Source organism: Brachybacterium epidermidis (assembly GCF_015209585.1).
GTDB lineage: Bacteria > Actinomycetota > Actinomycetes > Actinomycetales > Dermabacteraceae > Brachybacterium > Brachybacterium epidermidis.
Genome location: NZ_JADEYR010000014.1, coordinates 1 through 56,941, shown reverse-complemented (window position 1 = coordinate 56,941; position 56,941 = coordinate 1). Strand labels below are relative to the sequence as shown.

Here is a 56,941-nt window from a genome sequence, read left to right as displayed (position 1 = left end):
AGAACACGGCCTTTCGGTACCAGTGGGGGTCGTAGTCGACGCCCGGTCCCTGCGGCGAGAACTGGGTGGCGTTCAGGGCCATAGCCTGCTCCTTCGATCGTCTGCGCGGCAGGCCCCAGCGTAGTGGAGGCGGTGGTGGGCGGCGGCCCCGTCCGGTGGTAGGTTCAGGCCGTGCCACACGCGGTTCTCGCAAGGCCCGGCAGTTCCCCCGCCCGCATCGCGGTCGCCGGGGCCGGGGCCGTACTGATGGGCGGGACCGCTCTTCTGATGCTCCCGGTCTCTTCCGCTGATGGAACCTGGACCGGTCTGGTGGACAGCTTGTTCACGGCGGTCTCGGCGATGTCGGTGACGGGCCTGGTGGTGCTGGACCCCGCCCATTGGACGACCTTCGGGCAGGTGGTGATCCTGCTGCTGATCCAGATCGGGGGAACCGGGGTGATGACCCTGGCCACTCTCCTGGGACTGGTGACGATGCGTCGGTTGGGCCTGCGCGCACGGGTGACCGCGGGCAAGGAGATCCATGCCGAACTGGGCGACGCGGGCGCGGTGGTGCGAGGCATCGTGGTCACCTCCCTCCTCATCGAACTGGTGGTGGCCGCGATCCTGTTCACCGCCTTCGCCCTGCGTGACGGGCTTCCCGTGCTGCCAGCGGCGGGCAGTGCCGTCTTCCACGCGGTCTCCGCGTTCAACAACGCCGGGTTCTCCCCGCACAGTGACAGTCTGATCCGGTATGCCGACGATCCCCTGGTGGCGCTGACGCTCGCCGCGGCCGTGGTGGCCGGGGGGCTCGGCTTCCCCGTGATCGCCGAATTGCTGCGACGACGGCACGGCCCCCGGCACTGGACGCTGACCACGAAACTCGTGCTCACCGGCACCCCTATCCTGCTGCTGGCCGGGCTGGTGACCACACTGCTGACCGAGCACTCCAACCCCGGCACCCTCGGGCCGATGGACTGGCCGCAGAAGGTGCTCAACGCCCTGCTGCACTCGGTGTTCAGCCGCACGGCCGGGTTCAACTCGGTGGACGTGGGCGCGATGCGGGAGGAGACCTGGTTGAGCACCGTCATCCTCATGCTCATCGGCGGTGGCCCCGCCGGGACCGCCGGCGGTCTGAAGATCACCACGGTGCTGATCCTGGTGCTCACCATCCGCAGCGAACTGCGCGGCGACAGCCACGTCATCGCCTTTGGCAAGAGGCTCCCGCAGGGGGTGAACCGGCAGGTGGTGACCGTGGTGGGGCTGATGTCGATCATGCTGCTGGGGGCCACCGCCGCGCTGATGGCCCTGGAGGACCACCCCCTCGACCGGGTGCTGTTCGAGGTGGCCTCGGCGATCTCCACCACCGGCCTGTCCACCGGGATCACCCCGCAGCTCAGCGATGCGTCCTGCCTGATCCTCGCCCTGCTCATGTTCGTGGGGCGGGTGGGCCCCATCTCCCTGGGCACCGCCCTGGCACTACGGCCTCGGCCCCTGCTGTACGAACCACCGAAGGAGCGACCCCTCATTGGCTAATCGAACGCCATCGGCCCATCGAACCCTGCTGTCCCGCCGCGATCCGAAGGATGAGGAGCACCATGTGCGCAGTGTCGTGGTGCTGGGGCTTGGCCGGTTCGGCTCCGCTCTCGCGGTCGAACTGACGCGCCTGGGGGTCGAAGTCCTGGGGGTCGACCAGGATGAGACCGTGGTGCAGGACCACGACGGGCGTCTCACCCATGTGGTGCGGGCGGACATCACCCGCGAAGAGGTGCACTCCCAGCTCGGGGTGCGCGATGCCGACCGGGTGGTCGTCGCGGTCGGCGGCCGCCTGGAAGCCAGCGTGCTGGCGTGCTCCCACCTCCTGCGGGCAGGAGTCGAGGACCTCTGGGCGAAGGCCGAATCGGCCGACCACGCGCAGATCCTCGACCAGCTCGGGGTGGCCCACGTGATCAAACCCCAGCATGAGACCGGGCAACGGGTCGCGCACCGGATCGCGGATCGGGCCGAGGAATGGGTGACCTACGGGCGGGGGTTCGCCATGGGCCTGTTCCCCGTCCCCAACCGTCTGCTGCACCGCACCGCGGCCGATGCCCGCATCGCGGAACGCTTCGATGTGCGCCTGATCGCCCGCTGCCCGGCCGGGCGGGACTGGGAGTACGTCTCCCTGCAGACCACGTTCAACCCAGGTGATCAGTTGATCGTCGCCGGGCAGGAGGCGAACCTGGAGCGCTTCGGCCGCTTGGACTGAGGTCGCGGTCCGTGCTTGCCGTGCCGCTGTCGGTCGGCGGAATCTGCCAGTCGATCTGCTGGCCGCCCTGCTGGGCCAGCAGTTCGTTGACCCGCGAGAACGGCCTGGAACCGAAGAACCCGCGGGAGGCCGACAGGGGGCTTGGGGGGGGGCTCGCGACGTAGGGGACCGCTCCCAGCATCGGCACCAGGGACTGGGCGTCCTTCCCCACAGCAGCGCCACCAGGGGCCCGCCGCGGGCCACCAGTGCACGGATCGCGAGCTCGGTGATCTCCTCCCAGCCGCGCCGGCGGTGCGACCCGGGGGAGCCGGGCCTCACGGTGAGCACCCGGTTCAGCAGCAGCACCCCCTGCTCCTGCCAGGCGGTGAGGTCACCGTGCGCGGCGGGCGGGATGCCCAGATCCGCCTGCAGCTCGGAGTAGATGTTCGCAAGGCTGCGGGGCAGGGGACGCACGTGCTCCTCGACGGCGAACGAGAGCCCGATGGGATGCCCGGGAGTGGGGTACGGGTCCTGCCCCACGATCAGCACCTTCACCTCGGCGAGAGGACGGGTGAAGGCCCTCAGCACGTGCTCGCCTTGGGGCAGGTACCCGCGACCGGAGGCGGCCTCCTCGCGCAGGAAGTCACCTAGGGCATGGATCCGCTGCTCGGCGGGGGAGAGGGCCTCGGCCCAGTCGGGAGCGATGATCTGGGCGAGCGGCTTCGGCATGGCGACAGTGTTCCATGCTGGCCGGAGCGGTGATGCGTGTCCCACCACGGGGTTCGACGAGGCCCGGCGCGCCGCTGCGGGAGCGAGCCGCCGCCCGCGTACGCTCCACCCATGCCCCCCGCCGATGCGCACTCCGATCACCCGTCCCGCCCTGAGGGCGCAGGGGAGGAGCTGTCCGAGCGGGACCGGCGCATCCTCGAACTGGAGTCGCGCACCTTCCGCTTCGTGGGCACCAAGGAGCGCGTGATCCGCGAGCAGCTGGCCATGTCCCGCACCGCCTACTACGTGCGGCTGAACGCCCTGCTGGACGACCCGGCAGCACTGCGCGCCGCCCCTGCCCTGGTGAACCGCCTGCGGGACCGGCGCACCTCGGCCGACGACCTCTCCACCGCAGCTCCGGACCACAGGGTGGCCTGAGCAGGCGTGTGCTCCCACCCCCTGCCGGTCCGAACGGGTTTAATAGGCCCGTGGCCGATACCCAGTACCCGTACCCGCCCGATCGATTCGACGACGAGGCCGATGCCGCGACGTTCCACGGTGCGCACCGCGCCGAGGAGCCGTTCTGGCGTCAGAACCTCATCTACCTCGTCATCATCGCGGCGGCCTTCGTGACGCTGCTGGTGCTGCTGTTCCTGATCGGAGGCATGGGCAGGGACGGCGACGACCGCGCGAGCGACCCCACCTCGCCCGCCGCATCGGAGACCACCGAGGAGGCTCCTGCGGAGGAGGAGGGCGCCGAGGGCGAGGAGGAGGCCCCGGCCCCCGAACCCGATCGCTCCATCCCGGTGATGGTCATCAACGCCGGCGGCATCAATGGGATGGCCGGCGCCTGGCGCGACTCCCTCGAGGGCTCCGGCTGGGAGCAGGTGAGCATCGGCACCGCCGACAACGTGCAGCAGGAACCGGTGGTGTTCTACCGCGACGAGGCCGATGCCGAGACCGCCCAGGCCCTGGCCCAGGAGGTCGGTGCCGGTGAGGCCCGACAGAGCGACGAGTACGAATCGCGCATCACCTTCGTCGCCGTGACCGAGCCGGGAAGCGGAGGCCAGGAGGGTGAGGGCGGGAACGACGGCTGATCGAGCGGTCGCTGATCGACTGTTCCCCGATGTGCCGGCCTCGGCCCTGGGTCGAGAGTTAGCACTCTCGGGTCGAGAGTGCTTATGATGAGCTGGCACTCACCGGCCGTGAGTGACAGCGCCTCCCGAGGCACGGATCCGCGGCCGGCGAAGGCCTGATCGGGGGCGCTCGCGCCCGCCGACCACGAACATTCCGGCCCCGTGAGGGGCCCGGGGCCGTGGGACATGAACACGGCTGCGGGTCTCGTCCGTCGCGGGCACAGGGTCGGGTGGACACCACACCACACGGGAGAGATTCCACACATGGCCAAGCTCATCTCTTACGACGAGGAGGCCCGGCGCGGTCTCGAGCGGGGAATGAACCAGCTCGCTGACGCCGTCAAGGTCACCCTCGGCCCCAAGGGCCGCAACGTCGTGCTCGAGAAGTCCTGGGGCGCCCCCACCATCACCAACGACGGCGTCTCCATCGCCAAGGAGATCGAACTCGACGACCCGTACGAGAAGATCGGCGCGGAGCTCGTCAAGGAGGTCGCCAAGAAGACCGACGACATCGCGGGCGACGGCACCACCACCGCCACCGTCCTGGCCCAGGCCCTGGTCAAGGAGGGCCTGCGCAACGTCGCCGCCGGCGCCAACCCCATCGCTCTGAAGCGCGGCATCGACAAGGCCGTCGCGGCCGTCTCCGAGACCCTGCTGTCGCAGGCCAAGGAGGTCGACACCAAGGAGCAGATCGCAAACACCGCCGCCATCTCCGCGGCCGACCCGGCCATCGGCGAGCTCATCGCCGAGGCGCTGGACAAGGTCGGCAAGGAGGGTGTGATCACGGTCGAGGAGTCCAACACCATGGGCCTCGAGCTGGAGCTCACCGAGGGCATGCGGTTCGACAAGGGCTACATCTCGCCCTACTTCGTCACCGACGCCGAGCGCCAGGAGACCGTGCTCGAGGATCCGTACATCCTGCTGATCAGCTCGAAGATCTCCACCGTCAAGGACCTGCTGCCGCTGCTGGAGAAGGTCATCCAGTCCGGCAAGCCGCTGGCGATCATCGCCGAGGACGTCGAGGGCGAGGCCCTGGCGGTGCTGGTGGTCAACAAGCTGCGCGGCTCCTTCAAGTCCGTGGCCGTCAAGGCCCCCGGCTTCGGCGACCGCCGCAAGGCGATGCTGGAGGACATGGCCATCCTCACCGGTGGCCAGGTTATCTCCGAGGAGGTCGGCCTCAAGCTGGAGACCGCCGGTCTCGAGCTGCTGGGCCAGGCCCGCAAGGTCGTCGTCACCAAGGACGAGACCACCATCGTCGAGGGCGCGGGCGATGCCGAGCGCATCGCCGGTCGGGTCAAGCAGATCCGCACCCAGATCGAGGGTTCGGACTCCGACTACGACCGCGAGAAGCTCCAGGAGCGCCTGGCGAAGCTGGCCGGCGGCGTGGCCGTCATCAAGGCCGGTGCCGCCACCGAGGTGGAGCTGAAGGAGCGCAAGCACCGCATCGAGGATGCCGTGCGCAACGCCAAGGCTGCTGTGGAGGAGGGTGTCGTCGCCGGTGGCGGCGTGGCCCTGCTGCAGGCCGGCAAGGACACCTTCGACAAGCTCACCCTCGAGGGTGACGAGGCCACCGGTGCCAACATCGTGAAGGTGGCCGTGGAGGCCCCCCTCAAGCAGATCGCGATCAACGCCGGTCTCGAGGGCGGCGTCGTGGCCGAGAAGGTCAAGAGCCTGCCCGTGGGCGAGGGCCTGAACGCCGCCACCGGCGAGTACGAGGACCTGCTGGCTGCCGGCATCCTCGACCCGGTGAAGGTCACCCGCTCCGCTCTGCAGAACGCCGCCTCCATCGCCGGCCTGTTCCTCACCACCGAGGCCGTCGTGGCCGACAAGCCGGAGCCCGTCAAGGCTCCCGCCGGTGGCGACGACATGGGCGGCATGGGAGGCATGGGCGGCATGATGTGATCAGCCCCCGCGGCTGATCGCCTCGCCCGAGCGACCGCGAGAAGCCCCGGTTCCCGGAAGGGAGCCGGGGTTTTTCGCTGCCTGTGGGTGCTCCTCGGCCGGCGCCGTGCACGAGCGGATGCCGCAGTGCCGACCGCGTGCGATGCAGACCGCGTGCGATGCCGTCCGCGTGCGTTGCGGAACCGGCGTCGGGCATGCTGGAGGCATGCTCCTTGCATCGCCTCACGCCGCTGCCCTGTCCGTGCTCACCCAGAACATCCGCATGCAGCATCCGCAGACGGCTCCGGGCCAGGCGGATCACTGGGGCGACCGGGCTCCGGTGCTGCGCGATCTTCTGCGTCGTGCCGATGCCGACGTCGTGGGCACCCAGGAGGTGACCTGGCCCCAGCTCCCGGTGCTCGAGGAGGCGCTGGGCTCCACGCACCTGCGTCTGGGGTTCGGTCGCGAGGGCGGGGCGCGAGGTGAGCACTGCCTGCTCCACCTGCGGCGGGACCGCTTCGAGGTGCAGGACTGGGACCAGTTCTGGCTATCCCCGACCCCGGCGACCATCGGATCGGTGGGCTGGGACGCCCACATCACCCGCGTCGCGGTGTGGGCCCGCGTGCGGGACCATGCTGCGGATGCAGAGCTGGTGCTGGCCGTGACGCACCTGGATCACGCCGGGGAACTGGCGCGAGCGGAGAGTGCCGGGCTCATCGCCAACAAGCTGCGCGAGGTGGCCGGGGATGCGGCACCGATCGTGCTGATCGGGGACTTCAACGCCCCCGCGGGGGACTCCGTCCCTTGGCGACGCCTGAGGGATGCCGGGTTCGTCGACACGCATGACGCGGCCGAGCACATCGCCGGCGAGGACATCGGCACCTACACCGACTACGGTCCCGCGGTGCCCGGCGGGCAGCGCATCGACTGGATCATGGCCCGTGGGCTGGGGGTTCACGCCTATGCCGCCCACGACCACGTGATCGACGGGGTGCATGCGAGCGACCACGCCGGTGTGCAGGCGATCGTGGAGGTGGCTCCCTCGGCCTGAGACGGGCCGAGGGCCCTGCACCGGGCGGTGCAGGGCCCTCGAAAGGGCATGCGAGGTCTCAGCGAAGGGTCTCGCCGTGATCGTTGCCGTCCATCAGGCCGTCCTCGCGGCGCGGATCGCTGCGCGGTACGTCGCCGTCGCGACCCAGGCCATCATCCCGGCGGGTGTCGCGGTCGCTGCCCAGCAGGCCGTCGTCAGGGCCGGGGTTGCCGTCCCTGGCAGGGCCGTCGGCGCGATGGGCGCCCCCGCGCGAGTCCACGCCGCCGAGGCCGCCGTCCCGACGGTCGTCGTCGAGCAGTCCGCCGTCACGACGATCCCGGTCGCGGTCGAGCAGGCCGTCCTTGTCGTGGTGGTCGTCGTCCCGACCCAGGACGCCGCCGTCGTCACGACGGCTGCCGTCGGCGTCGCGGTCCAGCACCCCGCCGTCGCGGCGATCACGGTCGCGGTCGAGCAGGCCGTCGTCATCGCGGTGGTCTCGGTCGCGATCCCCGTCGCCGTCCCGATCACGATCCGTCTCGTAGCCCTCGGCCAGGCGCTCCTCGGCCTGGCGCTGGCGGCTCGCGGAGCCGTCCTCGTTCCTGGACCCCTCCTGCTCGGCCAGGGAGATCACGTTGGGATCGTCCTCGACGTCGTAGTCAGGATCGATGGTCGCATCGCGGTCCACACCGCGCTCGACGTCACCGCGATCGCGACCGTCGCGGTCGCGGTCGCCGAGATCGCGATCGTCGAGGTCCCGGTCCCGATCGGCGCGGGGTGAGGTGTCACGGTCCTGTCCGTACCGCTCCGCCTCGTCGCGCTCCGCCGAGGAGCGGCCGTCGAGGCGGTCGTCCTCACGGCCCAGCAGGTCGCGGTCACCGGCGCGGCGACCGTCGGCATCACGGCTGTCGGGGTCGCGGCCGTCGAGGTCCTCGCGGAGCTCGCGGTCGGCATCGGCATGGCGCATGCCTGCGGGGGGCAGGGGGCCGCTGCGGCCGTCGTTGGTGGGCTGAGTCATCGTGGTCCTCCTCCTCAGGGTGAGCGCCCCGCAGTGAGGGGCGTCACAATCAGTGCGGCCCAGCGTATCCGTCCGGCTCCGAGTTGTCAGTGCCTTCGCTGGGAGTCCGTCACCTGCCCGGGATCACCCGAACGGGTTCCACCAGCGGCCGTTGCCCAGCACCACCAGGGCGATCGAGGCTGTGAGCACCAGCAGCGACCCGATCATCACCAGCACATCGCGCGTGCGGAGCGGTCGCTGGTCGTACCAGGTGCGCCCCCTGCCGCGACCGAAGCCGCGCAGCTCCATGGCTGCGGCCACCGACTCGATCCGGTCGAAGGCCCCCAGCAGCAGCGGCATGAGCGTCGAGGTCAGATTGCGGATCCGCGTTCCCAGCCCTACGCGACGGGTCACCTCCAGACCTCGCGCCTGCTGCGCCTGGGAGATGGTGCGGAAGTCCCGCTGCACATCAGGGATGTACCGCAGGGCCAGGGAGACCGCATAGGCAGCTCGGTAGGGCACCCCGATGCGACTCAGAGAAGAGGCGAACTCCGGTGGCCGCGTGGTGGTGATGAACAGCAGCACCCCTGGCAGCACCGCGAAATACTTCAGTGTGACGACCAGCTGGTAGAACAGCTGCTCAGCGGTCAGGTCCCACCGCCACGGGCCGTCCAGCAGCAGGGTGCGGGAGTCGAACAGCTGCGGCCCGTAATCGGGGGCGAACAGGAAGATCAGCAGGTTGTTCAGGACCATGAAGATCGCGATCAGCCACAGCACCACTGCGAGGTCGCGCAGCCGCACCCGGGAGACGCCCCACAGCACCATCGACAGCACGGACAGCCCCAGCAGGTAGCGGGCATCGAAGCTGATCATCGCCCCCACCACCAGCGCGATCACCAGCACCAGCTTGGACACCCCGGTCAGCGTGTGCAGCCAGCCCCGGCGGGGCACGTACCCCAGCAGCGGCGCGCTCATCGCGCCGCTCCCTGCCCGGGCACCAGTCCTGCGCGCTGCTCCCGATCTGCCTGCACGAAGCGGTGCACCAGCCGCACCGGGTCCCCGATCCCGCAGCGCTGGGCGAGGGTGAACAGTCCCGTGGTCACCAGGTCGGCGTTCGCGGTGAGCTCCTCGTCGGTCAGGGCGGCGGCCGGATCGGTATCCGCCAGCAGGCGGCCTCCGCTCATCACCAGCACCCTGTCGGTGTACTCCAGTGCCAGGTGCATGTCGTGGGTGATCAGCACGACCGTGGTGCCCAGCTCGTTGATGCGGGTCAGGAAGTCCATGAACTCGCTGTAGTGCGCGTAGTCCTGCCCGGCCGTCGGCTCGTCCAGGATCAGCACCTGCGGGTCAAGGGCCAGGATCGAGGCGATCGTGACCCGCTTCTTCTGGCCGTGGCTGAGGGCGGAGACGGGCCAGGAGCGGAACGGCCGCAGACCGCACACCTCCAGCACCCGCGCGGTGCGCGCGGCGATCTCCTGCTCGTCCAGGCCCCGGGCCCGCATGCCCAGTTCGATCTCCTCGGTGATCAGGGGCCGGGAGATCATCTGGCCCGGCTCCTGCAGCACGAAGCCGACCTGTGCACCGCGCTCGGCGATGCTCCAACGGGCCGCATCGACCGATCCGATGCGCACCACACCTTCCGTGGCCTTCTCGAATCCGCAGATCACGCGGGCCAGGGTGGACTTGCCGGCACCGTTGGAGCCCAGCACCCCGATCATCTCGCCGCTGCGCACGCGCGCGCTCACACCCTCCAGTGCGCGGGTGCCGAGCGCATCCCCCGGGCGGGGCAGCACGCAGCCCACGCCGTCGAGCTCCAGTGCGGCGGGGCGGCCCGCCGCGGGGCCCACCGGTGGTGTCCCGACCGCGGCCACCCATTGCCGCACCGCCGCGACCTGCCGCTCGTCCAGCTGCATCGCGCCCAGGTCCGACGGGCGCTGCTCGGCTCGAGCGGGAGCCCCGGCCAGGCGCAGCGCGGCCAGGTGCAGGGGCGGGCGGATCCCGTGCTGCTCCAGCAGGCCGGAGACCAGCACCTCGTCCGGGGGCGCATCGGCCACGATGCGGCCGTGGGCCATCAGCACGATGCGGTCCACCGGGCGGTGCAGCACGTCCTCCAGCCGGTGCTCGACGATCACCACGGTGCGGCCGTGGTCGCGGTGCAGCCGGTCGATCAGCTCCACCGCCGAACGACCCGCCGCCGGGTCCAGGTTGGCCAAGGGCTCGTCGAACAGCAGCACCTCGACGTCGTCCACCAGCACCCCGGCCATCGCCACGCGCTGCTTCTGCCCGCCGGAGAGCTCGTGGGGGGAGGCGGTCAGACGGTCCTCGATCTGGGCGATCGATGCGGCCTTCCGCACCCGGTCGGGCATCTGCCCGTGGGGGACCTGCTGGTTCTCCAGGCTGAAGGCGATGTCCTCACCCACCGTCAGGCCCACGAACTGGCCGGAGGTGTCCTGCAGGACGGTGCCGACGTGCCGCGAGGTCTCCACCAGCGGCACGGCGCCCGGATCGTTGCCGCACACCCGGACGGTGCCGGTGGCGGTCCCGCGGTGATGGTGGGGGATCAGACCGTTGAGCACCGAGAGCAGGGTCGACTTGCCCGACCCGGACGCCCCGATGATCGCCACCTTCTCGCCACGCCTGATCTCCAGGTCGATGTGGTGCAGGGTGGGTTCGGACTGCGCGCGGTACTGGAAGCAGTACCCGCGCAGTTCGATGATCGGGTCGGTGGGCCGATCCACCGGCAGTGCCGGGTCGGCGGTGGTCACGACTCGACCGTGAGGGACCCGGTCCTGGTGCGGGTGCGGGCGTAGACAGCGAGGATCAGGGTGCCCAGCACCGCGGTGGTGATGGTGTTGGCGGCGAATGCCACTGCGCCCTGGGCCCACACCTTCCCGGCGGGCTCGGAGTAGATCAGCACATCGCCCAGCGGTGCGATCAGCAGCCAGGCCGCCGCGTGGGCCACCGCCACCGCCGCCACGAAGCGCAGGGCGGTCGCGGCGGAGAACTCGCCGTCGTGGATCCGGTGGCGCAGCAACAGGAGCGCGACCACCAGGCCGAACACGCCGGAGGCCAGCTCCCAGCTGAACCAGATGCCGTAGCCGGTGACGTCGATCAGCAGGTGGCCGATCAGTCCGACCAACAGTCCGACCCAGGGGCCGTAGAGCACGGCCAGCACCGCGAGGATCGCGTACTGGATGGAGATGGAGGTGTTGGGGATCGGGGGGGGATGGCCACGAAGCGGCCGAGGACGAAGAACAGGGCGGCGCCGATGCCGATGGCGACGACCTGGACGACGGGGAATGGGAGCGGACATGGCTACCTCTGCTGGGGACGGGGCTGGTCGAGGGGGCGGGGAGAGGATCGGGATCAGGGGGCCGGCTCGAGCCTCACCTTCCAGGAAGTGCCGGTGCCCAGGGAGAAGGCTCGCGCGTAGTGACCACGATTGATGGCCACCGCCATCCGGTCCAGGGAGTTCACGTACAGCAGCGACTCTCCCACCTCCACGTCCGCGAAGCTGCGGGCGTAGGTCATCTGTGCGGCGTGCACCACGGCGTCGTAATGGCTCACCCGCACCGTGACCCGACCACCGTGGCCGATGCCGAGCTCCCGGAACAGCTCCCGGGGGATGGACGTCCACAGGGACCCGTACCGCACATCGAGGGTGTCGATGGTGCCGTGGACACCGCCGCCATCGGCCCGAGGCTCCACCAGGGGCAGGGAGACCAGTTCCTCGAGCGGCACCGCGGGCCCCACCTGCTCGTAGGTGATCGCTCCGGAAGCGAGGCGGGCCCCGGTGTAGGCGTAGATGTCGCGACCGTGGAAGGTGTAGGACTCCTCGGAGCCCGCCCGGCGGTTCACCGTCTCGTCGATCAGGCGCAGCTCGGTGATGCCGAAGATGCTGTGCAGATGGGTGAGGGTGCCGTTGTCGGGCGTGACCACGAGGTGGCCGCTGCGGGTGCGGGCCACCACGCTCAGGCGGTCCGAGCCCACGCCGGGATCGACGACGGAGACGAACACCGTTCCTGCCGGCCAGTAGGAGATCACCTGGGCCAGCCGGTAGGAGCCCTCCCAGATGTCGTAGGGAGGGATGTTGTGGGTGAGGTCGTGGATGCGAAGACCCGGGTCGACAGCGACGGCCACGCCGTACATGGCGCTGACCGCACCGTCGTCGAGGCCGAAGTCGGATTGCAGGACGAGGGGGTGCACCCGAGCATTATCCCCACATCGCGGCAGGTGACGCCCGTTCATATCGCCAGATGAACGGGCAGCTCAGGCGGCGGTGCCGTTGCAGGGCCGGAGTCTCAGACCGCAGTGAGCCCCCAGGCCTCGGCCAGCAGCTCCAGGCCGCGCAGTCGGTCTGCCGGATCGAAGTGGTAGGCGGTGAGGATCAGCTCGTCGGCCCCGGTGGTGGTCACGATCTGCTCGAGCTGATCGACCACGGTGGCGGGCGAGCCCACGGCCCGGATGGAGAGGGTCTGGTCCACCTGGGAGATCAGATGCTCCGGGGCCACCTCCCCGATCGGGCGCGGCGGTTGGATCTTCTGCCGCTGCCCGGTGACCACGCCCAGGAACATCTGCTGCAGCGTGGTGAACTGTCGCTGCGCCTCCTCGTCGGACTCGGCCACCACCAGGTTCACCCCCACCATGGTGCGCGGTGCGGAGATCTGGGCGGAGGGGGCATCGGCATCGAAGTTGTCGCGGTACACCTCCAGCGCATGCAGGTACTGGAACGGGGCGAAGTGGGAGGCCACCGAGAACGGCATCCCCAGCTGGGCGGCCAGCCGGGCCCCGTTGGCGGTGGAGCCCAGGATCCACATCGGCACCTCGGTGCCCTTGGCCACCGACGCGCTGATGGGCAGACCACCGGTGGGCTCGTTGCGAGACCAGTCCCGCATCTGCTCCACCGCGGCGATGAAGGCATGCGGCTCCGCCGAGGTGCGGGCCAGCAGCTGTGCGGTGAGCTGATCGGTGCCCGGCGCGCGGCCCAGACCCAGGTCGATGTGGTCCCCGTGGAACTGCACCAGGGTGCCGAACTGCTCGATCACCGCCAGGGGCGAGTGGTTGGGCAGCATGATGCCCCCTGATCCCACTCGGATCCGCTGCGTGAGTGAGGCGGCCCGGTCGATCAGCAGGCTGGTGGCGCTGGAGGCCAGGGCGTCGGTGTTGTGGTGCTCGGCGAACCAGTAGCGCTCGTAGCCGAGCCTGTCGGCGGCCTGGGCGCCCTCCATCGAGGCGGCGATCGCCTCCCGGGTGGACTGGCCCTCCGAGATGGGCACCAGGTCCAGGATCGACAGGGGGACGTGGGGTGTGGATCCGTTGGCAGAGGAAGTCATGCCAGGAGCTTAGCCATAGCGGCTGGGCGCGCCGGGTGGCTGAGCCTAGAGCTGTGGGGGTCGGGTCGGATCGTGGTCGTCGTCGTGGATCCGCACGTGCGCCGCGGGGATGTCCTCGTAGCTGGTGGGATCGGAGATCGGCTCGAGGTGGGTGAGCACCGTGAGCTCCGGCAGGCGGCCCATGAGCTCCCGCTCCAGGTCCTCGATGTAGTCGTGGCCGTGCTTGACGGTCCACTCGTCGGGCACCAGCACGTGCACGTTCATGAACTTCTGCTGCCCGGCCTCGCGGGTCTGCAGGCCGTGGAAGGTGACCGTGCCGTCGGTGCGGCGGCGCAGGATCTCGGTGATGACCTCGTGATCCTCGTCCGAGAGCGCCTTGTCCAGCAGGCCGGAGACGGACTCGTGCATCAGGGAGATCCCGGTGACGATGATGTTCACGCCCACCGCGAAGGCCACCACGGCGTCCAGCCGCTCCCAGCCCGTCAGCGCCACCAGGCCCACCCCGATGATCACTCCCACCGAGGTCCACACGTCGGTCAGCAGGTGGCGGCCGTCCGCCCGCAGGGTGATGGAGCGGTAGCGCCGCCCGGCCCTGATCAGCACGAAGGCCACCGCACCGTTGATGATCGAGGCGATCACCGAGATCGCCAGGCCCCAGCCCACGTTCTCCAGGGGCTGCGGGTTCACGAACCGCTCCACGGCGGTGACCAGGATGACCGCGGCGGCCACGAAGATCATCGCGCCCTCCACCGCGGCCGAGAAGTACTCGGCCTTGGCGCGGCCGTACAGGAAGCGCTCGGTGGCCGGGCGGGCCGCGACCTTCAGCGCGATCAGCGCCACTACCGCGGCCACCAGGTTCACGGTGGACTCCGCGGCGTCGGAGAGCAGGCCCACCGAGCCGGTCATCGCCCAGGCGCCCGTCTTCAGGGCGATCGTGGCCACAGCCGCCGCGATCGACAGCCAGGCGAAGCGCGTGAGATCGACGGCCGACGACGAGGGGGCGTCCGGGCGGCGCGGCTGCGCCTCCGGAGCGTCGCCGGGGCCGGTGGGGTTCGGATCGGTCTGCACGGGTCTCTCCGCTCGTGAACTGTGCGCGCGGTGGAACGCTACCGGGTCGGAGCAGGATGCGCCCCGTCCTCGCTCATGATCGGATCAGCGCGAGCGTCGACCGGAGGAGAACGCGGCCAGGCCACCGCCGGCGCCCGGGGAGGATGTCGAGTACGCGGTACCGCCGGAGCGCCCCGAGCCCGAGCGGCCATCACCGGAGCGCCCCGAGCCCGAGCGGCCATCACCGGAGCGCCCGGCACCGCCGGAGCGGCCGGCGCCGGAACGACCCGCACGGTCACCGGGGCGACCGCCGCCGGAGCGCCCGGATCCGGACCCGCCGGCCTCTGCGTCGGGACGAGCCGAACCGCCGCCGGAGCGCCCGGATCCGGACCCGCCGGCCTCTGCGTCGGGACGAGCCGAACCGCCGCCGGAGCGACGCCGACCCTGACCGCCACCGGCATTGCCGCCGTTGACTCCACGGCCACCGTTGCCGCGGCCTGCGCCGGAGCGTCGACCGCCACCGGTGCCACGAACCGCGCCGCCACGCTCGCCGGGCTCCTGCACCGGAGTGCGATCGGGCACCTCGCCCAGTACGCGCTCCCCGGGCGCGAGGCGCTGTAGCACCTCGGCGCCGGCGCGCACTGCGGAGTGCACCTGGGGGCGGATCTTCGCGGCCCGCATCAGGGAGCTCACATCACCGCGCTGGTCCGGCGTCTGCACCGTGATCACGGTGCCCGCCTCGCCCGCGCGGGCGGTGCGGCCCGAGCGGTGCAGGTATGCCTTGTGCTCCACGGGCGGATCGGCGTGCACCACCAGGGACACCTCGTCCACGTGGATCCCGCGGGCGGCGATGTCGGTGGAGACCAGGGTGGTGGCCCCGCCGGACCCGAAGGCCTCCAGGTTGCGGGTGCGTGCGCCCTGGGAGAGGTTGCCGTGCAGCTCCACGGCGTCCACGCCGCTCTGCACCAGCTTCTTGGTCAGCTTCTTCGCCCCGTACTTGGTGCGTGTGAACAGGATGGTGCGGCCGGGTGCGGAGGCCAGGTCCAGCAGCACATCGAAGCGGTCGTCCGCGCTCACCTCGAGCACGTGGTGCTCCATCTTCGTGACCGTGGCGGTGGCCGGATCGGCCTCATGGGTGACGGGGGAGTGCAGGTACTGCTTGACCAACGTGCCCACTCCGGCGTCCAGGGTGGCGGAGAACAGCATGCGCTGGCCCTTGGAGGGGGTCTTGTCCATGATGCGGCGCACCATCGGCAGGAAGCCCATGTCGGCCATGTGGTCGGCCTCGTCCAGCACCGTGATCTCGATGGCGGAGAGGTCGGCGTGGCCCTGGCCCATCAGGTCCAGCAGGCGGCCGGGGCACGCGATCAGCACGTCGAGCCCGCGCTCGAGCGCGTCCACCTGGGGCTTCTGGCCGACACCGCCGAACACGGTGGCGGTGCGCAGCCCGGTGGCCTTCGCCAGCGGGGCGAGGGACTCGGCGATCTGGGCGGCCAGCTCGCGGGTGGGGGCCAGCACCAGGGAGCGCGGCTTGCGCGGGCTGCGCTTGCGGGCGCTCTCCTGCAGGCGCGCCACCAGGGGCAGCAGGAAGGCGTAGGTCTTGCCGGAGCCGGTGCGGCCGCGGCCCAGCACGTCCCGGCCGGCGAGGGAGTCAGGCAGGGTGGCTGCCTGGATGGGGGTGGGGGAGGTGATGCCGAGGGGCGCGAGCGCGTCGCTCAGCACGGAGGGCACGCCGAGGCGCGCGAAATCAGAGGAAAGCACAGAGGGATCCGTTCATCAAGAGTGGGTTCGCCGGGGCGCGTGCGTCGCAGTCACCGGAGGTCCCGGTGTGCGGAATGCTGCGCGGCCGGCGGAGACAGGGCCCGTCCTTCGGGCACGTCACCGATCACGGGGATCGGGATGGGTCTCCGCGGCAGGTCGTCGCGGCGAGATTCGACGGCGACCGTCACCGCCCACCGTACGCCCTCGAGGCCGTACGAGCGTGATCCGGGCCCTGGAATGTGACCCAGACGCGTGCTCAGCGCGCGAACGCGATCACTGCCCGCCTCCCAGGCCCGCATTGGCCACCGCCCTGCTTGGGGCTGGGGCGAACGGTGGGATTCCCAACCAGGAATTCCTGATCACTGGCACAGAACATGGCAGATGGTCTCGAGGTCGGGCATCAACTGCGCTTGACTGGACACATCCCCGATCAGCGCCGACCCCGAGGAGTCCCCCGTGCGCGCCACCGACACCGCACCCGATCCGGCCGCCCTGCCCGCGAAGCTCTCCGCGCTGTTCGCCCGCGCCGAGGAGCTGGCCGGGCCCCTCGACGGGCCGCCGTCGGCCGCCCGTCCCGGCGACGCGGCCGGCGAACTGCCCCGACCCGAGCATCCACGCCCCCAGTTCCACCGCCCCACCTGGCTGAGCCTCAACGGCAGCTGGCAGTTCGAGATCGACCAGGGCGACTCCGGCCGTGAGCGGGGCCTGCTGGACCGCGAGCTGGACTCCCGGATCCTGGTGCCCTTCGCTCCGGAGACCACGGCCTCCGGCATCGGGAACAGGGACTTCCTGGAGGCCGTGTGGTATCGCCGCACCGTCACCGTTCCGGCCGACTGGGAGGGCCTGCGCCCGATCCTGCGCTTCGAGGCTGTGGACCACGAGGCCACCGTGTGGGTCAACGGCACCGAGGTGGCCCGCCACCGCGGCGGCTTCACCCCCTTCAGCGCCGACCTCTCCACCCTGGAGGGTGTGGGCGCAGGCTCCGAGCTGACCATCGTGGTGCGGGCCCGCGACCCGCACGACGTGGCCCAGGCCCGCGGCAAGCAGTCCACCTGGTTCCACGCCACCCACGCCAGCTACCACCGCACCACCGGCATCTGGCAGACGGTGTGGCTCGAGGGCGTGCCGGCCGACGAGATCCGCTCCCTGCGCATCATCCCCTCGCTCGCCTCCGGTTCCTTCTCCATCGACGCGTCGCTGTCCCGCTCCACACCCGGCACCCGCCTCGAGGTGGTCGCGAGCGCCCCTGGTGGCCAGGAGGTGGCCCGCGCCGAGGTGCGTGCCGACCTCGACCTTGCTCCGCATCTGGAGCTGGTGATCCCCGCCGAGCACGTGCGGGTGTGGGGCCCGGGGGAGCCCGAGCTGTACGCCCTGGCGGTGCGCCTGCGGGATGCCGAGGGCGCCGTGCTGGACGAGGCGCGGTCCTACGCTGGCCTGCGCTCCACCTCATTGAACGGTCACGAGTTCCGCATCAACGGCCAGAAGGTGTTCCAGCGCCTGGTACTGGACCAGGGGTACTGGGAGCACACCTTCATGACCTCCCCCTCCGACGAGGCGATGACCACCGACATCCGCCTGGCCTACGAGGCAGGGTTCAACGGCGCCCGCCTGCACCAGAAGGTGTTCGAGCAGCGGATGCTGTTCTGGGCGGACCTGCACGGCTACCTCACCTGGGGCGAGTTCGGCGACTGGGGCGCCTCGGGCAAGGGCCCGATGGGTGACAACCAGCAGCCCACCGCCTCCTTCGTCGCTGAATGGGTGCAGGCCGTGGCCCGCGACATCAACCACCCCTCGATCATCGGCTGGTGCCCCCTGAACGAGACCCACCAGGTGCTGCACGATCGCCTCACCCAGCTCGATGACGTCACCCAGGCGATGTACGACGCCACCAAGCTGGCCGATCCCTCCCGTCCGGTGCTGGACGCCTCCGGCTACTCGCACCGGGTGCGTGGGGCCGACGTCTACGACTCCCACTCCTACGAGCAGGACGTCGAGGCGTTCCGTGCCGAGCAGGCGGGTCTGGCCGACGGCACCCCCTTCGTCAACCGGCGCGAGCTGGCCCCCGACGACATGCCGTTCGCCGATGGAGCCTTCTCCCTGGCCTACGCCGGCCAGCCCTACTTCGTCTCCGAGGACGGAGGCATCTGGTGGAACGAGGAGGAGGCCCGGCGTGCCGCCGAGGCCGCCGCCGGTGACCGCACCGGCAACGATCAGGCCGTGTCCTGGGGCTACGGGGAGCGGGTGCGCTCGGAGGAGGAGCTGTATGAGCGCTTCGAGGGCCTCACCCGGGTGCTGCTCGAGGATCCGCTGATGTTCGGCTACTGCTACACGCAGATGACCGACGTGTTCCAGGAGAAGAACGGCATCGTGGACTTCGAACGCGGCCGCAAGCTGGACCTGGCCCGCCTGCGGGCGGTCCAGGAGAACCGCGCCGCCTACGAGGAGGACTGACCGAGCGCGAGCCCGGGCCCGGCGTGGGGAGCCGGTCTCCGACGGGGCCGGCCCCGTTCCCGCCGCCGTGCGGTCCCGGTCGCGCACGTCGGCTGCCCGCAAAAACCCGTGACCGATCGAGCCGCCGAGGCCAGGATGGAGGCATGATCGATCAATCGCGCCTCTGGGACGAACATGCCGCCGCGACCTACGACACTCCCGGTGAGGGCATGTTCGCCGCCGAGGTGCTGGAGCCGACGGTGGCACTGCTGTCCGAGCTCGCCGCTGGCGGGCGCGCCCTCGAGCTCGCGATCGGCACCGGGCGGGTCGCGATCCCGCTGCGGGAGGCAGGCGTCGAGGTGGCAGGCATCGAGCTGTCCGAGGCCATGATCGACCGGCTGCGGGAGAAGGTCGACGCCGCCACCATCCCCGTCGTCCAGGGTGACATGACCACCGCGACGGCGGGGGAGGGATTCACTCTCGCCTACCTGGTGTTCAATACCATCTCCAACCTGCTCACCCAGGAGCAGCAGGTGGAGTGCTTCCGCAACGCCGCCCGGCACCTCGCCCCTGGCGGGCGTTTCGTGGTCGAGCTGTGGGTGCCCCAGCTGCGTTCGCTGGCCCCCGGCCACGGCGGCACCGTGGAGGTCTCCGAATCCGGGTACCTGCTGGTCGACACCTACGACACCCTCGCCCAGCTCGTCGTCTCCCACCATGTCCGCTTCGATCCGCAGGTGGACGGCAGTCGCGAGGCCCAGCTCGCCCGCACCCCGCATCGCTACGTGTGGCCTGCTGAACTGGACCTGATGGCGCAGCTGGCCGGGTTCGAGTTCGAGCACCGGTACGCCGGGTTCGACCGCGCCGAGTTCACCGCCGAGTCGCGCAGCCACGTCTCCGTGTACCGCCGCGCCTGAACCCCGTGCGCGGCTCAGAGCACTCGGAGGTGCCGCTGGTCGCGGGCCGAGAGAGTGACGCCGATCCCCCGGTCGAAGGTCACCACGACGGCGCCGTGGCGCGCCGCCAGATTGACCAGGTGCACATCGGTGACCTGGCGGTGCCCCACGAGTCCTACGAGATCCACATTCGGTTCGAGCAGGGACGAGTCGTCGCGGAGGAACTGCCAATCGGGATGTCTCCGGATGCTCGACAATGAACGGAGTGCCACGGAGCCGGTGAGCTGGGTGCCCGTGATCCGTGGGTTCATCGCCAGTCGCAGAAGTCCGGATTCGGTGATCGGGGTGGTGGCGAACCCCGTGGTCCCCCGGAGCCACTCCACTGCCTGCTCATGATGCGTGTGCCCAGGGTGAACCAGCGCGACGAGGACATTCACGTCCGGGAGATCGAGCGCCTCAGTCATCATCGAGGGCGTCGTCGACATCGGCGGTGGTGATCGTGTGCTGGGGGTCGACAGGGAGCATGACAATGCCCGCCATCACCGGGGCGGGAGCCTCACGACGTTCCGCATCCAGCCCGGAGAGCCCGAGCTTGGAGACCGCTGCACCGAGAGACGTGCCGTCGCGTCGAGCGCGGGCACGGGCCGCCGCCAGCAGGCGGTCGTCGAGGTCGAGAGTGGTTCGCATGAGCACCAGCATAGAAGGGCATCACGCATCACGCATCGGGTGATCGGCCGTGCACGATGTCGCCGAACGGATCCGTGACCTCACGGACGGCGGCGTGCAGGTGGCGCTCGACGCCCTGGGATCGGCGGCCACCGCCCGGGCCGGGATCGAGTCGCTGCGTCCCCGGGGCCGCCATGTGCAGGTGGGACTGCTGCTGGGGGAGGATGCCGAGCCGTCGCTGCCCATGGGCCGGGTGATCGCGCAGGAGCTGCAGATCCGGGGCAGCCACGGGCTGGCCGCCACCGAGTACGCCGAGATGCTCGCTGAGATCGCTCGCGGCACCTTGGACCTGAGCCGCACCGTGGGCCGGGTGATCGGGATTGCAGACCTGCCGAGCGCGATGGTGGCGATGGGATCTCCGCCCACCGCGGCCGGGATGACGGTGGCGCGCCTGGTGAGAGGCGCGCGGTTCACTCGGGCGGGGTGATCGGCTTCTCGTAGGTCGCCGAGACCTGGTGCACCGTGAAGCCGAGCGACTCGTAGAGCCGGCCCGCCCCGGTGAGCGACTCGGAGTCCACCTCCAGTTCGGCCCGCTGGTAGCCGGCATCGGCAGCGGCCCGCAGGGAACGGGCGATCACCGCGCGGGCGATGCCCCGCCCGCGCGCCTCCGGCCGGGTCCCCACCAGGACCAGGTGCAGCACCGAGGGCTTGTGCTCCGAGGCCACCGCGTACCCCAGCACGGTGCCTTCCGGATCCACCGCCACCGCGGACTGCGCCGTCCGCGCCGTGTGGGCACTCCACCAGACCGCCCACTGCTCGAACGACGGGGCGGTGGAGCCCCAGTGGTCGGCGAAGGCCGCGACATGCGCCAGTCGCGTCGGCTCCCGGTGCTGCGGGCCCGGTGCGATGATCTCGACCCCGTCGACCTCGACCTCGGGCAGCGGGGTCCCGGTGAGGTCGAAGGCCATCTCGGACCACGAGCGGGCCCGTCGGTACCCGCGCCGCTCCAGGAGGGCACGGGCGTCCCGTCGGCCCCCTGGGCTGTACGGGTCCTGGCCGGCCGGGGCATCGATGCCCCCGAAGGCGCGGAAGTGCGCAGGGCGACCGGGATGGCGCTCGGTCGCGAGCTGGGCGCCCCGCCGTTCTGTGAGCTCCAGGATCCGGGTGCCGATGCCGCCCCGGCGATGCTCGGGGGCGACCCCGCCGCTGACCCCCGTGCGCACGCGCCCATCACGGTCGGTGCTGATGGAGACGCTCACGGCGCCGTACGCCACGAGCTCGTCACCATCACGCACGGCGACGGTGTCGGCCTGCAGATCCAGCCCCGGCATCGTGAGCCATTCACGCATGCTGGGCTCGTCGGCCACCTGCTCGTCGCCGTCATGGATGTGGATCCGGTTCGCCAGCGCGGCGAGCGCCCCGGCATCCTCCGGGCGCAGCGAGGTCCAGGTCAGGGGGGAAGAGGTGCTCACCCCAGGATGGTACGCGGATCCGATGCCGCACGATCGATCCGGATCCGATGCCGCACGATCGATCCGGATCCGATGCCAGATCGATCCGTCGGGGCGCCCGCGCCCCGGGGCGACTGCGCGTCGCAGCGAGGCTGTCTGCCTGTGGAACCATGGCCACCATGACGATCACCGCTGCGGCCGACGGCTCCGCCCTCGGCAACCCCGGCCCGGCCGGCTGGGCCTGGTACATCGACGAGGACACGTGGCGGGCGGGCGGCTGGCCCCATGGCACCAACAACATGGGGGAGCTGAAGGCCGTGCTGGACCTGCTGGAGTCCACCGCGGAGGACGCCGATCAGCACCTGGTCATCCTGTGCGACAGCCAGTACGTCATCAACTCAGTCACGAAGTGGATGCCGGGCTGGAAGCGCAAGGGGTGGCGCAAGAAGGACGGCAAGCCAGTGATGAACGTCGAGCTGCTGCAGGCGATCGACCGTGCGCTCGCCGGCCGCAGCGTCGAGTTCGAATGGGTCAAGGGCCATTCCGGCCACGCCATGAACGAGGCCGCCGACAAGCGCGCCAACGCCGCCGCCACCGCCTACTCGAGGAACCAGGACCCGCAGATCGGGCCCGGCTACCGCGGAGCACCGCCGTCGGCCACCGCTGCGGGATCCGCGGCCCCGGAAAGCCCTGCCGGTTCCGCACGCCCAGCTGTCGCTCCCGAGGCCTCCGCATCCCCTGAGCGTTCCGGTCGCGATGGCTCTGCCGGTTCCGCGCGCAGGGCTCGCCCCACCCCGGTGGCTCCGGCCGACGACGATGACCTCTTCAGCCTCTTCGAGGACATCTCCGGGGGCCCGGGCCCCGCCTCCATCACCGCTGTGGATCCCGACGCCACCGCCTTCGAGCAGGTCACCACCCGCGAGCAGGCCCTGCTCACCGACATGGTGCGCTCGGACCCGCCCAGCGCCGCCGAGCTGCTGCACCCCTCCTTCGCGGAGATCGGGGCGAGCGGCCGCACGTACGACCGCGACGACATCCTCGCCGCCCTCGCACCCCTGCAGGGCGTGGAGTCCTCGGACTTCGTGGCCGATGAGCTCGCCCCCGGCGTGGTGCTGCTGCGCTACCGCACCACCGGCCCGCAGGGCAGTGCGGAGCGCAGCTCGATCTGGCTGCGGGAGGGCGATCGCTGGCTGCTGCGCCACCACCAGGGAACCCCGGTCGACGAGAACCGCTGAGCTTTCCTGCCGAGGGGTGCACAGTTGGCGGTGAGGGCGGGCCATTCCGCCAACTGAGCACCCCTCGAGCCCGCCTGCCGCGAACAAGGACCTTGACGCCCGCATCCCCCTACTGTCTATGCTGTCCATAGACAGTAGGTTCACCGATGATCCGGGGGGCAGGATGCACATCCATATCGACCCCTCCGCCTCCGAACCGATCTACGAGCAGATCCGGGTCGGTATCGCTGAGGCGATCGTCGCCGGTGACCTCGAGCCCGGTGAGCCTCTGCCGTCGATCCGTGCACTGGCCCGGGATTTGCGCGTCAGCGTCATCACCACCACCCGCGCCTACAACGAGCTGGTGAGCGACGGTCTGGTGGTCCCCCAACAGGGGCGGGGCGTGTTTGTGCGCGACCACCCCACCGGTGCCCTGCAGGGCCGAGCCCTGGCCAGGATCCGAGAGGCCTTGGACGACGCGGTCCGCACTGCCCGGATCACCGGGATCGACGCACAGGACCTGCACACCATGCTCGACGAGCGCCTCCACTCCGACGCCGGGATGGACCACCGCGCCGCCGCCGGCCCCGCAGCCACTTCCGGTCCCACAGGCACAGCCGGCCATGCAGCGACCTCCGGCCCCACGGCCCGCCAAGACCCCCGTGCAACGGACCAGGAGACCCCATGATCACCGACCTCGCCCCCGCCATCGCCGTGCAGGACCTCTCGGTGCACCTGCCCTCCCAGCGCCGCTTCGGCGGGGCGCCCCACCACGTGCTGCGCGGCATCGACGTCACGGTGCCGTCCGGACAGGTCACCGCACTGGTGGGCAGCAACGGCGCCGGCAAGACCACGCTGCTGCGCACCCTGTCCGGGGCGATCCGCCCCAGCGCCGGGTCCGTGACAGTGCTCGGCGACCCGATCGGGGGGCCGGAGGACGCCCTGCCTGCCGGGGTGGGCGTGGTTCCCGATCAGCCCTTCCAGCCGGACCACTGGTCGGCCGACGACATGGTGCGCATTCTGCGAAAGATGGAGCACCGGGTTGATGCCGCCGGTATCGGCCGCCGGCTGCGCCGCGCCGGCATCGATCCAGGCACGGCGATCAAGAAGCTCTCCGCAGGGCAGCGCACCCGCCTCGTGCTCTCCGTCGTGCTCGGTGCCGCACCCTCCCTGCTGCTGCTCGATGAGCCCTTCGCCCGGTTGGATCCCCTCGCCCGGGAGGACGTCCTGGACGAACTGCGCAGGCACCAGGCCGAGGGGGAGGATCGCGCCATCCTGCTGTCCACCCACGAGCTGGGCAGCCTCGAACGGTTCGTGGACCACGTGGTGCTGCTGCACGAGGGGAAGGTGCTGCTGGAGGGGCCCTTGCTCGACCTCGCCGATCAGCACCTCGTGGCCACCATCCCCATCGACCCCCTGCCGCCGATGCGCCTCCTCCGAGGGCACCGGCGCACGGGCGACGTGCTCGATGCGCTCGTCGCCACGGAGGACGCCGTGTTCCTGCCCGGCAACGCCTGCCTGCGCAGGGCCACCATCCAGGACGTCCTCACCTTCACCCTCCGGGAGGCAGCCCGATGAACCCCCTCGACACCGCCATCACCCCCGCCGCCCGCCGCGAACGCCCCACCGGGCCACTGCGCCGTGCCTTCGCCCTCGAGCACAAGCACCACTACGACCTCCTGGGCCTCTACGGGATCCTCGCCGTGGTCGTCATCCAGCTGAGCTGGTTCGCCGAGATCCACGTGGGCTTCGTCCTGATCCTGCTGGCCGCACGGGCGCCCTGCGACCTCGTGGGCCGGCGCCACGACGACGAGCGCCTGCTGCGCGCCTCCCTCGGCATCTCCCGCGCCGATGCGGTACGGACACGATTCCTCATGGTGCTGTGGTGTCAGGTGCTGCTCATGGCCGGTGCCGCGTGGAGCATCCTGGCTCGCGATTACGGGCCTGACGACCTTCACTGGAGCAGCTTCGCCTCTTCGCCCGGACCCGCAGCTCTCACCCTCCAGGATCATCTGGTGGACATCGGCCTGTGGGTTGCGGCGATCATGTGGGTCCATGCCCTTCTGGGTGGCGAGGCGAACCGCCCCGGGCGCGGCCCGGCAGGGGCACGCGCGATCGCCCTCTTCATCGGGGTCTCCATCATGGAGTGCATGCTGTTGATCGGAGTGTGGTGGCTGGTCCGGCTCCCCTTCGAGAACAGTCCGTCCGGAGGGGACATGACCTCCTTCGCGCAGACCAGCAGCACAGCTCAGCTGATCACCGTGGCCCTGGCCCTCGGCAGCGCGGTGCTGGTGCTCCTGTGGCGGCGACGCAGCTGGATCCGTCACGCCTGACCGGATCCACCCCGCGCGAGTCCGCCCCATGGTCGGATGGCGTACCGCGAATGGAGCCGAACAGCCGCGTCAACGCCGTGAAGCAACCGTTCGCCTCCGCTCGAGCACGCCCTCGCCTGCGTGCACTCGCATCCCCGCCTCGCTGGCCCAGCAGTGACCCTGTGGGACGATGACCGCCATGACCACCCCCGCAGTCGGCCCCGCCTCCGGGCGCCCGGCCGCACGGGGACGGCGCGGCCGGGTGACCTCGTCGTCGATGCGCGGGGCCGCCACGGGGCAACCCGCACCCAGGCCCTCGGCCGCGCGGGGTCCGACCGGTCCCGCGGCCTCCGTGCCGCTCACTCAGCGGGCAGGCGGCCCGGACCTGGCGCGTGGCCTGGCCCTGCTGGGCATCGCCATGGCCAACACCGTCGGCTGGCTTCACGGGACGCAGTGGACGGTGCTGCTCAAGCAGGCCGACGCCACCGTCGCCGACCGCATCGTCGACGTGATCGCCGCGCTCACCGTCGACAACCGCGGGTTCCCCCTGTTCGCCCTGCTGTTCGGGTACGGCATCGGAGTGCTCCACCGCCGCTCACTGGCGCGCGGGGAGCGCTCCCGCACCTTCCTGGTCCGGATGCTGCGCCGCCACCTGGTGCTGCTGGCCCTGGGCCTCGCCCACGGGATCCTGCTGTTCAGCGGGGACATCCTCGCCTCCTACGCGATCATCGGGATGCTGTGCGCCGTGCTGGTCAGCCGTCGCAGCCGCTGGCTGCTGCCGTTGGCCGTGCTCCTCACGGTGCCGCTGCTGGCCCCCTGGGGCTGGGCCGATGCCACCTACGGCTTGATCCCGGCCGACGGATACCCCGATGCGAGTGCGGCCACGTACATCGAAGGCCTCGAGATCCGGGCCGGGGACATGCTCTATGGCGTCGGCACCGCGCTGGTGATGGACCTCGGCCTGCTGGGGCCGATGGCCATCGGCGCCATCGCCGCTCGGATCCACCTGCTCGAACAGGTCACGCCCAACCGGGACCTGCTGCGGCCCATCACCGCAGGGGGCATCGCCGTGGGGCTGGCCGGCGCAGTGCCACTGACCGCGGTGCTGGTGGCAGACCCCCACCACGCGTGGTTCGCCTCGGAGGTGGGCCTCGGCATCCTCGGTGTGCTGCACCAGCTCACCGGAGTGGCCGGCGCGCTCGGTGCGGCCACGGGAGCCGCCCTCGTCGCCGATGCCGTGCGCGGCCCCGCCGATGCTGTACGCGACCCCGCCGATGCTGTGCGCGGCCCCGCCGATGCTGTGCGCGGCCCCGCTGATGCCGTGCGTGGCCACGCCGGCGAGAGCAGCCCCGAGCCGTCCCGTCGCAATCCGGTCGCCGTCGCTGTGCACGCCGTGGAAGCGCTCGGAGCGACGGCCCTGACCGCGTACGTCCTGCAGTCCGTCATCTTCCTGGCCCTGTACCCGCCCTACACGCTGGACCTCGGAGCACGCATCGGCTCGGCCTGGTCAGCGGTGATCGTGCTGGCCGGCTGGCTGGTGATGATCGTGCTCGCCTCCTGGCTGCGACGCGCGGGCAGGCGCGGCCCCCTGGAGTTCGTGCTGCGACGCCTGGCCGGATCCACCTCCCCCCGCGGGTCCGACCCGGGCAGCGCGGATGCTGCGAGCGTGGGCCCTTCGATCGCCGGATCCGCACACTCGGCCCTCGGGAGCCGCACATGACGGTCTACGCCGACACCCCGCTGTGGGGCAGGCACAGCACCCTGTGGGGCCACCTCATCTCCGACACCTCACTGGAGGAGCTGCACCGGGCGGCCGACCGGGCGGGCCTGCACCCGCGTGCCTTCGACCTGGACCACTACGACTGGCCCGCCTCCGCTCACCGCGACCTGGAACGGGCCGGGGCGGTGTTCGTCAACGGCCGCGAGCTCACCCGCATCCTCATCGCCTCCGGGCTGCGCATCCCCCTGGTGGACCGCCCGGCCGCCCGGGCCCGGCGCACCGCCGAGCACGCCGCCCAGCTGGGACTCGATCCGGCACCGCGGGACCTGATCGTGGGTCTGGTGGGCCATGTGGACCCGCTGCCCGACGAGCCCGGTGCCTACCGCCTCACCCGCGACGACCCCGCCGCAGCGCCGCGCATCGAGGCCCGGGACGAGACCGGTCGGGCCGCCGCAGAGGAGTTCCTGCGCCGGGCCGACGCGGCCGCGCGAGCATGCGGAGAGACCGGGTTCGTCGGCCAAGCGATGGACGTGGCTGCGGGCGTCGCTGCGGACTGACGGGTTCCTCGCACCGGTCTGTCAGGGCATCGTGCCCGGCTGTCAGGGGCATCGCGCCAGCTCGACCGGTATCTCGCCTGGAGCGGGCGCTCAGGTGTTCGGGGACGGAACGCTGGGGCTGGTGGGCAGGGTGAGCGCGCGCACCTGGTCCGGCTGCGCATGGTGCTCGGAGTCCACCTGAGCGCTGGGCAGCTCGACCCAGAACGTGCTGCCTCCGCCGGGCGTCTCCCGCACCCCGATCCGCCCCTGATGCTGCTCGACGATGGTCGCGGCGATCGACAGGCCCAGGCCCGCGCCGCCGCCCTGCGTGGCCGAGCGGGACCGCGACTCGTCCGTGCGGTAGAAGCGCTCGAACACCTTCTCCCGCTGCTCCTCGGAGATGCCGGGACCGTGATCGCGCACCTCGATCAGCGTGGTGCCGTGCTCCGTCGGCCCCACTGCCAGCTCCACCGGGGAGCCCTTGGGGGTGTGCCGGTTCGCGTTGCCCACCAGGTTCAGGATCACCTGACGCAGGGAGCTCTCGTGCCCCAGCACCCCGATGGGCACGTGGGGATGCATCGTCATCGGCGTCCCCGACAGGGAGGTCACCATGACACGGCGCCGGGGATCCAATGCCCGCAGGTCCTGAGCGGCGTCGAACAGGGCATCGGCCAGATCCACCGGGGCCACGTCCAGATCCGGCTTCTCGTCGAGCCTGGCCAGACGCAGCAGGCTCTCCACCAGGGAGCCCATGCGGCGGGCCTCGTCCTCGATGCGGCGCATGGCCTGGGCGACGTCCTCGTCGGTGCGCAGGGCACCCATCCGGTACAGCTCGCCGAAACCGCGGATGGCGGCCAGTGGGGTGCGCAGCTCATGGGAGGCATCGCCCACGAAGCGGCGCATCTTCGCCTCGGAGCGGGTTGCCCGCTCCTCCGACTCGGAGCGGGTGGCGAAGGACTGCTCGATGTGCACCAGCATCTCGTTGACCGACAGTGCCAGTGCGTGCACCTCGAGGCTGGTGTCGCTGACCGGGACGCGCCGCGAGAGGTTGCCCGCCGCGATCTGCGAGGCGGTGGCCTCGACGTCCTGCAGCGGCTCCAGGGAGCGATGGGTCATGTACCCACCCAGGCCCATTCCCACCAGCACCACCAGGGTGCCCACCAGCACGATGATCAGCGCCATCTCGTGCATGGTGCGGTCCACGCTCGTCAGGGGAAGCGCCACGTACATGCTGCCCATGTCCGGGCCGGTGCTGAGCACCACCGCCACGCGCCACCGGTTCTCGTTGGAGTCGACCACCGTGAAGGGACGACCGCCGCGGAGCACGATCTCCTCCTCCGTCAGATCGGGGAAGTCGATCGTCACGTCGCCGTCGCCGTGGTGGACGATCACGTTCTCGATGGAGCGGCCGTTGTGGTCGCGGATCTCCACCGCGTACTCCACGGGCGTGTACCCGGCGCTCTGGACGGCGTCGTCATCCCCGGCCAGCTCCAGCTGGGCCAGGGTGAGCATCTCGCTCATACCGGCGCGCAGGTCGTTGTCGACCGACTGGATCAGGGTGCGGTTCAGCAGGAACAGCGAAAGACTGCCGGTGATCGCCGTTCCGGTCACCAGCAGCAGGGAGATCAGCGCGACGATCCGCGTCCACAGCGACACGGGACGCTCGGGGCGCAGGGCGGGCAGCGCCACACCTCAGCCTTCGGCGGCACGCAGCACGTACCCGATGCCGCGCTTGGTGTGGATCATCGGCTCACCCACCACGTCGATCTTGCGGCGCAGGTAGGAGATGTAGGACTCGACGATCCCCACCTCGCCCGACCAGTCGTAGTCCCACACGTGGTCCAGGATCTGGGTCTTGGAGACCACCCTCCCGGCGTTCAGCATCAGGTAGCGCAGCAGCTTGAACTCGGTGGGGGACAGGTCGATCACCACATCGCCTCGGTGCACCTCGTGGGAGTCCTCGTCCAGCCGCAGGTCCCCGACCACCAGAGCGCTCTCCACCGCCGGATCCGCTCCGCCGTGGGTGCGTCGCAGCACTGCGCGGATGCGGGCCACGACCTCCTCCAGGCTGAACGGCTTGGTGACGTAGTCATCGCCGCCGACGGTCAGGCCGGCCACCTTGTCCTTGGTCTCGTCACGAGCGGTGAGGAACAGGATCGGGTACTGCTCGCCGCGGTCGCGCAGGCGCCGGGTCACGGTGAAGCCGTCCATGTCCGGCAGCATCACGTCCAGTACCACAAGATCCGGCTGGTGCTCGGTGGCGGCCTGGATCGCCTCGTTGCCGGTGGCGGCGGTGAACACCTCGAAGCCCGCGAAGCGCAACGACGTGGCCAGCAGGTCACGGATGTTCGGCTCGTCGTCGACGACGAGGAGGCGGGCCTCGTACTCCTGGTGCTCAGTGGTCATGGGTCAACCGTCCTCCGATCAGTTGGGAGTCAGCTGGACGTTCACTGTACGCGGTGCCGGGGGAGCGGCCCAGGGCCGGGGTCGCGGGGTCAGCGCACGGCGCGCTGGATCCTCTCCTGCTGGCGCCGCAGCTTGCGGATGGTCAGGCCCATCTGGATCATCCTCACCGATCCCACCAGCGCCATCACCAGCGCGCCGGCGATCGCAGCCAGCAGCATCGCCACACCCAGCGGCAGGTCGAACTCCGCGTTGAAGTACTGGAAGGTGGCGGTGACGTTGTTCTGGATCACGAAGATCAGCAGCAGGATCAGCACGATCGCGCCCAGGATCAGGGAGAGCCACACCGCCGCGGTCTTGCCGCCGCTGCGCGGCTCCGCGTCGAGAGCAGGATCGTGCGGGTCGCGGGCCGTGGGCGCCTCGCGATGATCGCGGTCGAGATCGCGGTCCGCGTCGCGACGATTGAGCTCGCTACGATCGAGATCACGACGGTCGGCGTCCTGGCGCTCGTCGCGAGGCCGGTCCTCGCTGCGACGGGGCTCGTCCCGGCGGTCGAGGTCCCGGGGGCGGTCATCGGGGTACGTGCCGCGGTCGCTCTCGGGGCCGCGCGTGACCGGACGGTCCAGGTGGTCACGTCCGCGGGGGTCGGATCCGGTGCTCATGCGGTGCTCCTCGGGGAAGAACGGGCGGCCACGCGGCCGAAGCGGTGCGTGCTGGCACCACTGTAGTCACCGGACCCGGCTCGGCCGCCATCGAACAGCCGCGCTCCCTCACCTGTCGGGCGAGGTGATGCGTCACGGCCTCAGGGCCCGTCTGCCTCCGCGAGGTCCTCCGCATCCACGATGCGGTAGGCGTAGCCCTGCTCGGCCAGGAAGCGCTGCCGGTTCGCGGCGAAGTCCTGGTCCTGGGTGTCTCGCACCACCACCGTGTAGAAGTGGGCGGAACGGCCGTCGGCCTTCGGGCGCAGCAGGCGGCCCAGCCGCTGCGCCTCCTCCTGGCGGGAGCCGAACGCTCCGCTGACCTGCACCGCCACGGATGCCTCCGGCAGGTCGATCGAGAAGTTCGCGACCTTGGAGACCACCAGGCGGTCGATCCGACCGGCGCGGAACGCGTCGAACAGCTCCTGTCGCCGCTTGACCGGGGTCCGCCCGGTGATCAGATCGGCGTCCAGTCGCTCGGCGATCTCCTCCAGCTGGTCGAGGTACTGGCCGATCACCAGCAGCGGCTCGCCCTGGTGGCGCCGGGCGATCGCCTCCACCACCGGGAGCTTCGCCGGGTGCGCCGCACCCAGCCGGGCCCGGTCCTCCGGCTCGGCCATGGCGTAGGCCATCCGGTCCGAGGCCGGCATCGCCACCCGCACCTCGGTGCAGTCCGCCGGTGCGATGTACCCCTGCGCCTCGATGTCCTTCCACGGGGCGTCGTACCGCTTCGGACCGATCAGGGAGAACACCTCACCCTCGCGGCCGTCCTCCCGCACCAGGGTCGCAGTCAGGCCCAGGCGCCTGCGGGCCTGCAGATCCGCGGTCATCCGGAACACGGGTGCGGGCAGCAGGTGCACTTCGTCGTACACGATCAGGCCCCAGTCCCTGGCGCTCATCAGCTCCAGGTGGGGGTGGACGCCCTTCCGCTTGGTGGTGAGCACCTGGTAGGTGGCGATGGTGATCGGCCGGATCTCCTTGGTGGCTCCGGAGTACTCGCCGATCTCCTCCTCGGTCAGGCTGGTGCGGCGCAGCAGCTCATCGCGCCACTGCCGTGCCGAGACCGTGGAGGTCACCAGGATCAGGGTGGTGCGCTCCATGGCGGCCATCGCCCCGGCTCCCACCAGGGTCTTGCCGGCGCCGCAGGGCAGCACCACCACGCCGCTGCCGCCGTGGCGGAACCCGTCGATCGCCTCGAGCTGGTAGGGGCGCAGCTCCCAGTCCTCATCGCGCAGGGCGATCGGGTGCGCCTCGCCGTCGACGTACCCGGCCAGGTCCTCCGCCGGCCAGCCCAGCTTCAGCAGCGCCTGCTTCAGCGCACCGCGCTGGGACGGGTGCACCGCTACCCGGTCGGGATCCAGCCTCTCGCCGAGCATGCCCTGAACCCGCTTGGAGCGCAGCACCTCCTCGAGCACGGCGCGGTCCAGGGCGCGCAGCACCAAGGAGTGCTGCGGGTCCGCGAGCAGCTGCAGGCGCCCGTAGCGGTCCATCGTGTCCGCCACGTCGATCAGCAGCGAGTGGGGGACTGTGTAGCGGGAGTTCTCCACCAGCGCCGCCACCACCGACTCCGCGTCGTACCCGGCGGCCCGGGCGTTCCACAGCCCCAGGTCGGTGATGCGGTAGGTGTGCACGTGCTCGGGCGCACGCTCCAGTTCGGCGAAGGGCGCGATCGCGGCCCGCGCCTGGGCCGCCCGCTCATGGGCGACCTCCAGCAGCAGGGACTTGTCGCTCTGGACGATCAGGGGGCCGTCGGTCATCGTGCCAGGCTACGCCGCGGCACGAGCCCGATGCCGGGATGCGGGGCGAGGGGGCTCAGGCCCGGGCGGGATCCGGCAGTTCGCGGCCGTGCAGGCGCTCGAACATGCCTAGCTGGAACAGCACGTAGAACGGGATCGTCACGATGATCGGCAGCACGAACATGCCGGCCGCCGAGCCCACCACGCTCAGGACAAGCCACGCCACGATCGTCGTGCCCAGGTTCGCGCGCACCAGCGCCACGCTCTGCTTGATCGCCTCGACGGGGGAGGCACCGCGGGCGGAGGCCGGGATCGCGAAGAACAGCAGCACCGAGGCGATCAGGCCCGGGATGTAGAACAGCAGTGAACCGATCAGGGTGATCACGCCCACCAGCAGGGCGGTGAGGATGATCCGCATCGGACCGACCATGGCCTGCCCGAGGGTGGGGCGAGCGCCCTCCACGACCACCTCGGCGGCCCGCCCGGCACCGGATTCCCACAGCAGTGCGACCGGGATCAGCGGCAGCATCATCCCGAACAACACCGCGTAGAACACGAGCAGCTCCCGCAGCGGGACCTGCTCGGGATCCGGGGACGGCGAGACCATCCCGGCCAGCACGATCACCGCCACGACGACGGCGGCGATCCCCAGCACGATCAGCACGACCGTGTAGAGAAGACCGGAGACCAGGTACGCCACGGGGTTGCGGACCAGGGCGTTGCCGGCGAACCGCAGAGCGGCACCCAGATCGGAGGCCAGATCCGTTCCGGGCGGCGGCACGACAGTGGCCGGGCCCTGCCCCGCCGGTGCGGGGTGCGCAGTCGCCTGCGGGTGCGAGGCGTCGGCATGGGAGTCGGGCTGGACTGCGGGGTCGGTCTGCGCGGGCCAGGCCTGCGGCTGAGGCGCGGGGGAGGGCGACGGCACATGGGAAGTCATCGCGACGAATCTCCTGGAGGACAGCGGCCAGGCGCGAGCCGGGCCCGGTGGACTGATCGCCATCACGGTAGTGGCCCTTCGTCGGTGCCCGGCACCACCGAGGGTCGATCAGGAGGATGGCTGAAGTCGACCTTTTCTCCCTTCCACGCGTGCCCGACGGTGCGGGGTTGCCGGTCCTTGCCCTCGACCCCGTGCGGAATCGCCCCTCCTCTCTAGAATGGGCAACGGTGATCCGCGCTCCGTGCGCCCCGCCCGCGGGCGTCGGCCCGGATCGACAGCCCCCGACCCGAGGAGTTCCCATGGCATCCTTCGCACCCTCACCCGCCGACGTCGCCGACATCGGTGTGACCGGCATGGCCGTGATGGGCTCGAACCTGGCCCGCAACCTTGCCCGCAACGGCTTCAAGGTCGCCGTCCACAACCGCTCCGTCGGCAAGACCGAGAAGGTCATCGCCGACCACGGATCCGACGGCGAGTTCTACCCCTCGGAGTCGATGGCCGACTTCGTGGCATCCCTGCAGAAGCCCCGCGTGGCGATCATCATGGTCAAGGCCGGCAAGCCCACCGACGCCGTGATCGACGAACTGGCCTCCCTGATGGACGAGGGCGACATCATCGTCGATGCCGGCAACGCCCTGTTCACCGACACCCGCCGCCGCGAGGCCGCCCTGCGCGAGAAGGGCCTGCACTTCGTGGGCTCGGGCGTCTCCGGGGGTGAGGAGGGCGCCCTGAACGGGCCCTCGATCATGCCTGGCGGCACCAAGGAGTCCTACGACCGCCTGGGCCCGATGTTCGAGAAGATCTCCGCGCACGTGGACGGCGAGCCCTGCTGCACCCATGTCGGTGCGGACGGCGCCGGCCACTTCGTAAAGATGGTGCACAACGGCATCGAGTACGCCGACATGCAGGTGATCTCCGAGGCCTACGACATGATGTCCAAGGCCCTGGGCATGAGCGCCTCGCAGATCGGCGAGGTCTTCGCCGAGTGGAACAAGGGGGACCTGGAGTCCTTCCTGATCGAGATCACCGCCGAGGTGCTGGCCCACACCGACGCCGACACCGGCAAGCCCTTCGTGGACGTGATCCTGGACCGCGCCGCCCAGAAGGGCACCGGCGCCTGGACCGTGCAGACCGCCCTGGACCTCGGCGTCCCGGTCACCGGCATCGCCGAGGCCACCTTCGCCCGCTCCGTCTCCGGTTCGGTGCCGCAGCGCGAGGCCGGCCAGGCCGTGCTGCCCGCGCAGGCGGAGGCCCCCGAGATCGCCGATCGCGCCCAGTTCATCGACGACCTGCAGAAGGCGCTGTACGCAGCGAAGCTGGTCTCCTACTCGCAGGGCTTCGACGAGATCGCCAAGGGCGCCGAGGAGTACGGCTGGGACATCACCCTGGGCGACATGGCCCGCATCTGGCGGGGCGGTTGCATCATCCGGGCACGCTTCCTGGACCGCATCACCGAGGCCTACGAGCGCACCCCGGATCTGGCCCTGCTGCTGGCCGACGAGTACTTCACCACCGAGATCACCAAGTGCATCCCGGCCCGGCGCCGCGTGGTGGCCTACGCCGCCACCGCCGGGTACCCGGTTCCCGTGTTCGCCTCGACCCTGTCGTACTACGACGCGGTGCGGGCCGAGCGGTTGCCTGCCGCCCTGGTGCAGGCCCAGCGCGACTACTTCGGTGCCCACACCTACCAGCGTGTGGACGCCGAGGGCACCTACCACGTGGAGTGGTCCGAGGATCGCCGACAGACCCGCCAGGACTCCGACCAGCACGGCGTGACCCACGGCATCGTGGACCGCGAGGCCGGTGAGGACGTGAAGGCCGAGTCCGCCGACGGCGCGGGGCAGACCGAGAGCCAGGGCCCCTCCCGCTGACCCTGCCCGCTCCCCCGTGCCAGAAGGCCCGGACCTGCAGGTCCGGGCCTTCTGGTGCGCCGCCTCTCGAAGGGCGGCCGGAGACGGATCAGTAGGTGCTCACCGAGGCGCTGAAGATGCCCGTGGCCAGAGCGATGATCCAGAACAGGATGTTCAGCACCCAGATGATCGCGAAGGCGATCCAGGCCCACTTGGTGAACTTCCGGGCGGTCTCGGGCTCCGTATCGGCTTTGAGGTAGCCGAGCAGGCCCAGCACGCCGGGGATCACGCCGCCGCAAAGGAAGCCGACGATGGTGGCGATGAGGGCGTTCTTCTTGAGGGATGCGACGTCGAAGCCGCCGGTGGGAGCAGTCATGGGGTTCCCCTTCCAAGCAATCTGTCACCGGCTGCGGTGCGCGAACCGGACACTGGGGACCGGGGGTGAGCACCTCCCGGCCAAGGGGGATCGTACCGCAGGTCACACCCCGCGGCGCGATGGGGACCACTCCCCATTGCCGTGCCGTGGTGCCACGGGCAGCAAGGGGTGCTCCGACTGCGACTCAGCCCAGGGTCACCCGGTGCACCAGCACCGTGAACTCCTCGTCCCGGCCTGCTTCGCGGGCGCGCAGACGCCCGCCCTCCAGGGAGATCGGCTGTGCCTGCTTCACCACCACACCGCCCCTGCCGTCCACGATGCCCAGCGCCAGTGAGGTTCCCTGGGCGATGGCCTCCAGCAGACGGTCGGTGACGCTCAGATCGGCGCCCCCCGCCTCGGCCTCCCGGATGCGGGCCACGGCCTCGGCCGGGGGAAGGCGCAGCTCCGGCCCGTCCACGGTGACCAGGTCCGCCGCCAGGGGACCGCCCGCCAGGGAGTGCGACAGCTGCGCATCGGCCGGGCGTCCGTCGGCCCCCACCGCCTGGGGTGACAGCCCCGCGCGGCGTGCGCACTGCAGGGCGAAACCGGGATCGGACATGGTCACCGCCACCGTGGGGGCCAGGCGGCGCAGGTTCAGCGCTGTCGCCTCCGCGGCGGCCTGCAGCAGGTCCAGCACCTCGGCCTCGGCCTGCAGCACCGTGGCGGCCCGGGAGACCTGCACCCGGCCGTGGCGGCGCTGCTCATCGCGCACCAGGTACTCCACGGCCTGGGGGAGCGGGGCGCGGGAGTGCTCGCGCAGCAGGTCCAGCAGCAGCTCCGGGTCCCCACCCACGCCGAGCGCCCGACGGATCGAGGAGGCGCTGAGGCGCAGCGTCACCGCGCCGCCGCGGGAGACCACCTCCGTCCAATCCAGCAGCGGCATCAGCTGCTCCGAGGGTCGGCCGGGGATCACTACGGTGAGATCGGCGTCCACCAGCACCTCGGAGACCGGCGGTGGCGCCGACACCTCTAGTGCCTCGGTGAGCCGCCGATCGGCCTGCATCACGTCCTCATCCAGGGCCAGCACCAGCTGCCCGCCCAGCACGGTCAACGCACCCGCGTCGACCAGCCCCAGCGCCTCCCCCTCACGCAGCATCGCCGCTGTCTCCTCGGCGATGACGGAGGCGGGGACCAGCGGGAACGCCCACGCCAGGGAGGCCTGCAGGGACTCCGGGGTGGCACTGATGCCGGGGGAGGTGCGCAGGGCGCGCAGCAGGCTGCCGCGGCGGGTGCGCACACCGTCACGCCTCGTCAGATCGGACAGCAGGGGGCGCGCGGTGCCGGAGGAATCCGGGGTTCCCACCACGGCCGCCAGGTGGTGGCCGCGGGCCCATCCCAGGGCCAGCTCGGCCCAGCGGGACTCGGCCGAGCGCTCCCGGTGCGCGTCCCAGTCACGGGTGGGGTGCCACTCCTGCCCGTCGTGGCCGATCAGCCCGACCTGCCAGGCCGTCTGCAGCACGGTCGCGTAGGTGAGCAGATCCGAACCGGCACGCTCGGCCAGCCGGTTCAGATCGCGCTGCGGGATGCCACCGCGCCGCAGCACCCCGGGAGGGTCCTCGTCGAAGCCGCGCACCGTGCCCACCAGGCGCAGTGCCTCGAAGGCCCGCTCCACGGCCTGTGCGGTGCGGCTGCCGGGGATGCGCTCGTGCAGGGGAGGGCCCTGCGGGCCCGGTCTCAGAGCGGTGTGGATGCGCCGCACGCGACCCTTGCGCAGGGCCAGGTGGATGCTGCGGGGCAGGCGCAGGGTGCCGTCCTCCTCACGTCGGACGATCCTCGCCTCGAGCAGCTGGCGCGCCAGGTGGCCGTTGCCCTGCACCGTCGAGGGACCCCAGGCCAGGGTGTCGAGGACGCCGTCGTGCTGCCCCCGGGCAGCCTCGACGATCCGCTCGGCCTCCTGGGGCGTCGGGTCCCCGGCCTCGGGTGCGGCCAGTCCCGCCGGGGTGCGCAGCCCCTCGCGCAGTGGACGGATCAGGTGCAGCTCGTCCTCCCCCCACACCACCGCCAGGGTCTCCAGGCGCTCCACCGCGGTGGAGATGGTGGCCGGGTCGGAGGACACCGCCGCCGCGAGCTCCCGTGGAGAGGCGCCGTCGGGCAGCACGGCCAGCGCCTCCACCAGGTGCAGCTCGGGCAGGGTCAGGGCCGAGAGGGCGCGCCGCGCGGAACCCGCCCCAGCCGCGCGCGCCGCGAGCGGGCCGATGCCCTTGGGCAGGGGCGAGGCGAGATCCGGCCGGGCGACGAGAAGGGCCTCGAGGCGGTCATCGCCGAACCGTCGCAGGGAGTCCGCGAGGGACCGGATCACAGCGGTCATGGTGCGATCCAGCATAGGCTGGTCCGGCTCCGGGCAGGTCCAGCTCGCCCGTGCCGATGCCGACCGCGCCGCTCTCGCTGCGCCGACGGCACCGGCGCTGACGGCCCCGACGCCACCGGAGCCCGCCCCCATAGCCCAACCGGCAGAGGCAGCCGCCTTAAAAGCGGCTCAGTACGGGTTCGAATCCCGTTGGGGGCACGAGGCAGGTCACGTCGGGGGCACGAGGCAGGTCGCGCGCATCAGATCAGGCCCTGCCGCTGCGCCAGGTGCACCGCACGGGAGCGCGAGTCCACGCCGAGCTTGGTGAACACATGCACCAGGTGGCTCTTGACGGTGGCCTCGGTAACGAACAGCTCCCGGGCGATCTCCCGGTTGGTGGCGCCGGTGGCCAGCAGTCGCAGCACCTCCACCTCGCGCTCGGTGAGCCGGGGGAGCGGGGTGCGCATTCCTTGCAGCACCCTGGCCGCGAGCTCCGGTGCGAGCACCGTCCGCCCCGCAGCGGCGTCCAGGATGCCGGCCACGATGTCCTCGGGCGGCACGTCCTTGAGCAGGTACCCGGTCGCGCCGGCACTGATCGCCCCCAGCAGCTCGGCATCCCGGTCGAAGGTGGTCAGGATCAGCACCGCGGGTGCGGGGTCGAGGTCGCGCAGGGCGCGGGTGGTGTCGATGCCGCTCATGCCCGCGCCCAGTCGCAGATCGCACAGCACCACGGCTGGCTCGAGCTCGCGCGCCAGGGCTACTGCCTCCTCCCCGGTCCCGGCCTCACCCACCACGTGCACCGAGGGATCGGCCGACAGCACGGCGCGCAGTCCGCTGCGCACCACAGGATGGTCATCCACCAGCAGCACGCTCGCGGTCATGGCGTCTTCTCCATCATCGGGCGGGACTGAGAACCCTGGCCCCAGGGTGCAGCAGGGGCGGCCCCGGTGCGGGTGCGCGGCACGTGCGGGAGGTGGGCAGAGATGGCCGTGCCCTCGCCCGGGGTGCTCTCGACCTCCAGGTCCCCGCCCAGTTCTCTCAGTCGTTGCCGCATGAAGCGCAGGCCGAAGCTCGCGGTGCCGTCGGCCTGTTCCGGCCCGGGGCCGACGGCCTCCCAGCGGCGCACGTCGAACCCGGTGCCGTCGTCTCGCACGTCCAGACGCACGGAGTCCCCGGCGCCGCTGAGGCTCACCGCTACCCGGGTTGCCCCGGAGTGCCGTCGCACGTTGCCCAGCGCTGACTGAGCGGTGCGCAGCAGCGCCACCTCCACCTCGCTGGGCAGCGGCGGCACCTCCCCGTCGACATGGAGCGCCACCTGCATTCCGGTCTCGTCCTCGAAGCGGTCCAGCAGCTGATGCAGTGCCCCGGTCAGGGCATCGTCCTCCAATTGCGCCGGCAGCAGTGCGGCGACGATCCTTCGCACGTCCACCAGGCCGTCCTGAGCCAGGCGCTCCACGCGGTCCAGGGTGCGCGCAGCCTCGGGGTCGGCGGTGCGCTGTGACTCGGCATGGGACAGCAGACGGATTGACGAGAGGCCCTGGGCGACGGTGTCGTGGATGTCGCGGGAGAGCCGGTGCCGCTCCTCGATCGCACCGGAGCGGCGCTGGGCGAGGGCGAGCTCGTCCTGCAGCTGGGCCAGCTCGTGATGCGCTCGTGTCAGCGAGGCCAGCAGGCGCTCCCGCTCCGCCGCCTCCCGCAGCAGCTCCAGGTACCCACGGGAGATCCCGAAGGCGAACACCCCACCGATCAGCGGTCCGAGCACGCTGGCCCAGCTGGTGCTGCCGTGGTGCAGCACCGGGGCGACTCCCACCACCATCAGCACGGCCGCTGCGAATGCCAGTCCCCACCACAGCGGCAGCAGGTGACCGGCCAGCAGCCACAGCAGGAACGCCAGCCACACGAACTCCGGCGAGACCGCCACTGCCGCGACCCACACCATCGCCAGGCCCAGCAGCCACCACACCGGCCGGGCTGCACGGGGACCGATCCGGCCCGGCGCGGAACCGCCCGGGGCAGGGCGCGTGGCGATCACGGAACCGGCCGCGTGCCAGCCCAGGATCGCCAGGCCCGCCACGATCGCGGCGGCCGGGGCCACTCCGTCGGCGAGGGCACGCAGCACACCGATCACGGTGAGGGCCACCGCGATGAGGTGCCGGCCCACCTCCATCGCTCTCGCGGTGAGGCCGGCCGGCACCCGACCCGTGCGCTCAGGCCTGCGCAGGGGCGTCTGGACGAGGCTCATGGTTCGATTCTGCGCTGTCGAGCAGGGCATGACCACTTGGGGAGGTCGCGGGCGCGGGGCGCCCCGGCCACCAGATCCGGTCCCCCACCAGGGAGAAGATCGCCGGAACCATCACGGTGCGCACCACCAGGGTGTCCACCACCACGCCCACGCCCACCACCAGGCCCAGCTGCGCCAGGGTGACCAATGGCAGCACGCCGAGTGCCGCGAACACCGCGGCCAGCACGATGCCGGCACTGGTGATCACCCCACCGGTGTGGGTGACTGCCTCCACCATCCCGCGCCGCGTGCCCCAGGCCCCGGCCTCGGAGCGCGCCCTGTGCACCAGGAAGATCGTGTAGTCGATGCCCAGGGCCACCAGGAACAGGAACGCCAGGATCGGCACCTGGGGGTCCAGGGCCTGCTGCTCCAGCAGCATCCGGCTCAGCCACGCGCCGGCCCCGATCGCGGCGACGGTGCTGGCCAGGTTCACCATCAGCAGCAGCACCGGGGCGACTGCCGAACGCAGCAGCACCAGGAGCACCACGAAGGTGACCGCCAGGATCAGCGGCGCCACCAGCAGCAGGTCCGCGCGGTTCCCTTCACGGGCATCCAGATCGCTCGCCACGCTGCCGCCCACCAGGGCGTCGGCTCCATCGATCGCATGCACCTGCTTGCGCAGCTCGCGCACCTGGTCCAGGCTCTGCTCGGTCCCGGGCGCGTACTCACTCGTGACCATCACCGATGCCAGCGAGCCGTCCTCCTTCACTGCCAGGGGATGAGCCCGCACCACCCCGTCCATGCCCTGAGCCGCCTCAACCACCTGCTCGACGCTGCCGGGTGCGGTGACCACGAGGATCGGCGCTGCTTCCCCGGGCGGGAAGTGTTCCGAGAGCACCTCCAGGCCCGCCGCGGATTCCGACTCCACACGGAACCGATCTGCCTGGTCCAGACCCACCGTTGTGCCCAGCAGGCCAGTGGCCATCACGCCGAGCAGGGCGAGGGAGGCGGTCAGCGCGATGACGGGTCGGCGCACCACGGCGCCGGCCACCGTGCGCCAGGCGCCGGCTCGGGAGCGGTGACCGCCGCCATCCACTGTCGGCACGAACGGCCAGAACACCCGGCGCCCGCAGACCGCCAGCAGCGGCGGCAGCACCAGCAGAACCGAGGCCATTGCGATCAGCAGCCCGATCGCGGCCGGGATGGCGAGGCCGCGGGTCAGGGGGATCGCTGCCAGCAACAGGGTCAGCAGCGCCAGCACGACCGTTGCGTTCGATGCCATCACCGCGGGCGCCACGCCTCGCCAGGCACGGGCCAGCGCTGCACGGTGATCGGGTTCGGCCTGCAGCTCCTCGCGGTACCGGGAGATCAGCAGCAGCGCGTAGTTGGTGCCAGCGCCGAACACCAGGACGCTGATGATGCCGGCGTCGAACTGGAGACCCCAGTGGGCACCCACTGCGGCGGTGACTCGGCCGGCGAGGCCGTCGGCCAGCACGATCACCACCAGCGGCACCAGCCACAGCACGGGTGAGCGGTAGGTGAGGATCAGGAGGGCCGCCACGATGAAGATCGTCACTGCCAGCAAGGTGAAGTCCGCGCCGTCGAAAGCGGAGGCGATATCGGCCCCGAAGGCGGGACCGCCGGTGACCTGCAGGGAGACTCCTTCGATCGCGTGATCCGCAAGGGTGGTGCGCAGGTCGCTGATGGTCTGGGCCGTCTCGGAGTTGTCCGCCCCCAGGGTGATCGGGGCGATCAGCAGGGCTGCCTGCCCGTCCTCGCTCACCACCGGCCCCGAGGGGTCAGCTGCCGTGTGCTCGGCGAGAGGGGGCAGCAGGCCGTCCAGTGCCTGCAGATCGTCGGCTCCGAGGGAGCCGCCATCGGCTCGGGTGGCCACCACCAGCACCGACTGGTGGTCTGCATCCGGGAACTGCTCCAACAGGGCACTTACCCGCGCCGATTCGGAATCCACCGGGGCATGGGTGCTGCGAGCGGGGGCCTCGGCGCCGCTCAGCAGACCGAACAGCGCCACCGTCAGCACCAGGGCGATGGTCAGCACGGCCCAGGCGCCGCGGCGCGAGGTGAGCAGGGAGGACAGGGAATGGTTCATGCCTGCAGTCAACCGCGGCGGGTCCCGGCCGGACATCGCGCGGTAGAGGGAAGCGCAGATCCATCGAACGATGGATGCGGGGGACCTGACCGCGGCCTCCGCGGCCCCTGCGGTGGCACGACAGCACCCATCCGGCGTCGGGTCCGGTCCACAATGGGAACCATGACTGCCCCATTCCCTGTCGGCCCCCAACTCGTCTCACGCATCGACGAGGTGCTCTCGCGCATCGATTCCGCTGCGACCCAGGCAGGTCGTGACGGTGCGGGCATCACCGTGCTGCTGGCGACCAAGACCCGAACCCCCCAGCAGATCGCCGCGGTGATCGAAGTGCTGCGGGAGCGCGGGCGCACGATCGCGGTGGGAGAGAACCGGGCGCAGGAGATGGCCAAGCACGAGGACCCGCTGCTGGCAGGCAACGGGGTGCCGCGGCACTTCATCGGCCGCCTGCAGACCAACAAGGCACGGGACGTGGTGGCGTTCGCCGAGCTGATCCACAGCGTGGATCGCGATGACATCGCCGAGGCCCTGGAGCGCCGCGCCGAGATGGCCGGGCTGCATCGGGAGGTGCTGGTGCAGGTCAACACCTCGGGAGAGGAGTCCAAGGGCGGCTACGACCCCACGCCGGAAGCGGTCATCCCCGTGGTGCAGCGACTGAGGGGGAGTCAGGTGCTGCGGCCCGTGGGCCTGATGACCATCGGAGCCAACACCAGTGACGACGCGGCGGTGCGGGCATCGCTGCGGTCCCTGCGGGAACTGCGCGACGAGGTGCGGGAACGGCTGGGCCTGGACGACTTCGAGCAGCTGAGCATGGGCATGAGCGGCGACCTCGAGATCGCGGTCGAGGAGGGCGCCACCATTGTGCGCGTCGGATCGGCGATCTTCGGGCCTCGCCCCGCCTGAGCGCCGGCGTCGGCCCGCGGGGAGCGTTTGGTGGTTCACACATCGTCATGGAGAACTTGGGTCTGTCATAAATCGTGCTTAGGGTGTGAGCGTTCGATCGACCCCACACCTGAGAAATCGACCCCACACCTGAGAAGCGGAGGCACTCGTGCACATCCAGACCGTCGCCGTACAGACGCTGAGGGACCACGAGCACGGAGCTGTCGTCCCCCCGGTGCACCTTGCATCCACCTTCGAGCTCGATGCCGCCACCGATGACGGCGGCTACGCCTACCAGCGCGGCTCCAACCCCACCCGCGCCCAGCTCGAGCAGGTGCTGGCCGCGCTGGACGGCGCCGAGCACGGCTTCGCCTTCGCCACCGGCATGGCCGCCACCGCCGCCGTGTTCTCCACCCTCGAGGTGGGGGACGAGGTGCTGCTGCCGACCAGTGTGTACGGAGGAACCTTCCGCTTCGTGGACAAGGTGTTCCCCGCCCGCGGACTCACCGGACGCTACGTCGACGACCTCGGCGCCCTCACCGATGAGGACTTCACTCCCGCCACCCGCATGGTGTTCGTCGAGACGCCCGCCAACCCCACCCTGCGAGTCACCGATCTGCGTCGCCTGGTCGAGCTCGCGCACCGTCACGGCGCCCTGGTGGCCGTGGACAACACCTTCATGACACCGGTGCTGCAGCGCCCGCTCGAGCTCGGTGCCGACGTGGTGGTGCAGTCGGCCACCAAGTACCTCGCCGGGCACTCCGACCTGCTGGCCGGCGTGGTCACCACCAGTGATCCCGCGCTCGCCGAGGCGTACGCGCTGGCGCAGAAGGCCCAGGGCGGCGTGCTGTCGCCATCGGACTCCTTCCGCCTGATCCAGGCGATCAAGACCCTGCCCCTGCGGCTCGAGCGCCAGCAGGACAACGCCCGGGCCATCGCCGAGTTCCTGCGGGACCGCGACGACGTGACGACGGTGTTCTTCCCCGGTTCCCACAGCGAGCAGGAGGCCCGCATCCACGCCTCCCAGGCCGACGGTCCCGGCGCCGTGCTCTCCTTCGAGCTCGCTGCGGGGCTGGACCGCGTGCGGTTCGTGGAAGCCCTGCGCTACCCCGTGTACGCGGTGAGCCTGGGTGGGGTCGAGTCGCTGATCTGCCGCCCCGCCACCATGACCCACGAGGCCATGACCCCCGAGGCCCGTGCCACCGCCGGCATCTCCGATGAGCTGCTGCGGCTCTCGGTCGGCATCGAGAACATCGACGACCTGCTCGAGGACCTCGCGCAGGCCCTCGCCTCCGCTCGCTGACCCCCGGGTCCAGGTCCCTGCCGCCGGCCGAACCCCAGGTCTGGTCCGGCCCCACCACTGCCCGCTGACCCCGAAACGCCCCGCCCGAGCACCGGACCCACCACCGAAGGACTCTCCATGAACAGCAGCTCTGCTCCCCGCCCGCGCCCCACCCGCCGCATCGCCCTGACCGCCGGCGGCTGCTCGATCGCCGCCCTGCTGGCCGCCTGCGGCTCGAGGACCCGACCCGCGGAGCGGCGGCCCCGGAGGCTCCGGCGGCTCGGACGGCGGGGGCGGCGGAGGCTCCGTCGACGAGGACATCCTCGCCCGCATCCAGGAGAACGGCTCGATCCGCATCGGCCTGGAGGGCACCTACCGGCCCTACGCCTTCCACGACGACTCCGGCGAGCTCGTCGGCTTCGAGAAGGACATCGCCGACAAGATCGCCGAGGGCCTCGGCGTGACCCCGGAGTACATCGAGACCGAATGGGACTCCCTGATCGCAGGCCTCGACGTGGACCGCTACGACCTGGTGATCAACAACGTGGGCATCACCGAGGAGCGTCAGCAGAAGTACGCCTTCACCGAGCCGTACGCGCAGTCCATCGGCCGCATCGCCGTGCCGGAGGACTCCGAGGTGCAGGCCGCGGAGGAGCTCGAGGGCAAGCGCTCGGCCCAGACCGCCACCAGCAACTGGGCCCAGCAGATGGAGAAGCTGGGCGCCGAGATCGTCCCCGTCCAGGGATTCGCCGAGGCCATCGAGCTGGTGGTGCAGGGCCGCGTGGACGCCACCGCCAACGACTTCATCTCCTTCCAGACCTACCAGGAGGAGCACCCCGATGCGGCCTTCCGCCTGCTGGACGCCGAACTGCCCACCGACGTCACCGTCGGCGTGATCATGCAGCAGGAGCAGCAGCCCCTCCTGGATGCGGTCGACGAGATCCTCGCCGGCATGAAGGAGGACGGCTCGCTGGCCGCCATCTACGAGCAGTGGGTGGGCCAGGACATCACCCCGGAGGCCTGAGGGGATGCCCGGCTTCCTGGAGCTGTGGCTGCAGTCGCTGCCGCGCCTGCTGCGGGCAGCCGTCGAGGTCACGATCCCGCTGTCGCTGATCTCCTTCGCGATCGCCCTGGTGGTCGCGGTGGTGGTGGCACTGGTACGGCTGTACGGGCCCGCGCCGCTGAAGGCACTGGCCTGGGCGTACGTGCAGGTGTTTCGCGGCACGCCGCTGGTGGTGCAGCTGTTCATCGTGTACTTCGGCCTGCCCAGCCTGGGCATCAGCCTCGATGCGTTCCCGGCGGCCGTGGTCACTCTCGCGCTGAACACCGGTGCCTACGCCTCCGAGGCGGTGCGCGCCTCCATCCTGTCGCTCCCGCGCGGGCAGTTCGAGGCCGCCCAGACCCTGAACCTCTCGCGCGCCACCCCGTTCCGCCGGGTGGTGGCGCCGCAGGCGATGCGGATCGTGCTGCCCCCGCTGGCCAACGACTTCATCGACCTGGTCAAGGGCACCTCCCTGGTGTTCGCCATCACCTTGGTGGACCTGTTCCAGGTGGGCCGGCAGGTCGCCGGCAGCACTTTCGAGCCCATGGCCATGTACACGCTGGTGGCCCTGATCTACCTGGTGATGGTCTCCCTGCTGAGCCTGGGCCAGAACGTCCTGGAGAAGAAGGTGTCCGCCCATGTCCGCAGCTGATCTGCGCGCTGCCGATGCCCGCAACCCGCTGCGGTTGATCGGAATCCGCAAGACCTTCGGTGACCTCGTGGCCCTGGACGACGTGGACCTCGAGATCGCCCGCGGTCGCACCACGGTGCTGCTGGGCCCCTCCGGATCCGGGAAGTCGACCCTGCTGCGCTGCATCAACCTGCTGGAGAAGCCCGATGCCGGCCAGATCGACCTGGGCTCCGGGCCGATCGACGTGGGCGGACGCATCAGTCCGCGCACGGTGCGGGAGATCCGCTCCCGATCCACGATGGTGTTCCAGCAGTTCAACCTGTTCCCGCACCTGACGGCGCTGGGCAACGTCACGCTGGCGCCCGTCGAGAGCCTGGGCCGCTCCCGCGACGAGGCAGAGGCCCTGGGCCGGGAGCTGCTGGCGAAGGTGGGACTGGCGGACAAGGCCGACTCCTACCCGGATCGGCTCTCCGGCGGCCAGCAGCAGCGTGTCGCGATCGCCCGGGCGCTGGCCATGGATCCTGACTTCCTGCTGTTCGACGAGCCGACGTCGGCCCTGGATCCCGAGCTGGCGGCCGAGGTGGTGGCGGTGCTGGCCGCCCTGGCGCAGGAGAACCGCACCCTGGTGGTGGTCACCCACTCCCTGGCCTTCGCCCGTCGCGTGGCGGACCGCGTGGTGTTCCTGGAGGGCGGGAAGGTGCGGCAGGACGGATCACCGGAGGAGTTCTTCCGCAGCGAGGACGAGCGCCTGCGCCGGTTCCGCGAGGTCATCGGCTCGGTGTGAGAGGACCGAGACCGGCACCGCCCACTGGGTCACCCAGGGAGGTGCACCGGGATGCCCTGAGCGAACGTCCAGGTTGCCTCCAGGACGAGAGGACGCGAACCCTATACAGTTGATCCCGACCGGAGGTCAGGACCATCGCCCTGTCCGGGGAACCCCAGGCGATGGCGCGTGACCCCGTCCAGATCCATCTTCCCGAGGAGCATCATGGCCCGCCACAATGTCATCTTCGGCCGTGACCAGGCCGTTCAGCGGGGGCAGTCCTTCAGCAGCCCGCAGTTCGGCCAGTCCGGCCCTCCCCAGGGGACCCAGTGGTCCTCCGACTTCGGTGCGCAGCAGACACAGCAGACCGACCAGCTCGAGGCGATGTACGCCCGCCCGGCGGCCACCGGTCACGACACCGGCCGCATGACCATGCGCGATGCGCTCAACGCCATCACCGCCACCCTCGGCGTGATCATGGTGGTCGGCTTCGTCATCGCTGTGACCCCGCGCCTGCTCGGCGCCGTCATGGGCGAGTCGGGCCTGCAGCTGGGGCTGCTGATCGGCGGAGCCGCCACCATCGTCGGCCTGATCGGCGGTTTCATCCTCGGTCTGGTCAACTCCTTCAAGAAGCAGCCCTCCGCCATCCTGGTGCTCGCGTACGCGGTCTTCGAGGGCATGCTGCTGGGCGGGATCAGCGGTTCGATCGACCTGTACTACCCGGGCATCGCCGTCCAGGCCGTGATCGGCACCCTCGCGGTGGCCGGCACCGTGCTGGTGCTCTTCCGCATGGGCATCCTGCGCACCTCCCCGGTGCTCACCAAGATCTTCATGGTCGCGATGATCGCCTACATGCTGTTCCTCCTGGTCAACATCGGCTTCGTGCTCCTGGCCGGGCAGAGCCTGCGCGATGGCGTCATCGGCCTGATCATCGGCGGCCTGGCCGTGGTGATGGCCTCCTACTCCCTGGTGATGGACTTCGAGGACGTCCAGCGCGCCGCCTCCGGCCACACCCCGCGTGCCTACGCGTGGCGCTGCGCCTTCGGCCTGGCGGTCACCATGGTGTGGATGTACATCGAGATCCTGCGCATCCTTTCGATCCTGCGAGGCAGCGACTGACCTCCGGCGCTCCCGCGTGAAGGTGAGCGCACCCGGGCGCTGAGCCACGGTTCGGTGCTCGCGAAGCCAACGACACTGTGGCCCCCTCCGTGATGCGGAGGGGGCCACAGCTGTGCGTGGGGCGGCGGCAATGAGCCGGGGATTCGCCTCCGCATGCTGAACTCGGGTCAGGAGGCGGGGTCTGAGCGAGCAGTCAGGGTCTCAGTCCGTGAGGCCGGTGATGGACTCGTAGGCCTGGGCGGCGGCATCCTCGTGCTCGGTCACGCCGATCGAGATCTCCGAGGAGTACACGCTGGGACCCTCGGGCGTATCCAGCACGACCACGTCGATCCGGGTGGAGTCCGTCTTGGTGAAGTTGTGCTTGCCGAACTTCAGCACGGCGGTGCTCCGATACCCGGGCATCCCCTGGATGGTGACGGCCTCGGTGACCTGATCGTGCAGGGTGCGCTGGGAGGTGTCCCCCCAGATGCTCGCGTTGCCGTACAGGCAGCTCACGAGACGCTCGGCGGCGGCCTTCTCCCCGGGGTACTCCACTCCCGGCTGCCACTGGAGCTTCCCCACCCCGATGGAGGAGACCCAGCTGCCCTCCACCGGGGCCATCGCGGTCTGCGCGTCCGTGGTGAAGTGCAGGTAGGTGGTGTTCGCACGGGTGTCGAAGATCGCGGGCGGCGTGATCTCCAGACCACCGCCGCGCAACCGGCCCGAGGGGTTCTCCGAGGTGCGCTCGTTGACGGGGGACCAGCAGTGCCGCTCCTCCTCGATGGGCGTGGTCTCCGGCGGCGTGGTGGTGGCCGAGGCGGTCTCCTCGGTGGTCGTCGCACTGGCACTGTCGCTGACCGTCGTGCTCCCGGTGCCGTTGCCCGCCCCGTTGCCGCCGGAGCTGCGGAACACCAGGAACGCGACGGTGCCGCCGACGATCAGCAGGAACACCAGCGCGAAGGCGATACCGCCGATCAGCAGGGCGTTGCTCCGGCCGCCGCGGCCGTCCGGACCCTGCGCGTACTGCGGGCCGGTGTACGGGGAACCGGTGCTCACCTGACTGCTCCTTCGACTCTCATCCGGCCGCCCCCCGGCGGCCGGTCACTCGACGACCTCGAGGCTGGCGATGATCTCCTCGAGCCCCTGGACATGATCGGGATGGTCCGCGGCGACGTCCGAGGCCAGGGCACTGGGGCCGTTGGGCCCCTCCACCACGATGGAGGTGACGATGGACGCGCTGGAGGTCTCCAGCATGTCCGGGTCCTCGAAATTGTAAGTGGCCTGCACGATCCATGCCGGGTAGCCGTCCACTTCGATGGCCTCGGTGCGGTAGTCGGTGACCTCAGGATGCTCACCGAAGTGCGAGATCACCCCGGCCGTGGTGGCGTAGCACTGGAAGATCGCCACCGCCGCACGCTCCGAGCCGGGGTAGCCACCCTCGGAATCCGGGAAGACCACGCGCCCCAGGTTCACCACCGAGTACCAGTTGCCCTCGACGTTGCGGCCCTGGCCCTGCACCTCGTTCATGTACGGCATGCTCCCGGAGCCCCAGGGGAAGTCCCAGCCGTTGGGGATCGTGTACTGGAGGTCCCCGCCGCGGATCGTGCCGTTCGAGGACGGGGCGGGCTCAGCATGATCGGGGACGTGGCAGTCCACCGTCGGCGCCTGCGTGAAGATGGGCGGCGGGGGAGCGAGATCAGGGTCCTCCGGATCCGGGACGTACTCGCTCTGCCCCTCGGCGGTGCGGGGGCCGGTGGGGTAGGCGGGGGGATCCTCCTCCAGCACGCTGCGGAACACCGTCTGGGACAGCACCAGTGCCACCACCGCCAGCAGCAGCACCGTGGCCCCCACCACGGACAGCACCACGGTCAGGGCACGGTTGCGGCTGCGCTGGCTGGGCTCGCCCAGCGTCGCCGGCGTCGCCCGGTCGACGTAGTCGGGAAGCCCGGTGGGATCGGTGCCGGGCGCGGCGCCCCGCGCGGTGAAGTCGGGCAGCCCGCTGCCGCCGAACCCCCCGCCGTCGGATGTCCCCCCCGGCGGAGCCCGATCTGCGCGGATCCTCAGTCATCGCCACCTCCCCGGCGTCTCGGGGTCGCACCCCTGGTCTCAGGGCCATGCCCCCGGGTGATTCTCGCACGATCGTGCCCGATCCGAGCGGTCCAGCGCTCGTTGGTACCCTCCCCCTGTCGGCGCACCCGTCGCCTTCCCGCAGGCCGCCGCCCGAGCCCGGAACCCTCGACCACGGAGATCATCATGCGTCCGCCCCTCGTCCTGACCGTCTCCGCCTCCGATTCCGACGGCGCCGCCGGCATCCAGGCGGACATCAAGACCTTCTCCGCCCTGGGCGTGTACGGGGCCAGTGCGATCAGCATGATCTGCGCGGTCAACACGCAGGGACTGCGCGGCACCCACTACCTGCCAGGGGATGTGGTGCGCTCCCAGATCGACGCGGTGGCCGAGGACCTGATGCTGGATGCCACCAAGATCGGCGCCCTGGGAAGCGCCGCCGTCGTCGAAGCCGTCGCGGAGGCCGTGCGCACCCATCGCGAGCGCCTGGGGTGGATCCTGCTGGACTCGGTGATGATCGGCACCGACGGCACCCCCCTGATCTCCGCCGAAGGGGCGCGGGCACTGCGCACCGCCCTGCTCCCTCACGTCGACATGCTCACCTCCAACATGGTCGAGGCCGCTCAGCTGCTGGGCACCGCCCCGGCCACCACCATCGACGGGATGCGGGACCAGGCGCTGGCACTGCAGGCGATGGGGCCGGGGACGGTGCTCATCACCGGCGGCCGTCTGGTCGGGGACGACGCCGTGGACGTGCTGGTCCACCCCGGCGGCACCGATCTGCTGCGGGCCGAGCGGGTGCCGGGTCGGCACGTGCGTGGCTCGGGTGCCACGCTCTCCGCGGCGATCACCGCCCAGATGGCCCGCATCCAGGAGTTCGACCGCGCCGGGGAGCTCGGCGAGATCGGGGAGGAGGGCGAGCACGACGACGTCGTCACCATCGTGGCCTCCGCCCGCGAGTTCCTGGCCAGCGCCATCGAGAACGCGGAGGACTGGGAGGTCTCGCGCGGCAACGGTCGCGCCTTCGGGCCCGTCAACCACCTGATCACCCTGGACCGCGCCTGACGGAGGGCGTGCTCGCAGCGCCGCTCACCCGCTGCTCACCCGCCTGACCCCAGCAGTCCCCGGCGCTCCTTCAGCGTCAGCATCCGTGCGGCCGAATCCCGTACCCGCTGCTCCTGCTCGGGGCCCCGGGATGCCCACTCCTGGATCGCGTCCACCAGTTGTCCGGTGATGGACGGATCGGCGGTCAGCAGCACGTCCCCGCCGGCGTCCAGGAATCGGGTGGCGCGCTCGGGAACCGGCACCGCGGCCACGGCCTTCGCCGCCCCGATGTCGTCGGTGACGGCGACACCTTCGAATCCCAGCCGACCGCGCAGCAGATCGGTGACCACCGCGCGCGAGAACATCGCGGGAGCCTCGGAATCGATCTGCGCATAGGTGGCGGAGGCCAGCATCACCAGCTCCGCCCCTGCATCGATGCCCGCTCGGAACGAGTCCAGGAACGGGTCCTCGATGGTGGTGGTGTCGTCGATGATCCCCTCCGCGGAGTGATCGGTGTTCTGCTCCACGCGGCCCAGGCCCGGGAAGTGCTTGAGGGTGGCGCCGGTGCCGGCGTCGTGCAGGGACTGGACGGCGGCCATGACGCAGTCACCCACGTGCGCGGGGTCGGTGCCGAACCCGCGGCCCAGTCCTCCCACGGGCTCGTTCGCCGGCCCCAGTGCGGGGTCCACCACGTCGGCCACGGGCGAGAAGGCGACGTGGATGCCGCGGGCGGCGAGATCCTCCCCGATGGAGGTGTAGGCATCGCCCACGGCGTCTGGGCCGGTTTCGCCGAGCTCCTCGGCCGAGGGGGTGCGCCGGGCCGCGTCACCGCGCAGCATCCGCACCTGCCCGCCCTCCTGGTCCACGGCCACCAGCGGCGGCAGCTCCGGTCGGGAGCCCTCGCGGGCGGCAGCCACCGTCCTGTCCACCTGGCCGGGATCCCGCCACACGTCCAGCAGGAAGATCCCGCCGGCGTGGTGCTCTCGGAGGATCTCGGAGGGGAGGGTGGAGCCCGCCATGATCCCCACCATCACCAGCTGCCCTGCCACCTCCCGTGGAGTCAGCTGCTCGAGCAGCCCGGTGACCTGCTCGGACGGGTCCCAGGGGCCGGGCGCAGGCTCGGTCTGCTCCGGTTCGTCCCCGGAGCCCGTCCCCTCGCCGCGGGTGGGATTCGAGCCCTCCTCCTCACCTCCCGAGGTGGCCTCCGGGTCTGCCGGGAGAACGGGATCAGCTCCGTCGCCCTGCTCCGGCGAGGTGCAGGCGGCCAGGGCGAGAGCGGGGGAGAGGGCCAGGAGCTGACGTCGACGCATGCCCGCAGTCTTCCAGTCCCGCTTCCGGTCCCGAACCGTCCCCGGCCGTGACCGGGCCCACCGCCCGGAGTCTAGGGTGGTGCCCATGACTGCCACGCCTGCGCCGCAGGACCACCCCCGCGCCGCTGCCATCGAGAGCCACCGGGACCGGGTTCGCCACCTGGGTGACGCGTCTGGACGAGGCCGGCTGCCGCGAGCGCGACCACGCCGCCATCGCCGGGATGCTGGTGGACCGCTGGGGCGTGGGGGAGTGGTGGGCGCAGTCCCTCCCGCCTCGGCGGCGTCACCGATGAAGCGCCCCGCAGCACCCTCGCGATCGAGCACAAGGGCATCGAGAGCGCCCAGGCCCGTGACGCCTGGAAGGGCGCCTGGAAGACCGTACTGACCGATTTCACCACCTGGACCGAGGAGAACCGCGACCGATGAGCACCGCCCCCCGAGCTCCGCCCCAGCCGCCCCGAGGCCGGCGGCAGCCCAGCTTCCGCCGCCGACGGCAGCAGCGACCCCACCAGTGGCTCGAGGACGTCGAGGGGCCGAGGCCCTGGCCTGGGTGAGGGAGCGCAACGCCGCGGCCGAGCAGGAGCTGGACGCCGTGCGCGACCCCGCGGACCCCGAGGGCGCACCACTGGCTGCGACCCTGCAGCGGGAGATCCGCGAGATCCTCGATGCCAAGGACCGCATCCCCGGCGTCACCAAGCGCGGTGAGTTCCTCTACAACTTCTGGACCGACGCCGAGCACGAGCGCGGGCTCTGGCGCCGCACCACCCTGGAGTCCTACCGCACCGATGACCCCCAGTGGGACGTGCTGCTGGACGTGGACGCCCTCAACGCGGAGGAGGGCGAGGACTGGGTGTGGCACGGCGCCAGCCTGCTGCGGCCCGAGGGCGCCGCCGACGGCGAGCCGTACCGCCGGGCCCTGGTGAGCCTGTCCCACGGGGGCTCCGACGCCGACGTGACCCGCGAGTTCGACCTGGAGACCCGCTCCTTCATCCCCGAGGCCGACGGCGGCTTCGTGCGCCCGGCCGCGAAGGGCTCCCTTAACTGGATCGACGAGGACACCACCTGGGTGTCCACCGACTTCGGGGAGGGCACCACCACCCTGTCCGGCTACCCGCGCCAGGCACGACTGTGGAAGCGCGGCACGGCGCTGGCCGAGGCGGAGCTGGTGTTCGAGGCCGACGAGACCGACATGAGCGTGTTCGTCGCCCACGACTCCACCCCCGGCTGGGAGCGCGACTGGATCGTCCAGATGCACGCCTTCTACGACACCACCCTGCACCTGGTGGACCGCGAGCAGTCCCCGCCCGCACTGGAGAGGATCGACGTCCCCCGCGACCTGGAGGCGAGCGCCCACCGCGACCTGGCGGTGTTCTCCCCCCGCAGCGACTGGGAGGTCGCAGGATCGGTCTACCCGGCCGGCTCCCTGGTGGTGGGCGACTTCGCGGCGTTCCGTGCCGGGGAGCCGGAGCTGACGATGCTGTTCGAACCCACCGAGACCACCTCCCTGGCGGACATGACCATCACCCGCAGCGCCGTGGTGCTGTCGATCCTCGAGGACGTGGTGCACCGACTCGAGGTCCACACCCGCGACGGCGACGGCTCCTGGGTGCGGCGCGACCTGTACCCCGAGCTGAGCGGCTCCCTGGCGGTGGCCGCGGTGGACCCCGACGAGAACGACCAGGTGTGGGTGACGGTCACCGGCTTCATCGAGCCCACCCGCCTGCTGCTGGGCGACCTCGCGCCCCTCCTCGAGGGCGGGGAGCCCACCGAGCCGGAGCTGATCAAGTCCACCCCCGCCCGCTTCGAGGCGGAGGGACTGGAGGTCACGCAGCACTTCGCCACCAGCGACGACGGCACCCGCATCCCGTACTTCGAGATCGGCCGCGCCGGCCGCGCCGGGGACGAGAAGGAGGCCGCAGGTCCCTCGCCGACCCTGCTGTACGGCTACGGCGGCTTCGAGATCTCCCTGACCCCCGCCTACCTGGGCGCCATCGGCAAGGCATGGCTGGAGCGCGGAGGCACCTACGTGCTGGCCAACATCCGCGGCGGCGGCGAGTACGGGCCCCGCTGGCACCAGGCGGCGCTGAAGCAGAACCGCCACCGCGCCTACGAGGACTTCTCCTCCGTGGCCAAGGACCTGATCGAGCGCGGCGTCACCGACACCGCGCACCTCGCGGTACGGGGCGGCTCCAACGGCGGCCTGCTCACCGGCAACATGCTCACCCAGTACCCGGAGCTGTTCGGGGCGGTCATCATCCAGGTGCCGCTGCTGGACATGAAGCGCTACAGCCACCTGCTGGCCGGCAACTCGTGGATGGCCGAGTACGGGGACCCGGATACCGAGGACTGGGAGTTCGTGCGCACCTTCAGCCCGTACCATCTGCTGACCGAGGGCACCGAGTACCCGCCCACCTTCCTGCTCACCTCCACCCGTGACGACCGCGTCCATCCCGGTCATGCCCGCAAGTTCGCCGCCGCCCTGGAGTCGCTGGGGGCCGACGTGCGCTCCTGGGAGAACATCGAGGGCGGTCATGGCGGCGCGGCCACCAATGAGCAGGCCGCCCGGATGAACGCGCTGATGTACGCCTTCCTGTGGAGCACCATCGGCAGGAACGACGCATGAGCGACCCCGTGCACCCGGCTGCAGGCACCCCTGGTGACCAAGCCCCGGCCGAGCAGCCCGAGTCCTTCGACGACCTGATGGATCGTCTGGCCGCCGAGCAGCAGGACGAGGACGACCCTGCCTCCGGCACAGACGCCGAGGAGGGCCTCGATGCGGACGGCCGCCCCGAGCCGCCGCTGCGCGGTGACGAGGCCGCCACCCTCGACGGCTTCCTCGCCTTCCTGCGAGCCACGGTGCTCGTCAAGACCGCAGGCCTGACCGATGAGCAGGGTGCCCGCCCGGTGCTGGGGACCCTCACCACCGTGACCGGGCTGCTGCGGCACCTGGCCGATGTGGAGCGCTACTGGTTCCGCGCGGTGGTGGGAGGGGTGCCGGAGTCGGAGGTGGGATACCGATGGATGGACGTCTCCGAGAATCCCGACCGCGATGCCGAGTTCCGGCTCGAGGACGGTGCTTCCGTGGAGGAGGCCCGCACCGACTACCGCGAGGCCTGTGAGGGGTCCCTGGCGCAGCGCGCACAGCGGGACCTCCACGAGGAGGTGCGCGGAACCGGCGAGCCCCGCACCCTGCGCTGGGTGCTGACCCACATGATCGAGGAGACCGCCCGGCACGTCGGCCACCTCGATGTGCTCACCGAACTGATCGACGGCCGGACAGGGGAGTGACCGTGCGACTGTTCAACAACCACTCGATCAGCGAGCGCCCGGGCCAGGACGAACTGCTGACCATACGCAACGACCTGATGACGGTGTACCGGGAGATCAGCGACGGCGACGATGCCGATGACCGGCTGTTCCCCCTGCGCTACGCCCGGGCCACCCCGCGGCGCCTGCCCCGTCGACGCGCCCCCGGCAGCGCCCGCACCGTGCCGGACCGCGCCCAGGTGCCGCTGCTGGTGATCCCGGACGGCCCCGGGATGGCCTCCGTTCTCCCCTACGACAACCTGCGCCGCTCCTTGGCCTCGCGCGGCGTCGACGTGCTGATGATGGAGCACCGCGGGGTGGGCCTGTCCCGCCTGGACTCCACCGGGGCGGATCTGCCGGTGGAGTCGATGCGGCTGCGGAACGTGCTCGGCGACCTGGTGGCCGTGCTGGACCACGCCCGGGTGCAGCAGGCCGCCGTGTACGGCACGGGCTACGGCGCGTACCTGGCGCAGGCTCTCGCCGCCCTGCATCCCGAGCGGGTGCACTCGCTGGTGCTGGACTCCCCGCTCACCGGGGCAGACGACGAACTGGCCGGGCAGCAGGCCCTGCGGGACATGTACTGGGAGGGCAACGACCCCACCACCGCCACCACCGCCCGGGTGCTGCGCCGCCTGGTGGAGGGCGGCGTGGTGGACGGTCACCGCGCCGGCACCATCGTGCTGGCCGTCCACGAGTACGGCGGCCCGGAGGCCGTGCGCGACCTGGTGGACCTGCTGGCCATGGACCGCGGCCAGCTCACCTGGAACAGCATCCGGCAGGTGCTCGCCCAGCGCTGGCTGGAATCCACCCCCTACGTGCGCGAGCTGGACCTCGTCGCCCCCATCGCCCACACCGAGCTGGGCGGCGGTCGCCATGCCGACGGTCGGCCGATGGACTCGCTGGTGCTGCCCGCGGAGCAGGCACGAGCCGTCGCGGACTTCGAGGGCGAGCCGTTGGACCTGCACGACCTCGCCGGCCACATCACCGCACCCACCCTGGTGGTCGCGGGTGGTCGTAACCTGCTGCTGCCGCCGCGCACCGCCCGTGATCTCGCCCGGCGGATCCCCGGGGCGCGCCTGCTGGAGCTGCCGGGCACGGGCCATTCGGTGCTGGACTCGCACTCGCAGATCGCGCAGGTGGCCGCCCGCTGGAGCGTGGCGGGGGCCGCGCACCTGCTGCCGGACCGTGCCGCCGAGCTGGCCGAGCTGCCTCGCACCCCCGTCAACAAGGTGCTCCAGCGGGGCCTGCAGCTGGCCATGGCCGCGGAGAGGTTCTCCCCGTGGAGACTGCGACTGGAATCGGCCCGGGTGCGCCGCGAGCAGGCACAGGTGGATCCGCTGGCACGACGATCGCGACGCGTGCGTCTGGACTGACCCCGGCATGTGATCCGCGACCGGGCTGTTCCCGCAGGACAGAGCTCGCTATACCCTTGCTCCCGGGGCCCCGGAGCCGGGGCCGGAGGGGAACGTCACGCGCCGTCGAGCCACCGGGATCCGCAGCGCCGCGCCGCTGGTGCGCAGCCACCGCGGCGGGATCGCGCTGCTCACGGC

52 protein-coding genes, 1 tRNA gene and 1 pseudogene (1 of these 54 cut by a window edge) are annotated in these 56,941 nt (G+C 71.0%); 28 read left to right on the top strand and 26 right to left on the bottom strand.

Going from position 1 to position 56,941, the window contains the following annotated elements; genetic code table 11:
• Positions 1–82, bottom strand: partial view of a maltose alpha-D-glucosyltransferase gene (gene treS / locus IOE58_RS11615; RefSeq protein ID WP_193866539.1) — the 5' portion only. 1,715 nt of this gene lie to the left of the window's left edge; the window shows 82 of its 1,797 coding nt (coding positions 1–82); it begins with the start codon at positions 80–82; its stop codon lies beyond the left edge, outside the window.
• An 89-nt stretch (positions 83–171) separates the two neighbouring features.
• Between treS and IOE58_RS11610 the strand changes: the two genes are divergently transcribed.
• A complete protein-coding gene (locus IOE58_RS11610) occupies positions 172–1,512 on the top strand; it encodes a TrkH family potassium uptake protein (protein ID WP_348981967.1) in 1,341 nt (446 codons plus the stop codon).
• 64 nt (positions 1,513–1,576) lie between these two features.
• Positions 1,577–2,224, top strand: a complete 648-nt coding sequence (locus tag IOE58_RS11605) for a potassium channel family protein (RefSeq protein ID WP_193866538.1) — start codon at positions 1,577–1,579, stop codon at positions 2,222–2,224.
• 37 nt (positions 2,225–2,261) lie between these two features.
• Here the strand turns inward: IOE58_RS11605 and IOE58_RS11600 are convergent.
• Positions 2,262–2,932 (bottom strand): annotated as a pseudogene (locus tag IOE58_RS11600) (uracil-DNA glycosylase); the annotation flags it as partial.
• A 111-nt stretch (positions 2,933–3,043) separates the two neighbouring features.
• Here IOE58_RS11600 and IOE58_RS11595 point away from each other — a divergent pair.
• The 4 genes from IOE58_RS11595 (at position 3,044) to IOE58_RS11580 (ending at position 6,979) form a co-directional block, all read left to right on the top strand.
• The gene (locus tag IOE58_RS11595) at positions 3,044–3,349 is read left to right on the top strand and encodes a DUF3263 domain-containing protein (RefSeq protein ID WP_193866537.1); all 306 of its coding nucleotides are present in this window, start codon (positions 3,044–3,046) and stop codon (positions 3,347–3,349) included.
• 50 nt (positions 3,350–3,399) lie between these two features.
• On the top strand, positions 3,400–4,008 hold the full coding sequence (locus tag IOE58_RS14815) for a LytR C-terminal domain-containing protein (protein WP_193866536.1): 609 nt from the start codon (positions 3,400–3,402) through the stop codon (positions 4,006–4,008).
• Between the two features lie 303 nt (positions 4,009–4,311).
• Complete coding sequence (gene groL / locus IOE58_RS11585) at positions 4,312–5,949, top strand: chaperonin GroEL (protein ID WP_193866535.1); 1,638 nt, start codon at positions 4,312–4,314, stop codon at positions 5,947–5,949.
• 205 nt (positions 5,950–6,154) lie between these two features.
• On the top strand, positions 6,155–6,979 hold the full coding sequence (locus IOE58_RS11580; RefSeq protein ID WP_193866534.1) for an endonuclease/exonuclease/phosphatase family protein: 825 nt from the start codon (positions 6,155–6,157) through the stop codon (positions 6,977–6,979).
• Between the two features lie 58 nt (positions 6,980–7,037).
• Here IOE58_RS11580 and IOE58_RS11575 read toward each other — a convergent pair whose 3' ends face one another.
• The 8 genes from IOE58_RS11575 to IOE58_RS11540 form a co-directional block, all read right to left on the bottom strand.
• The gene (locus tag IOE58_RS11575) at positions 7,038–7,973 is read right to left on the bottom strand and encodes a hypothetical protein (RefSeq protein WP_193866533.1); all 936 of its coding nucleotides are present in this window, start codon (positions 7,971–7,973) and stop codon (positions 7,038–7,040) included.
• Between the two features lie 123 nt (positions 7,974–8,096).
• Complete coding sequence (locus IOE58_RS11570; protein WP_193866532.1) at positions 8,097–8,927, bottom strand: energy-coupling factor transporter transmembrane component T family protein; 831 nt, start codon at positions 8,925–8,927, stop codon at positions 8,097–8,099.
• Positions 8,924–10,717: an ABC transporter ATP-binding protein gene (locus IOE58_RS11565; RefSeq protein ID WP_259890558.1), complete on the bottom strand. Its 1,794-nt coding sequence runs from the start codon at positions 10,715–10,717 to the stop codon at positions 8,924–8,926. The genes IOE58_RS11570 and IOE58_RS11565 overlap by 4 nt, the downstream gene beginning before the upstream one ends.
• Positions 10,714–11,265, bottom strand: coding sequence for an ECF-type riboflavin transporter substrate-binding protein (locus tag IOE58_RS11560; RefSeq protein WP_228019858.1), 552 nt, complete (start codon positions 11,263–11,265; stop codon positions 10,714–10,716). Before IOE58_RS11560 ends, IOE58_RS11565 begins: the two co-directional genes overlap by 4 nt.
• A gap of 53 nt (positions 11,266–11,318) precedes the next feature.
• A complete protein-coding gene (locus tag IOE58_RS11555; protein WP_193866531.1) occupies positions 11,319–12,158 on the bottom strand; it encodes an SAM hydrolase/SAM-dependent halogenase family protein in 840 nt (279 codons plus the stop codon).
• A 95-nt stretch (positions 12,159–12,253) separates the two neighbouring features.
• Positions 12,254–13,285, bottom strand: a complete 1,032-nt coding sequence (locus IOE58_RS11550) for an LLM class flavin-dependent oxidoreductase (RefSeq protein ID WP_193866530.1) — start codon at positions 13,283–13,285, stop codon at positions 12,254–12,256.
• A gap of 45 nt (positions 13,286–13,330) precedes the next feature.
• Positions 13,331–14,353: a cation diffusion facilitator family transporter gene (locus IOE58_RS11545; protein ID WP_193866529.1), complete on the bottom strand. Its 1,023-nt coding sequence runs from the start codon at positions 14,351–14,353 to the stop codon at positions 13,331–13,333.
• A gap of 84 nt (positions 14,354–14,437) precedes the next feature.
• A complete protein-coding gene (locus tag IOE58_RS11540; protein ID WP_193866528.1) occupies positions 14,438–16,093 on the bottom strand; it encodes a DEAD/DEAH box helicase in 1,656 nt (551 codons plus the stop codon).
• 456 nt (positions 16,094–16,549) lie between these two features.
• Here IOE58_RS11540 and IOE58_RS11535 point away from each other — a divergent pair, with 456 nt between their 5' ends.
• Both IOE58_RS11535 and IOE58_RS11530 read left to right on the top strand, forming a co-directional pair.
• Positions 16,550–18,544, top strand: a complete 1,995-nt coding sequence (locus IOE58_RS11535; RefSeq protein ID WP_193866527.1) for a sugar-binding domain-containing protein — start codon at positions 16,550–16,552, stop codon at positions 18,542–18,544.
• 143 nt (positions 18,545–18,687) lie between these two features.
• Entirely contained in the window at positions 18,688–19,437 is a 750-nt protein-coding gene (locus IOE58_RS11530; protein ID WP_193866526.1) for a class I SAM-dependent methyltransferase, read from the top strand.
• Positions 19,438–19,451: 14 nt separating this feature from the next.
• Here the strand turns inward: IOE58_RS11530 and IOE58_RS11525 are convergent, their stop codons facing one another.
• Both IOE58_RS11525 and IOE58_RS11520 read right to left on the bottom strand, forming a co-directional pair.
• The gene (locus IOE58_RS11525; protein ID WP_193866525.1) at positions 19,452–19,880 is read right to left on the bottom strand and encodes a TA system VapC family ribonuclease toxin; all 429 of its coding nucleotides are present in this window, start codon (positions 19,878–19,880) and stop codon (positions 19,452–19,454) included.
• Positions 19,873–20,103, bottom strand: a complete 231-nt coding sequence (locus IOE58_RS11520; protein ID WP_193866524.1) for a hypothetical protein — start codon at positions 20,101–20,103, stop codon at positions 19,873–19,875. Before IOE58_RS11520 ends, IOE58_RS11525 begins: the two co-directional genes overlap by 8 nt.
• Before the next feature lie 49 nt (positions 20,104–20,152).
• On the opposite strand from IOE58_RS11520, the gene IOE58_RS11515 reads away from it, so the two are divergent.
• Entirely contained in the window at positions 20,153–20,569 is a 417-nt protein-coding gene (locus tag IOE58_RS11515; RefSeq protein WP_259890549.1) for a zinc-binding dehydrogenase, read from the top strand.
• Here IOE58_RS11515 and IOE58_RS11510 read toward each other — a convergent pair.
• On the bottom strand, positions 20,553–21,554 hold the full coding sequence (locus IOE58_RS11510) for a GNAT family N-acetyltransferase (RefSeq protein ID WP_259890547.1): 1,002 nt from the start codon (positions 21,552–21,554) through the stop codon (positions 20,553–20,555). The two genes, IOE58_RS11515 and IOE58_RS11510, sit on opposite strands and share 17 nt — an antisense overlap.
• Positions 21,555–21,712: 158 nt before the next feature.
• Here IOE58_RS11510 and IOE58_RS11505 point away from each other — a divergent pair, with 158 nt between their 5' ends.
• From IOE58_RS11505 to IOE58_RS11480, 6 genes are all read left to right on the top strand, one after another.
• Positions 21,713–22,768 carry a ribonuclease HI family protein gene (locus tag IOE58_RS11505; RefSeq protein ID WP_193866523.1) on the top strand — a complete coding sequence of 352 codons (1,056 nt, stop codon included), beginning with the start codon at positions 21,713–21,715 and terminating at the stop codon, positions 22,766–22,768.
• A gap of 163 nt (positions 22,769–22,931) precedes the next feature.
• On the top strand, positions 22,932–23,435 hold the full coding sequence (locus IOE58_RS11500) for a GntR family transcriptional regulator (RefSeq protein WP_193866522.1): 504 nt from the start codon (positions 22,932–22,934) through the stop codon (positions 23,433–23,435).
• On the top strand, positions 23,432–24,325 hold the full coding sequence (locus IOE58_RS11495) for an ABC transporter ATP-binding protein (protein WP_193866521.1): 894 nt from the start codon (positions 23,432–23,434) through the stop codon (positions 24,323–24,325). Before IOE58_RS11500 ends, IOE58_RS11495 begins: the two co-directional genes overlap by 4 nt.
• Entirely contained in the window at positions 24,322–25,080 is a 759-nt protein-coding gene (locus IOE58_RS11490) for a hypothetical protein (RefSeq protein ID WP_193866520.1), read from the top strand. Before IOE58_RS11495 ends, IOE58_RS11490 begins: the two co-directional genes overlap by 4 nt.
• A gap of 331 nt (positions 25,081–25,411) precedes the next feature.
• Positions 25,412–26,779 carry a DUF418 domain-containing protein gene (locus tag IOE58_RS11485; RefSeq protein WP_259890546.1) on the top strand — a complete coding sequence of 456 codons (1,368 nt, stop codon included), beginning with the start codon at positions 25,412–25,414 and terminating at the stop codon, positions 26,777–26,779.
• On the top strand, positions 26,776–27,336 hold the full coding sequence (locus tag IOE58_RS11480) for a DUF4031 domain-containing protein (protein WP_193866518.1): 561 nt from the start codon (positions 26,776–26,778) through the stop codon (positions 27,334–27,336). The genes IOE58_RS11485 and IOE58_RS11480 overlap by 4 nt, the downstream gene beginning before the upstream one ends.
• 90 nt (positions 27,337–27,426) lie before the next feature.
• Here the strand turns inward: IOE58_RS11480 and IOE58_RS11475 are convergent, their stop codons facing one another.
• The 5 genes from IOE58_RS11475 to IOE58_RS11455 all read right to left on the bottom strand — a co-directional run bounded on the left by IOE58_RS11475 (position 27,427) and on the right by IOE58_RS11455 (position 33,089).
• Positions 27,427–29,004 (bottom strand): sensor histidine kinase, encoded by a 1,578-nt coding sequence (locus tag IOE58_RS11475; protein WP_193866517.1) that lies wholly within the window; start codon positions 29,002–29,004, stop codon positions 27,427–27,429.
• Positions 29,005–29,007: 3 nt separating this feature from the next.
• Positions 29,008–29,721 (bottom strand): response regulator transcription factor, encoded by a 714-nt coding sequence (locus IOE58_RS11470; protein WP_193866516.1) that lies wholly within the window; start codon positions 29,719–29,721, stop codon positions 29,008–29,010.
• A gap of 89 nt (positions 29,722–29,810) precedes the next feature.
• Entirely contained in the window at positions 29,811–30,380 is a 570-nt protein-coding gene (locus IOE58_RS11465) for a LapA family protein (RefSeq protein WP_193866515.1), read from the bottom strand.
• A gap of 140 nt (positions 30,381–30,520) precedes the next feature.
• Positions 30,521–32,173: a DNA repair helicase XPB gene (locus IOE58_RS11460; RefSeq protein WP_193866514.1), complete on the bottom strand. Its 1,653-nt coding sequence runs from the start codon at positions 32,171–32,173 to the stop codon at positions 30,521–30,523.
• Between the two features lie 55 nt (positions 32,174–32,228).
• Positions 32,229–33,089, bottom strand: a complete 861-nt coding sequence (locus IOE58_RS11455; RefSeq protein WP_193866513.1) for a DUF7847 domain-containing protein — start codon at positions 33,087–33,089, stop codon at positions 32,229–32,231.
• A gap of 299 nt (positions 33,090–33,388) precedes the next feature.
• Here IOE58_RS11455 and gndA point away from each other — a divergent pair, with 299 nt between their 5' ends.
• Positions 33,389–34,960 carry an NADP-dependent phosphogluconate dehydrogenase gene (gndA, locus tag IOE58_RS11450; protein ID WP_193866512.1) on the top strand — a complete coding sequence of 524 codons (1,572 nt, stop codon included), beginning with the start codon at positions 33,389–33,391 and terminating at the stop codon, positions 34,958–34,960.
• Between the two features lie 88 nt (positions 34,961–35,048).
• Here the strand turns inward: gndA and IOE58_RS11445 are convergent, their stop codons facing one another.
• Both IOE58_RS11445 and IOE58_RS11440 read right to left on the bottom strand, forming a co-directional pair.
• A complete protein-coding gene (locus IOE58_RS11445; RefSeq protein WP_193866511.1) occupies positions 35,049–35,315 on the bottom strand; it encodes a hypothetical protein in 267 nt (88 codons plus the stop codon).
• A 184-nt stretch (positions 35,316–35,499) separates the two neighbouring features.
• Entirely contained in the window at positions 35,500–37,662 is a 2,163-nt protein-coding gene (locus IOE58_RS11440; RefSeq protein ID WP_193866510.1) for a helicase-associated domain-containing protein, read from the bottom strand.
• Positions 37,663–37,786: 124 nt separating this feature from the next.
• On the opposite strand from IOE58_RS11440, the gene IOE58_RS11435 reads away from it, so the two are divergent.
• Positions 37,787–37,860, top strand: a tRNA-Leu gene (locus IOE58_RS11435).
• Between the two features lie 41 nt (positions 37,861–37,901).
• Here the strand turns inward: IOE58_RS11435 and IOE58_RS11430 are convergent.
• The 3 genes from IOE58_RS11430 to IOE58_RS11420 are packed head-to-tail and all read right to left on the bottom strand — an operon-like array spanning position 37,902 to position 41,969.
• On the bottom strand, positions 37,902–38,522 hold the full coding sequence (locus tag IOE58_RS11430; protein WP_193866509.1) for a response regulator: 621 nt from the start codon (positions 38,520–38,522) through the stop codon (positions 37,902–37,904).
• The gene (locus IOE58_RS11425; RefSeq protein ID WP_193866508.1) at positions 38,519–39,883 is read right to left on the bottom strand and encodes a sensor histidine kinase; all 1,365 of its coding nucleotides are present in this window, start codon (positions 39,881–39,883) and stop codon (positions 38,519–38,521) included. The genes IOE58_RS11430 and IOE58_RS11425 overlap by 4 nt, the downstream gene beginning before the upstream one ends.
• Positions 39,849–41,969, bottom strand: coding sequence for an MMPL family transporter (locus tag IOE58_RS11420; protein WP_193866507.1), 2,121 nt, complete (start codon positions 41,967–41,969; stop codon positions 39,849–39,851). Before IOE58_RS11420 ends, IOE58_RS11425 begins: the two co-directional genes overlap by 35 nt.
• Positions 41,970–42,131: 162 nt before the next feature.
• Between IOE58_RS11420 and IOE58_RS11415 the strand changes: the two genes are divergently transcribed.
• The 6 genes from IOE58_RS11415 to IOE58_RS11390 all read left to right on the top strand — a co-directional run bounded on the left by IOE58_RS11415 (position 42,132) and on the right by IOE58_RS11390 (position 47,685).
• The gene (locus tag IOE58_RS11415; RefSeq protein WP_193866506.1) at positions 42,132–42,869 is read left to right on the top strand and encodes a YggS family pyridoxal phosphate-dependent enzyme; all 738 of its coding nucleotides are present in this window, start codon (positions 42,132–42,134) and stop codon (positions 42,867–42,869) included.
• 148 nt (positions 42,870–43,017) lie between these two features.
• Positions 43,018–44,151: a trans-sulfuration enzyme family protein gene (locus IOE58_RS11410; protein ID WP_193866505.1), complete on the top strand. Its 1,134-nt coding sequence runs from the start codon at positions 43,018–43,020 to the stop codon at positions 44,149–44,151.
• Positions 44,152–44,449: 298 nt separating this feature from the next.
• A complete protein-coding gene (locus IOE58_RS11405) occupies positions 44,450–45,154 on the top strand; it encodes a transporter substrate-binding domain-containing protein (RefSeq protein ID WP_193866566.1) in 705 nt (234 codons plus the stop codon).
• 4 nt (positions 45,155–45,158) lie between these two features.
• Positions 45,159–45,824, top strand: a complete 666-nt coding sequence (locus IOE58_RS11400) for an amino acid ABC transporter permease (protein ID WP_193866504.1) — start codon at positions 45,159–45,161, stop codon at positions 45,822–45,824.
• The gene (locus IOE58_RS11395; RefSeq protein WP_193866503.1) at positions 45,811–46,587 is read left to right on the top strand and encodes an amino acid ABC transporter ATP-binding protein; all 777 of its coding nucleotides are present in this window, start codon (positions 45,811–45,813) and stop codon (positions 46,585–46,587) included. The genes IOE58_RS11400 and IOE58_RS11395 overlap by 14 nt, the downstream gene beginning before the upstream one ends.
• Positions 46,588–46,791: 204 nt before the next feature.
• On the top strand, positions 46,792–47,685 hold the full coding sequence (locus tag IOE58_RS11390) for a Bax inhibitor-1/YccA family protein (protein ID WP_193866502.1): 894 nt from the start codon (positions 46,792–46,794) through the stop codon (positions 47,683–47,685).
• 201 nt (positions 47,686–47,886) lie between these two features.
• On the opposite strand, the gene IOE58_RS11385 is transcribed toward IOE58_RS11390, so the two are convergent.
• On the bottom strand, positions 47,887–48,720 hold the full coding sequence (locus IOE58_RS11385) for a hypothetical protein (RefSeq protein WP_193866501.1): 834 nt from the start codon (positions 48,718–48,720) through the stop codon (positions 47,887–47,889).
• 45 nt (positions 48,721–48,765) lie between these two features.
• A complete protein-coding gene (locus IOE58_RS11380; protein WP_348981966.1) occupies positions 48,766–49,530 on the bottom strand; it encodes a hypothetical protein in 765 nt (254 codons plus the stop codon).
• A gap of 387 nt (positions 49,531–49,917) precedes the next feature.
• On the opposite strand from IOE58_RS11380, the gene thiD reads away from it, so the two are divergent.
• Positions 49,918–50,796, top strand: a complete 879-nt coding sequence (gene thiD, locus IOE58_RS11375; protein ID WP_193866500.1) for a bifunctional hydroxymethylpyrimidine kinase/phosphomethylpyrimidine kinase — start codon at positions 49,918–49,920, stop codon at positions 50,794–50,796.
• Between the two features lie 35 nt (positions 50,797–50,831).
• Here thiD and IOE58_RS11370 read toward each other — a convergent pair whose 3' ends face one another.
• Positions 50,832–52,085 (bottom strand): glycoside hydrolase family 3 N-terminal domain-containing protein, encoded by a 1,254-nt coding sequence (locus tag IOE58_RS11370; RefSeq protein ID WP_193866499.1) that lies wholly within the window; start codon positions 52,083–52,085, stop codon positions 50,832–50,834.
• Positions 52,086–52,249: 164 nt separating this feature from the next.
• Between IOE58_RS11370 and IOE58_RS14680 the strand changes: the two genes are divergently transcribed.
• The 4 genes from IOE58_RS14680 (at position 52,250) to IOE58_RS11350 (ending at position 56,764) form a co-directional block, all read left to right on the top strand.
• Positions 52,250–52,378 (top strand): hypothetical protein, encoded by a 129-nt coding sequence (locus tag IOE58_RS14680; protein WP_284690649.1) that lies wholly within the window; start codon positions 52,250–52,252, stop codon positions 52,376–52,378.
• Positions 52,379–52,596: 218 nt separating this feature from the next.
• Entirely contained in the window at positions 52,597–54,708 is a 2,112-nt protein-coding gene (locus IOE58_RS11360; RefSeq protein ID WP_348981965.1) for a prolyl oligopeptidase family serine peptidase, read from the top strand.
• Positions 54,705–55,373: a DinB family protein gene (locus IOE58_RS11355; RefSeq protein WP_228019851.1), complete on the top strand. Its 669-nt coding sequence runs from the start codon at positions 54,705–54,707 to the stop codon at positions 55,371–55,373. The genes IOE58_RS11360 and IOE58_RS11355 overlap by 4 nt, the downstream gene beginning before the upstream one ends.
• The gene (locus IOE58_RS11350) at positions 55,370–56,764 is read left to right on the top strand and encodes an alpha/beta hydrolase (RefSeq protein WP_348981964.1); all 1,395 of its coding nucleotides are present in this window, start codon (positions 55,370–55,372) and stop codon (positions 56,762–56,764) included. Before IOE58_RS11355 ends, IOE58_RS11350 begins: the two co-directional genes overlap by 4 nt.
• The last annotated feature ends 177 nt before the right edge of the window (positions 56,765–56,941 follow it).

Excerpts from the sequence above, each read along its gene's own strand:
- IOE58_RS11595 (WP_193866537.1), top strand. The coding sequence starts at position 3,044 with ATGCCCCCCGCCGATGCGCACTCCGATCACCCGTCCCGCCCTGAGGGC.
- groL (WP_193866535.1), top strand. The coding sequence starts at position 4,312 with ATGGCCAAGCTCATCTCTTACGACGAGGAGGCCCGGCGCGGTCTCGAG.
- IOE58_RS11580 (WP_193866534.1), top strand. The coding sequence starts at position 6,155 with ATGCTCCTTGCATCGCCTCACGCCGCTGCCCTGTCCGTGCTCACCCAG.
- IOE58_RS11575 (WP_193866533.1), bottom strand. The coding sequence starts at position 7,973 with ATGACTCAGCCCACCAACGACGGCCGCAGCGGCCCCCTGCCCCCCGCA.
- IOE58_RS11570 (WP_193866532.1), bottom strand. The coding sequence starts at position 8,927 with ATGAGCGCGCCGCTGCTGGGGTACGTGCCCCGCCGGGGCTGGCTGCAC.
- IOE58_RS11560 (WP_228019858.1), bottom strand. The coding sequence starts at position 11,265 with ATGTCCGCTCCCATTCCCCGTCGTCCAGGTCGTCGCCATCGGCATCGG.
- IOE58_RS11550 (WP_193866530.1), bottom strand. The coding sequence starts at position 13,285 with ATGACTTCCTCTGCCAACGGATCCACACCCCACGTCCCCCTGTCGATC.
- IOE58_RS11530 (WP_193866526.1), top strand. The coding sequence starts at position 18,688 with ATGATCGATCAATCGCGCCTCTGGGACGAACATGCCGCCGCGACCTAC.
- IOE58_RS11525 (WP_193866525.1), bottom strand. The coding sequence starts at position 19,880 with ATGACTGAGGCGCTCGATCTCCCGGACGTGAATGTCCTCGTCGCGCTG.
- IOE58_RS11520 (WP_193866524.1), bottom strand. The coding sequence starts at position 20,103 with ATGCGAACCACTCTCGACCTCGACGACCGCCTGCTGGCGGCGGCCCGT.
- IOE58_RS11505 (WP_193866523.1), top strand. The coding sequence starts at position 21,713 with ATGACGATCACCGCTGCGGCCGACGGCTCCGCCCTCGGCAACCCCGGC.
- IOE58_RS11500 (WP_193866522.1), top strand. The coding sequence starts at position 22,932 with ATGCACATCCATATCGACCCCTCCGCCTCCGAACCGATCTACGAGCAG.
- IOE58_RS11495 (WP_193866521.1), top strand. The coding sequence starts at position 23,432 with ATGATCACCGACCTCGCCCCCGCCATCGCCGTGCAGGACCTCTCGGTG.
- IOE58_RS11490 (WP_193866520.1), top strand. The coding sequence starts at position 24,322 with ATGAACCCCCTCGACACCGCCATCACCCCCGCCGCCCGCCGCGAACGC.
- IOE58_RS11480 (WP_193866518.1), top strand. The coding sequence starts at position 26,776 with ATGACGGTCTACGCCGACACCCCGCTGTGGGGCAGGCACAGCACCCTG.
- IOE58_RS11470 (WP_193866516.1), bottom strand. The coding sequence starts at position 29,721 with ATGACCACTGAGCACCAGGAGTACGAGGCCCGCCTCCTCGTCGTCGAC.
- IOE58_RS11465 (WP_193866515.1), bottom strand. The coding sequence starts at position 30,380 with ATGAGCACCGGATCCGACCCCCGCGGACGTGACCACCTGGACCGTCCG.
- IOE58_RS11460 (WP_193866514.1), bottom strand. The coding sequence starts at position 32,173 with ATGACCGACGGCCCCCTGATCGTCCAGAGCGACAAGTCCCTGCTGCTG.
- IOE58_RS11455 (WP_193866513.1), bottom strand. The coding sequence starts at position 33,089 with ATGACTTCCCATGTGCCGTCGCCCTCCCCCGCGCCTCAGCCGCAGGCC.
- gndA (WP_193866512.1), top strand. The coding sequence starts at position 33,389 with ATGGCATCCTTCGCACCCTCACCCGCCGACGTCGCCGACATCGGTGTG.
- IOE58_RS11445 (WP_193866511.1), bottom strand. The coding sequence starts at position 35,315 with ATGACTGCTCCCACCGGCGGCTTCGACGTCGCATCCCTCAAGAAGAAC.
- IOE58_RS11440 (WP_193866510.1), bottom strand. The coding sequence starts at position 37,662 with ATGACCGCTGTGATCCGGTCCCTCGCGGACTCCCTGCGACGGTTCGGC.
- IOE58_RS11430 (WP_193866509.1), bottom strand. The coding sequence starts at position 38,522 with ATGACCGCGAGCGTGCTGCTGGTGGATGACCATCCTGTGGTGCGCAGC.
- IOE58_RS11425 (WP_193866508.1), bottom strand. The coding sequence starts at position 39,883 with ATGAGCCTCGTCCAGACGCCCCTGCGCAGGCCTGAGCGCACGGGTCGG.
- IOE58_RS11420 (WP_193866507.1), bottom strand. The coding sequence starts at position 41,969 with ATGAACCATTCCCTGTCCTCCCTGCTCACCTCGCGCCGCGGCGCCTGG.
- IOE58_RS11415 (WP_193866506.1), top strand. The coding sequence starts at position 42,132 with ATGACTGCCCCATTCCCTGTCGGCCCCCAACTCGTCTCACGCATCGAC.
- IOE58_RS11400 (WP_193866504.1), top strand. The coding sequence starts at position 45,159 with ATGCCCGGCTTCCTGGAGCTGTGGCTGCAGTCGCTGCCGCGCCTGCTG.
- IOE58_RS11395 (WP_193866503.1), top strand. The coding sequence starts at position 45,811 with ATGTCCGCAGCTGATCTGCGCGCTGCCGATGCCCGCAACCCGCTGCGG.
- IOE58_RS11390 (WP_193866502.1), top strand. The coding sequence starts at position 46,792 with ATGGCCCGCCACAATGTCATCTTCGGCCGTGACCAGGCCGTTCAGCGG.
- thiD (WP_193866500.1), top strand. The coding sequence starts at position 49,918 with ATGCGTCCGCCCCTCGTCCTGACCGTCTCCGCCTCCGATTCCGACGGC.
- IOE58_RS11370 (WP_193866499.1), bottom strand. The coding sequence starts at position 52,085 with ATGCGTCGACGTCAGCTCCTGGCCCTCTCCCCCGCTCTCGCCCTGGCC.
- IOE58_RS11355 (WP_228019851.1), top strand. The coding sequence starts at position 54,705 with ATGAGCGACCCCGTGCACCCGGCTGCAGGCACCCCTGGTGACCAAGCC.